At 33.3% G+C, this 57,671-nt stretch carries 53 protein-coding genes (2 of these 53 cut by a window edge); 36 read left to right on the top strand and 17 right to left on the bottom strand.

Annotated features, from left to right (window positions below):
• A protein-coding gene (locus tag MPR_RS11685) for a suppressor of fused domain protein (protein WP_041892803.1) crosses the window boundary here: on the bottom strand, positions 1 to 316 show its 5' portion. 329 nt of this gene lie to the left of the window's left edge; 316 of the gene's 645 nt are visible here — the first part of the coding sequence; its start codon is at positions 314 to 316; its stop codon lies beyond the left edge, outside the window.
• A 204-nt stretch (positions 317 to 520) separates the two neighbouring features.
• Here MPR_RS11685 and bshA point away from each other — a divergent pair, with 204 nt between their 5' ends.
• Entirely contained in the window at positions 521 to 1,648 is a 1,128-nt protein-coding gene (gene bshA / locus MPR_RS11680) for an N-acetyl-alpha-D-glucosaminyl L-malate synthase BshA (protein WP_041892801.1), read from the top strand.
• Positions 1,649 to 1,751: 103 nt separating this feature from the next.
• On the opposite strand, the gene MPR_RS11675 is transcribed toward bshA, so the two are convergent.
• On the bottom strand, positions 1,752 to 2,492 hold the full coding sequence (locus MPR_RS11675; protein ID WP_041892799.1) for a hypothetical protein: 741 nt from the start codon (positions 2,490 to 2,492) through the stop codon (positions 1,752 to 1,754).
• Positions 2,493 to 2,754: 262 nt separating this feature from the next.
• On the bottom strand, positions 2,755 to 3,606 hold the full coding sequence (locus MPR_RS11670; RefSeq protein WP_039330060.1) for an EamA family transporter: 852 nt from the start codon (positions 3,604 to 3,606) through the stop codon (positions 2,755 to 2,757).
• Positions 3,607 to 3,975: 369 nt separating this feature from the next.
• Here MPR_RS11670 and MPR_RS11665 point away from each other — a divergent pair, with 369 nt between their 5' ends.
• The 8 genes from MPR_RS11665 (at position 3,976) to MPR_RS11630 (ending at position 10,607) form a co-directional block, all read left to right on the top strand.
• Positions 3,976 to 4,185, top strand: a complete 210-nt coding sequence (locus MPR_RS11665) for a DUF6140 family protein (RefSeq protein WP_006258313.1) — start codon at positions 3,976 to 3,978, stop codon at positions 4,183 to 4,185.
• Positions 4,186 to 4,352: 167 nt separating this feature from the next.
• Positions 4,353 to 4,955, top strand: a complete 603-nt coding sequence (locus MPR_RS11660; RefSeq protein WP_041895467.1) for a uracil-DNA glycosylase family protein — start codon at positions 4,353 to 4,355, stop codon at positions 4,953 to 4,955.
• Positions 4,956 to 5,027: 72 nt separating this feature from the next.
• Positions 5,028 to 5,885, top strand: a complete 858-nt coding sequence (locus MPR_RS11655) for a helix-turn-helix transcriptional regulator (RefSeq protein WP_041892796.1) — start codon at positions 5,028 to 5,030, stop codon at positions 5,883 to 5,885.
• 29 nt (positions 5,886 to 5,914) lie between these two features.
• Complete coding sequence (locus MPR_RS18945; protein WP_016649081.1) at positions 5,915 to 6,274, top strand: YkvA family protein; 360 nt, start codon at positions 5,915 to 5,917, stop codon at positions 6,272 to 6,274.
• A complete protein-coding gene (locus MPR_RS11645; protein ID WP_052472732.1) occupies positions 6,274 to 6,987 on the top strand; it encodes a hypothetical protein in 714 nt (237 codons plus the stop codon). Before MPR_RS18945 ends, MPR_RS11645 begins: the two co-directional genes overlap by 1 nt.
• 630 nt (positions 6,988 to 7,617) lie before the next feature.
• On the top strand, positions 7,618 to 8,418 hold the full coding sequence (locus MPR_RS11640) for a helix-turn-helix domain-containing protein (RefSeq protein ID WP_225600508.1): 801 nt from the start codon (positions 7,618 to 7,620) through the stop codon (positions 8,416 to 8,418).
• 87 nt (positions 8,419 to 8,505) lie between these two features.
• Complete coding sequence (locus MPR_RS11635) at positions 8,506 to 9,216, top strand: ankyrin repeat domain-containing protein (protein ID WP_041895461.1); 711 nt, start codon at positions 8,506 to 8,508, stop codon at positions 9,214 to 9,216.
• 44 nt (positions 9,217 to 9,260) lie between these two features.
• On the top strand, positions 9,261 to 10,607 hold the full coding sequence (locus tag MPR_RS11630; protein WP_041892791.1) for an amidohydrolase: 1,347 nt from the start codon (positions 9,261 to 9,263) through the stop codon (positions 10,605 to 10,607).
• A 298-nt stretch (positions 10,608 to 10,905) separates the two neighbouring features.
• On the opposite strand, the gene MPR_RS11625 is transcribed toward MPR_RS11630, so the two are convergent.
• From MPR_RS11625 to MPR_RS11610, 4 genes are all read right to left on the bottom strand, one after another.
• Positions 10,906 to 11,250, bottom strand: a complete 345-nt coding sequence (locus tag MPR_RS11625) for a DUF2853 family protein (RefSeq protein ID WP_006258306.1) — start codon at positions 11,248 to 11,250, stop codon at positions 10,906 to 10,908.
• Positions 11,251 to 11,317: 67 nt separating this feature from the next.
• Positions 11,318 to 12,973: a 2-succinyl-5-enolpyruvyl-6-hydroxy-3-cyclohexene-1-carboxylic-acid synthase gene (gene menD / locus MPR_RS11620; protein WP_041892789.1), complete on the bottom strand. Its 1,656-nt coding sequence runs from the start codon at positions 12,971 to 12,973 to the stop codon at positions 11,318 to 11,320.
• A gap of 218 nt (positions 12,974 to 13,191) precedes the next feature.
• The gene (locus MPR_RS11615) at positions 13,192 to 13,788 is read right to left on the bottom strand and encodes a glutathione peroxidase (protein WP_041892786.1); all 597 of its coding nucleotides are present in this window, start codon (positions 13,786 to 13,788) and stop codon (positions 13,192 to 13,194) included.
• A 79-nt stretch (positions 13,789 to 13,867) separates the two neighbouring features.
• Positions 13,868 to 14,314, bottom strand: a complete 447-nt coding sequence (locus MPR_RS11610) for a GNAT family N-acetyltransferase (RefSeq protein ID WP_041892784.1) — start codon at positions 14,312 to 14,314, stop codon at positions 13,868 to 13,870.
• Between the two features lie 185 nt (positions 14,315 to 14,499).
• Here MPR_RS11610 and MPR_RS11605 point away from each other — a divergent pair, with 185 nt between their 5' ends.
• Positions 14,500 to 15,345 (top strand): prephenate dehydratase, encoded by an 846-nt coding sequence (locus MPR_RS11605; RefSeq protein ID WP_041892781.1) that lies wholly within the window; start codon positions 14,500 to 14,502, stop codon positions 15,343 to 15,345.
• A gap of 80 nt (positions 15,346 to 15,425) precedes the next feature.
• On the opposite strand, the gene MPR_RS11600 is transcribed toward MPR_RS11605, so the two are convergent.
• The 3 genes from MPR_RS11600 to MPR_RS11590 all read right to left on the bottom strand — a co-directional run bounded on the left by MPR_RS11600 (position 15,426) and on the right by MPR_RS11590 (position 19,978).
• Complete coding sequence (locus MPR_RS11600) at positions 15,426 to 18,062, bottom strand: TonB-dependent receptor (RefSeq protein WP_041892779.1); 2,637 nt, start codon at positions 18,060 to 18,062, stop codon at positions 15,426 to 15,428.
• Positions 18,063 to 18,407: 345 nt separating this feature from the next.
• Positions 18,408 to 19,193 (bottom strand): GLPGLI family protein, encoded by a 786-nt coding sequence (locus MPR_RS18190; RefSeq protein WP_052472730.1) that lies wholly within the window; start codon positions 19,191 to 19,193, stop codon positions 18,408 to 18,410.
• Positions 19,194 to 19,393: 200 nt separating this feature from the next.
• Positions 19,394 to 19,978, bottom strand: a complete 585-nt coding sequence (locus MPR_RS11590; RefSeq protein ID WP_041892778.1) for an O-methyltransferase — start codon at positions 19,976 to 19,978, stop codon at positions 19,394 to 19,396.
• A gap of 142 nt (positions 19,979 to 20,120) precedes the next feature.
• Between MPR_RS11590 and MPR_RS11585 the strand changes: the two genes are divergently transcribed.
• On the top strand, positions 20,121 to 22,043 hold the full coding sequence (locus tag MPR_RS11585; protein WP_041892775.1) for an OmpA family protein: 1,923 nt from the start codon (positions 20,121 to 20,123) through the stop codon (positions 22,041 to 22,043).
• Positions 22,044 to 23,044: 1,001 nt separating this feature from the next.
• On the opposite strand, the gene MPR_RS11580 is transcribed toward MPR_RS11585, so the two are convergent.
• From MPR_RS11580 to MPR_RS11570, 3 genes are all read right to left on the bottom strand, one after another.
• A complete protein-coding gene (locus tag MPR_RS11580; RefSeq protein WP_041892773.1) occupies positions 23,045 to 23,587 on the bottom strand; it encodes an NADPH-dependent FMN reductase in 543 nt (180 codons plus the stop codon).
• A gap of 222 nt (positions 23,588 to 23,809) precedes the next feature.
• Positions 23,810 to 24,628 (bottom strand): META domain-containing protein, encoded by an 819-nt coding sequence (locus tag MPR_RS11575; protein WP_041892771.1) that lies wholly within the window; start codon positions 24,626 to 24,628, stop codon positions 23,810 to 23,812.
• Between the two features lie 264 nt (positions 24,629 to 24,892).
• On the bottom strand, positions 24,893 to 25,702 hold the full coding sequence (locus tag MPR_RS11570; protein ID WP_041892769.1) for a hypothetical protein: 810 nt from the start codon (positions 25,700 to 25,702) through the stop codon (positions 24,893 to 24,895).
• A gap of 156 nt (positions 25,703 to 25,858) precedes the next feature.
• Between MPR_RS11570 and pyrR the strand changes: the two genes are divergently transcribed.
• The 8 genes from pyrR to MPR_RS11530 all read left to right on the top strand — a co-directional run bounded on the left by pyrR (position 25,859) and on the right by MPR_RS11530 (position 32,026).
• Positions 25,859 to 26,407 (top strand): bifunctional pyr operon transcriptional regulator/uracil phosphoribosyltransferase PyrR, encoded by a 549-nt coding sequence (pyrR, locus tag MPR_RS11565; RefSeq protein ID WP_006261577.1) that lies wholly within the window; start codon positions 25,859 to 25,861, stop codon positions 26,405 to 26,407.
• Between the two features lie 27 nt (positions 26,408 to 26,434).
• Positions 26,435 to 27,361, top strand: a complete 927-nt coding sequence (locus MPR_RS11560) for an aspartate carbamoyltransferase catalytic subunit (RefSeq protein ID WP_041892766.1) — start codon at positions 26,435 to 26,437, stop codon at positions 27,359 to 27,361.
• Positions 27,362 to 27,519: 158 nt separating this feature from the next.
• Positions 27,520 to 28,440, top strand: coding sequence for an alpha/beta hydrolase (locus tag MPR_RS11555; protein ID WP_041895456.1), 921 nt, complete (start codon positions 27,520 to 27,522; stop codon positions 28,438 to 28,440).
• A gap of 770 nt (positions 28,441 to 29,210) precedes the next feature.
• Positions 29,211 to 29,552: a hypothetical protein gene (locus MPR_RS11550; protein WP_041892764.1), complete on the top strand. Its 342-nt coding sequence runs from the start codon at positions 29,211 to 29,213 to the stop codon at positions 29,550 to 29,552.
• 100 nt (positions 29,553 to 29,652) lie between these two features.
• The gene (locus MPR_RS11545; RefSeq protein ID WP_041892761.1) at positions 29,653 to 30,561 is read left to right on the top strand and encodes a ribonuclease Z; all 909 of its coding nucleotides are present in this window, start codon (positions 29,653 to 29,655) and stop codon (positions 30,559 to 30,561) included.
• Between the two features lie 11 nt (positions 30,562 to 30,572).
• Positions 30,573 to 31,220, top strand: coding sequence for a pyridoxamine 5'-phosphate oxidase (pdxH, locus tag MPR_RS11540; RefSeq protein ID WP_041892758.1), 648 nt, complete (start codon positions 30,573 to 30,575; stop codon positions 31,218 to 31,220).
• A gap of 46 nt (positions 31,221 to 31,266) precedes the next feature.
• The gene (locus tag MPR_RS11535) at positions 31,267 to 31,476 is read left to right on the top strand and encodes a hypothetical protein (protein WP_235280442.1); all 210 of its coding nucleotides are present in this window, start codon (positions 31,267 to 31,269) and stop codon (positions 31,474 to 31,476) included.
• Positions 31,469 to 32,026: a DUF8465 domain-containing protein gene (locus MPR_RS11530; RefSeq protein ID WP_041892754.1), complete on the top strand. Its 558-nt coding sequence runs from the start codon at positions 31,469 to 31,471 to the stop codon at positions 32,024 to 32,026. The genes MPR_RS11535 and MPR_RS11530 overlap by 8 nt, the downstream gene beginning before the upstream one ends.
• Positions 32,027 to 32,373: 347 nt before the next feature.
• Here the strand turns inward: MPR_RS11530 and MPR_RS11525 are convergent, their stop codons facing one another.
• Entirely contained in the window at positions 32,374 to 32,748 is a 375-nt protein-coding gene (locus MPR_RS11525; protein WP_041892752.1) for a winged helix-turn-helix transcriptional regulator, read from the bottom strand.
• Between the two features lie 115 nt (positions 32,749 to 32,863).
• On the opposite strand from MPR_RS11525, the gene MPR_RS11520 reads away from it, so the two are divergent.
• From MPR_RS11520 to MPR_RS11490, 7 genes are all read left to right on the top strand, one after another.
• Entirely contained in the window at positions 32,864 to 33,385 is a 522-nt protein-coding gene (locus tag MPR_RS11520) for an NAD(P)H-dependent oxidoreductase (RefSeq protein ID WP_041892750.1), read from the top strand.
• Positions 33,386 to 33,832: 447 nt separating this feature from the next.
• Positions 33,833 to 34,936: a porin gene (locus MPR_RS11515; RefSeq protein ID WP_041892748.1), complete on the top strand. Its 1,104-nt coding sequence runs from the start codon at positions 33,833 to 33,835 to the stop codon at positions 34,934 to 34,936.
• Positions 34,937 to 34,947: 11 nt separating this feature from the next.
• The gene (locus MPR_RS11510) at positions 34,948 to 35,160 is read left to right on the top strand and encodes a hypothetical protein (RefSeq protein ID WP_041892745.1); all 213 of its coding nucleotides are present in this window, start codon (positions 34,948 to 34,950) and stop codon (positions 35,158 to 35,160) included.
• A 262-nt stretch (positions 35,161 to 35,422) separates the two neighbouring features.
• The gene (locus tag MPR_RS11505) at positions 35,423 to 36,007 is read left to right on the top strand and encodes a DUF4840 domain-containing protein (protein ID WP_041892743.1); all 585 of its coding nucleotides are present in this window, start codon (positions 35,423 to 35,425) and stop codon (positions 36,005 to 36,007) included.
• A 271-nt stretch (positions 36,008 to 36,278) separates the two neighbouring features.
• Positions 36,279 to 36,863 (top strand): DUF4840 domain-containing protein, encoded by a 585-nt coding sequence (locus MPR_RS11500; protein ID WP_041892742.1) that lies wholly within the window; start codon positions 36,279 to 36,281, stop codon positions 36,861 to 36,863.
• A 51-nt stretch (positions 36,864 to 36,914) separates the two neighbouring features.
• Positions 36,915 to 37,484, top strand: coding sequence for an RNA polymerase sigma factor (locus tag MPR_RS11495; protein ID WP_041895453.1), 570 nt, complete (start codon positions 36,915 to 36,917; stop codon positions 37,482 to 37,484).
• A complete protein-coding gene (locus tag MPR_RS11490; RefSeq protein ID WP_041892741.1) occupies positions 37,481 to 38,902 on the top strand; it encodes an outer membrane beta-barrel protein in 1,422 nt (473 codons plus the stop codon). The genes MPR_RS11495 and MPR_RS11490 overlap by 4 nt, the downstream gene beginning before the upstream one ends.
• A gap of 228 nt (positions 38,903 to 39,130) precedes the next feature.
• Here the strand turns inward: MPR_RS11490 and MPR_RS11485 are convergent, their stop codons facing one another.
• On the bottom strand, positions 39,131 to 39,364 hold the full coding sequence (locus MPR_RS11485) for a hypothetical protein (protein ID WP_225600622.1): 234 nt from the start codon (positions 39,362 to 39,364) through the stop codon (positions 39,131 to 39,133).
• A 336-nt stretch (positions 39,365 to 39,700) separates the two neighbouring features.
• Here MPR_RS11485 and MPR_RS11480 point away from each other — a divergent pair, with 336 nt between their 5' ends.
• On the top strand, positions 39,701 to 40,528 hold the full coding sequence (locus tag MPR_RS11480) for a helix-turn-helix domain-containing protein (protein ID WP_041892737.1): 828 nt from the start codon (positions 39,701 to 39,703) through the stop codon (positions 40,526 to 40,528).
• Positions 40,529 to 40,618: 90 nt separating this feature from the next.
• Here the strand turns inward: MPR_RS11480 and MPR_RS11475 are convergent, their stop codons facing one another.
• Both MPR_RS11475 and MPR_RS11470 read right to left on the bottom strand, forming a co-directional pair.
• A complete protein-coding gene (locus tag MPR_RS11475; protein ID WP_041892735.1) occupies positions 40,619 to 41,338 on the bottom strand; it encodes a VIT1/CCC1 transporter family protein in 720 nt (239 codons plus the stop codon).
• A gap of 64 nt (positions 41,339 to 41,402) precedes the next feature.
• Entirely contained in the window at positions 41,403 to 41,858 is a 456-nt protein-coding gene (locus tag MPR_RS11470) for a hypothetical protein (RefSeq protein WP_041892733.1), read from the bottom strand.
• A 713-nt stretch (positions 41,859 to 42,571) separates the two neighbouring features.
• Between MPR_RS11470 and MPR_RS11465 the strand changes: the two genes are divergently transcribed.
• The 9 genes from MPR_RS11465 to MPR_RS11420 all read left to right on the top strand — a co-directional run.
• On the top strand, positions 42,572 to 43,246 hold the full coding sequence (locus MPR_RS11465; RefSeq protein ID WP_041892731.1) for a hypothetical protein: 675 nt from the start codon (positions 42,572 to 42,574) through the stop codon (positions 43,244 to 43,246).
• Positions 43,247 to 43,672: 426 nt separating this feature from the next.
• Positions 43,673 to 45,109, top strand: coding sequence for a multidrug transporter subunit MdtD (gene mdtD, locus MPR_RS11460; protein ID WP_041892729.1), 1,437 nt, complete (start codon positions 43,673 to 43,675; stop codon positions 45,107 to 45,109).
• Between the two features lie 7 nt (positions 45,110 to 45,116).
• Positions 45,117 to 45,602 (top strand): GNAT family N-acetyltransferase, encoded by a 486-nt coding sequence (locus tag MPR_RS11455; RefSeq protein WP_041892727.1) that lies wholly within the window; start codon positions 45,117 to 45,119, stop codon positions 45,600 to 45,602.
• Between the two features lie 283 nt (positions 45,603 to 45,885).
• Positions 45,886 to 46,824 (top strand): ParB/Srx family N-terminal domain-containing protein, encoded by a 939-nt coding sequence (locus MPR_RS11450; protein WP_041892725.1) that lies wholly within the window; start codon positions 45,886 to 45,888, stop codon positions 46,822 to 46,824.
• 790 nt (positions 46,825 to 47,614) lie between these two features.
• The gene (locus MPR_RS11445; RefSeq protein WP_041892723.1) at positions 47,615 to 52,069 is read left to right on the top strand and encodes a YobI family P-loop NTPase; all 4,455 of its coding nucleotides are present in this window, start codon (positions 47,615 to 47,617) and stop codon (positions 52,067 to 52,069) included.
• Positions 52,070 to 52,222: 153 nt separating this feature from the next.
• Complete coding sequence (locus MPR_RS11440) at positions 52,223 to 55,069, top strand: DUF6493 family protein (RefSeq protein ID WP_041892721.1); 2,847 nt, start codon at positions 52,223 to 52,225, stop codon at positions 55,067 to 55,069.
• A 736-nt stretch (positions 55,070 to 55,805) separates the two neighbouring features.
• The gene (locus MPR_RS11435) at positions 55,806 to 56,315 is read left to right on the top strand and encodes a hypothetical protein (RefSeq protein ID WP_041892719.1); all 510 of its coding nucleotides are present in this window, start codon (positions 55,806 to 55,808) and stop codon (positions 56,313 to 56,315) included.
• 171 nt (positions 56,316 to 56,486) lie between these two features.
• Entirely contained in the window at positions 56,487 to 56,720 is a 234-nt protein-coding gene (locus MPR_RS11430) for a hypothetical protein (protein ID WP_041895451.1), read from the top strand.
• Positions 56,721 to 57,100: 380 nt separating this feature from the next.
• On the top strand, positions 57,101 to 57,671 hold the 5' portion of the coding sequence (locus tag MPR_RS11420) for a CPBP family intramembrane glutamic endopeptidase (protein ID WP_041895448.1). It continues 158 nt past the right edge of the window; the window shows 571 of its 729 coding nt (coding positions 1–571); the start codon lies at positions 57,101 to 57,103; its stop codon lies off the right edge, out of view.

The following is a 57,671-nucleotide window of genomic DNA, read 5'->3' as shown; positions in this document are numbered from 1 at the left end:
AGTTTTCATCCCCTTGTTTTTTTAGACGCATCGTCAATTCAAAACCATATCCACTAAAGTCATTGTCTACAGCCTCGTCATTATAATACAAGTCAGAGAATCCATAGGTAACGATATGGAAGTGGTCTGTTTGCTGATCACTATTATATACACTTAATCCATCTAGAGGGTTTTCTCCACCTAAAGAGTAAGGTAATGCATTGCCGAAATGCTGAGGTTCTTGTTCTCCATATTGTTTTGCTAAGTGATCAGAGATAGCGTCCCATCCCACTGCATCTTCTTCATTGTATTTTTGTTGGTATTCTTCTTTTGTCATTTTTTACTTTTTATGAGCGTTATTTTATGCGTCTTATAGCTTAACAAAAATAGTGTTTTTGTTAAAATAAAACAGATAAAAACAGTGTGTTACAATGGTGTAGTGTTAAAAAAGACGGCATAGCACAAAGTTGAAAGTTAAAACAAGAGATGTTATTAATAATAGAATTATCTTTAAGCATTCTAAAAAACAAGCATTAATTATATGAAAATAGCCATCGTATGCTATCCAACCTTTGGAGGTAGTGGTGTAGTAGCCACAGAATTAGGGTTGGAATTAGCGAAAAGAAATCACGAAGTGCATTTTATTACTTATAGCCAACCAGTGCGTTTAGCCTTGCTAAATCCTAATATATTTTATCACGAAGTAAATGTTCCTGAGTATCCATTGTTCCATTATCAGCCTTATGAACTTGCCTTGTCAAGTAAATTAGTGGATATGGTGAAACTATTCAAGATCGATGTACTGCATGTACACTATGCTATTCCTCATGCTTATGCAGGATATATGGCGAAGCAGATGTTGAAAGAACAAGGGATTAATCTACCAATGATTACAACACTACATGGTACAGATATTACTTTAGTAGGAAATCACCCGAACTATAAGACTGCAGTGAGCTTTAGTATCAATAATTCTGATTATGTGACTTCTGTATCTCAATCTTTAAAAGAATCTACTCATTGCCTATTTGGTACTGAAAAGGAGATTCATGTCATTCCTAACTTTATAGAGGTAAAAGAATTAGACTGTGAAGACACACCGTGTAAGCGTAGTGCTATGGCGGGTAAAGATGAGGTGATCGTAACGCATATCAGTAACTTCAGAAAGGTGAAACGCATCGAAGATGTAGTCTCTATCTTTTATGGAATCCAAAAAGAAAGACCTGCCAAACTGATGTTAGTAGGAGATGGACCTGAGAAAGAACGCGCAGAGCGCCAAGCATTAGAATTGGGAATCTATGATAAGATTATCTTCTTTGGGAATAGTAATGAGATAGAGCATATCTTGTCTTATTCTGATTTATTCTTATTGCCATCAGAGACAGAGAGCTTCGGTCTAGCAGCTTTAGAAGCGATGGCGATGGGAGTACCAGTTATCTCTAGTAATACGGGAGGTCTTCCTGAGGTGAATGAGCATGGAGTATCAGGGTACCTGAGCGATGTAGGGGATGTAGAGGATATGGTAGCGAATGCATTGAAGATCGTAAAAGATCAAGATACGCTATGTGGTTTTAAAGAACGCGCAAGAGAAGTAGCGAAGAAATTCAGTATAGATAAAGTAGTACCTCTATACGAAGATATTTATCGTGCTGCGATAGAGAAGAAGTAAGAATACTTTAAATAGAAAAGGGAGTCAATTGATTGACTCCCTTTTTATTTGCTGTGTATTTTGGTATCATCTTCTTTATCAGTAAACCAAAGTACGAATACCTCTACTTAGCATAGATAACCATACTAGGGTTATATTCTTTTGTATTATATAAAGTTAACCTTTGTGCAGTATTATTGATAGGGTAAAAGAACTGGATATCTGCTACTAAAAGTTCAAATTTTTCATCCGTATCAATACAATTACACAACCAGTCAGTTTCGTTTACAATAGGATCATGTATTGAAAACTCTATATTTAGCTCTCTAAGTGGTCCTTCTTTGGATAAGTCGTTGTCAGGGTGTATCGCAAAGGCTCTAATGCGCAGGAGTGCATCTGTACAACCTTTTGGGAAGACTACTTGCTCTTTTGGGATAAAAGAAGGTATCCGTATTGGCAGTACTTCTTTGTCTGTGTGTTGTACAATAATTCTTTCGAGGAAAGTGTCTTTAAACAGAGCTTTTCTATTGAACTCAAAACCTTCGAGTGCTTTACAATTGACCGAAAAAATCGACCTTTGTTTAAAATCAATCTTATCCTCCTGGTGCATGATACTCATGAGTTGCCCTAAAAAACGAGAATGCATATAGCTCTCATGTCTTTTGTTTAAATGAATCTCGATTACCTGTCGAATAAAGGAAGAGTTATGAGATACACTTCGCATTAATTTTGCATTGTGGTTTTTTGATTTGTCTTGTTTTGAACGATTAGGCCTTGTTTGCAATATCTGCTTGCCTCTGTGTTCTTTTCCATAAATAGGTCCTATTATACCTACTAGGAGTTTTTTGGAATTAATTCTAGCCATAATGTTGTTGGTTTTAATGGTTGATAATAAGTGTTTTATATCAAAAACCGAGCCGAATGTTCAGCATCTGATGGTAGAATTATAGTATAGTGATCGCATTATTTTATAGCTTAATTATGTGACCACTATGCGATAAGTATCCGATAGGTATGCAATCAGTGCCATTAAAAAGTAATGCTTACCTATTTGTTTAAAAATACTTCTGTATAAAAAAAGGGTTATTCTAATCATGAGAATAACCCTTTTTAGGATATATAAATAACTAAGCTTCTTTCTTCGTGCTAAATATAGTAGAGCCTACACTAGCAGTAATCACACAGGCTATAGAGATCCACTGTGTCATGGTGAGGTGTTCTTTTAAGAATAGAAGACCTGACATGGCTGCAAAGGCAGGTTGTAAACTAGTAAGGATACTGAATGTCTTCGCTGGTAACTTCTTTAGCGCGACTAAATCTAAAGAGAAAGGTAAGGCACTAGATAAAATAGCGACTAATACACCTAGTCCTAAGCTACCCCAGGTCAACTTCTCTAGTCCTCCCATAAATAAGGCTACAGGGACTACGATAAACGTAGCGAATACAAGACCTACTGATACTGCATGGTTTGTATTCATTTCTTTAGAGACTTTACTTCCCATCACGATATAACACGCCCAAAATACACCTGCTGTAGCGGCTAATCCTAGTCCTATAATATCTACATTGTTAGTCTGCCACGGAACGATCAATAAGATCCCTGCACAAGCAAATAAAGCCCATACGATATCTAATACTTTTCGAGATAAGAATAGGGCTAGAAATAAAGGCCCTATAAACTCTATCGTTACTCCTAGTCCTAATGGAATGCGCTGTATAGCGAGATAGAAGATCATATTCATCAAGGCGATAGAACCTCCAAATAGCCCACAGTACAACCATTCTTTTTTAGAGAACTTCGAAATCTTTGGACGATTAATAATATTAAGGAATATAGCTGATATGCCTATTCTCAAAGCGGTCGTTCCGGTAGCTCCAACTACAGGAAATAATTGCTTGGCTACAGATGCTCCCCCTTGTACACACATCATAGAGGTCAGGGCAGCAGCAACTGAAGATGCTGTAGTGTTTTTTTTCATTTATAATGGTTAGGTAGTAGAAGCTTGTATGATGTAGTATATCTAGGTTAGTAGGTATCATACCTCATATAGCGAACTTGTCTTAAGGTTAATCTCCAAAGCTATGATAATTTCTAAAACTATCAAATAGAAGAACAAGTACTTATTTGAATGGAGTTAATAAGGAACAATACTCACCTATTGAAAGGGATAGATAAGGATAGAATTACATAAGGTGATTTTCGATATAAAATATTTTTATTGGGTGAATATGAGCTTTTTTTGAGTGAATGAATGTTTGAATTTTCTCACTCAAAAAAAGTGATGTTTGGCACTTTATTGTTATGATACATAGTGTGTTAGGATTAACTTAGTTTTAAAATTAGAGCTATGGCAAGATATAAAGCTACGGTGATACGCACGTATAATAATGAGCAAGTTTACCTCGAAAAAGGGATGAGTGTTGATTTTGTGTCATTTGCACATCCTTGGCTAGACAATGGCAAGGTGGTACAAGAGGCATTTAGACGAGTCTATGGTATTGATTTCTCTAAAGGAGGCGGTTGTAGCCCTGCCTTTATAGAAGTGGTGGAGGTGTAATTAAGAAATAGGAATTAGGAGTGTATGGTGGAGGATTAGTTCCCAACAATAGGTGAGAATTTCAAATTTTTTAAAATAAAAATAGGGCTGGTGTTTTTTGACAGTCATCGCTGATATGTTTGCACTGTCACTGTAATACAATGGAAGTATTACTTAAAAAAATTAATATGAGTAGAGTAATGTTTTTGCCTTGGATTGGAACAGAATATCAACAAGGGATAAAAGGAAAGAAAGTATTAGTGTTAGGGGAAAGTCACTATTGTGCAAATGAAGGTGATGCTGTGCCAACCTTGACACAAGAGATTATCATGGACTTATTTGATCCTAACAGTCCACATGAGAGGTATAAGAATACGTATACCAAGTTTGCGAAGGCGATAGCAGGAACAGATTTGGATTATAAGGGAAAAGAGAAAGTATGGAATTCTTTAGCCTTTTATAATTATGTACAAGTTCCTATTTCGGGTGCCAGAGTAGCGCCAACCGCTCAGGAGTTTAGAGCAGCAGAGAGTGCTTTATTTGAGGTGTTAGAACAACTACAGCCTGATTATGTAATCGTGTGGGGAAATCGCTTATATGATAATTTGCCTAATGCGGGTACTCAAGGAAAAGAAGTGATAATGCCTGAGGAAGACCAACACGAGGTATGGTGCTATACATTATTTAATCAGAAGATTGTCCCTATGCTAAGAATGACTCATCCGTCTGCAGGCTATAGTTGGGATTATTGGCATGAGGTAATTAATATGTTTTTGACAACCAAATATTGATTAGTAGAAGGATAATTTAAATGTTATAGGAGAATAAAAAAAAGACAAATTCACAATAATACAAGTGAAAGAATGAAGGACTTAGTAAGAATATACAATGTGTTAGACCTGTTTGAACACAAGAAGCATTGTAAGAAAGAAGATATTCTAGAGGCTGTAGGAAAGGCAGAAGAGAAAACAATTAGTTATGAGACATGGAACCGTCTGCGCAAGAAGATGGACATAGATTATGGTTTTGAGGTAATCTATGATAAAGGCGATGATTCGTATAGTCTAAAAATACATGATAAAGTAGACTATGAGAAACTGATGGAGATGATTTACCACTTCAGAACAACTGATCTTCTTCAGTCTTATGTCAAAGGTGATAAAAGAATGGTCGACCATCTAGATTTCGAAGAGGGGCTAGCTGTGCGAAATGAGAGTCATCTGGATAGGTTAAGAGAAGCAATGCTAAAGAAGGAGTCTGTTATGATCAAGCATCAAGGATATAGAAAGAATAAACCTTCTGAGACTAAAGTCAATCCTTTGTACTTTAAACAGTATCAGAACAGGTGGTATCTAATCACTGAGGTAGAGGAGACGAAAGAGTTTAGAAGCTTTGGTATGGATCGCATCCAAGAGGTTCATTGCTTAGAGAAGAAATTTAAGACTAGAATAACAGAGGCTAAGAAGGCATATAGTCAAATAATAGGTGTAAATCTAGGGGATAAGAATCAGAAACTCCAGGATATAGTCATCCTCTTCGAACCTGATCAAAAGCCTTACCTCGAGAGCCTTAAACTTCACCATAGCCAAACGGTCTTAGAGGATACAGAACATAGATATAAAATAAAAATAACAGTAAAACCCAACTACGAACTCCAACAACAAATCCAAAAGTTCGGCAACTTAGCCGAGGTAGTTGAAGGGGAGTGGTTGTGTTATTAGGAGATAAGTTTAATTTAAAAATAAGGATAATGAATCAAGAACAAAAAAATAAAGCAGAGAAACTTTTTGGAGAATATCAAAATAGAAGAATTAGTAGTGGTGATTTAGATAAAGCAGATAAAAAAGCTTCGAATCTAGGATCTAGAATAGCTGATTTTAAATTGTTGTTACGTTTAATGAAAGATGTATTAGGTGGAAGATATAAGATTTCTGCAAAGGAAATAGCTATTCTAGGAGGAGCTATAGCTTATGTTATTAGCCCTATAGATGCAATTCCTGATGTTATTCCAGTAATAGGTTGGGTAGATGATATTAGTGTTGTAGGACTAGCAATGACTTCACTTGCGGGTGTATTAAGTGCATATAAGTTCAAAAACGGAATTAAATAATGAATGCAGATACAATTTTGACAGAGGTAATAAAAAAATCATTATCTCTTCCAGGAGCGAAAATAAATAGAGAGCAATATTTACAAGGAATTTTTAGCAAATACTATAATGAATATGAATTGGAGTTAATAATAGAAGAAGGTACTATAAAAAGGAATGTTAATATTGAGTTGATTAGAAAGTTAAGTAATGATGTTATTTCAAGTCATTTGGTTAAAGTTACAGGAAGTTCTGCCTTAGCTGGTTTACCTGGAGGGATAGCATTAGCTGCAACAATTCCATTAGATTTAGCACAATATTATTATCATATTATAATAGTAGCACAGAAATTAGCATATTTATATGGTTGGCCTAGTTTAGAAGATACAGATAATGAAGAATTAGTTAGTGTATTGATTCTTTTTATAGGTGTAATGTTTGGAGCAAATGCAGCAAATAAAGCAATAGTAGAACTAAGTAAAAGGTTTTCAGTGGAATTTGTAAAAAGAGTTCCACAAAAAGCACTAACAAAATATGCCGTTTATCAATTAGCAAAACAGATTGCTAAATGGGTTGGAGTGAAAATGACGAAAGAAACTTTTGCAAAAAGTGTATCTAAGGTTATTCCTTTGTTAGGGGGAGTGGTTTCAGGTGGAATAACTTATATGACCTTTAAACCAATGTGTAAAAGATTAACTGCAAAATTAGAAGAAAGCATGATATATTTAAAATAACTCCCACTTAGCGATATTTCGTAGCAAGGAAGCTGGTTTTAGAGAATAATAAGTAGATGTTTTAGAGCAAAAAGTACTTTAAAATTTGGTAGTTCAATATATAATTGTTTTCTTTGGCCTCGGTAATAGATTAAAAAAGAGCTGTTTTTAGCTGTATTTGATTGGTTATGAGAGGGAGATAGGAGCAGGGAACCAAAAATATGAAATTACCATTCTTAAGTTAGAATAATTAATTCATCTACTAAATTAATATCACAGTTAAAGCCTATCCTTATAAAGGATGGGCTTTTCTTTTTATACAGGAGATTTGAAATGTTAATTTATAGGATTAGAATAAAAGGAAGAAGGAGGCTTATATTGGCTTTTTATAGGTTGATAGATTGCTGAAATGATATTCTTATAAAGGAATGATAATAATTACAGTTGTTTTATTGTGCAAATAATTCTCAATGTGTGAACTTTGTGATGTTTTAACTAAAAATAGTTTAACATGAATTTGATTTGAGTTATTTTTAGCGCCTATAAATGTCATTTGAATTAATATACCATACAAAATACGTGAATACAAATACAAAAATTAAGACATTATCCACTTCCACCATTTTAGGGGAAGATACCTGGGATATAACTTTGTTCAAACATATTGAGAAAGGTAGAAATGATTTGTTGTCCCCACACAAGCATGATTTCTATTTTATCTTCTTCGTTGAAAAAGGAGGAGGATATCACGATATTGATTTTGAAAGAGTAGACGTAGTAGATTACCAAGTGTTTTTCTTGAGACCCCAACAAGTGCACTATTGGTTATTGGAGAATCATACTATTGGATTTCAATTGATGTTCTCACCTACTATCTTACAGTCTCTGAATACGACTTATAGTCCTTTAGCTTATTTTCAATTAGGAGCACCAAATCAGATGTTGCTAACGAAGGAGAGTTTTGAGAAGTATAAGGCAGATTTAGAGGAGCTAGAAGAGCGATTAGCTAAGGATAAGGTTATCGATAGAGAGATAGCCCTATTGTCGTTTCATTTATTGCTAAAATACATACACAAGGACTATTTAGATTACCACGAAGGAGTAAATCCTCATAGTATAGATAAGAATATCTTACAGTTTGAGGAGCTTTTGGAAGTACATTTTAAAGAACAAAGTAGTGTAGCATTCTATGCTGAGCAATTAAAGATCACTCCGAATTACTTGAATATCTTATGTAAAAAGGTATTGGGAACTAATGCTGGTTCTTTAATTCAGAATAGGTTATTGTTAGAAGCAAAGAGATTATTGACTACAACGAATATTTCGATTAAGGAAATCGCCTTTTCGTTGTCCTTTAATGATACAAGTTATTTTAATAATTTCTTTAAAAAGCAATTAGGAGTTACTCCTGGTGAATTTAGAGCGAGTTATAAAAATTCCAATAATCTATAAAAATATTACAACTTCCTTTATATCAGTACTTCTATCTTTGTGTTAGTAGTTATAAGTAACGAACTCAACCTATTAAAACCAAGAGATATGAAAATGATAAGAAGAATAGCTATATTACTTTTTATTGGCTTTATCGGAGGTGCGGCTATGGCTTGTAACTCGTCAGATGAAAGTTCAACTCATTCAAATGAAGTAGTAGATATGAAGGAAGTATCATTATTTACCGCAATTCAGAATAATAATCTCAATGCTGTTAAGCAGCTTCTGGAGAGTAAGGTAGATATAGAACAGCGCAACGAGAAAGGAGAGACTCCTCTGATGTATGCTGTATACCAAAATCGAAATGCGATAGCAAAGGTCTTAATGCAAGCAGGGGCAAATGTCAATGCCCAAGACAAGGTACTTAATAGCCCTTTTTTATATGCAGGTGCAGAAGGTAAGTTAGAAATAGTACAAGAGGCGTTAAAATACGGTGCAGACTTTAGTGTGTTTAACCGTTATAATGGTAGTGCGCTTATACCTGCTGCAGAAAAAGGCCATTTAGAAGTAGTGAAATTACTGGTTAACTATCCCAATTATCCTATCGATCATGTTAATAGACTAGGCTGGACAGCGCTTATGGAAGCGATCGTTCTTAGCAATGGCGGAGCTGTACATACTAGTATCGTGGAAGAATTAATTAAGGGAGGTGTGAATGTGAATATTCCCGATGCTGATGGAATAACTCCATTACAACATGCTCAAAAGAGAAATTATACAGGAATGGTGAAGTTGTTAAAAGCTGCTGGTGCTAAATAAACTGTATATTCGATAGGTGTATAACAATAATAGGAAACAACAATATGATAAATAGAAAGCAATTTCTAGGATTAACAGCGGCGGCGGCTGGTGGATTATTTATTCCATCAGTAGGCTCGTCAGCGAAAGCAAGTACTGAAAGAAGTTCTGTTAAGGCAAATGTGTTCATTCTGCGCAATGTATTATTAGAAACTGGCTTTGAGTATAATGATCGAGGAGAGGTATGGCGTACTAAGACAGCATTATTCGATATACGCATTGCCAATGGAGTTATTGTTTCTATTGATAAAGTAGGAATGTCTGATACATCAGGTATTATCAGTGTTGATATGGATGGATTATTGATGTTACCTGGATTTAGAGATATGCATATTCATATTGATAAAACGTTCTATGGAGAACGTTGGTATGGTGATCCTAAACCTGGTCGATCTGTTAAAGATATGATCGATCTGGAAAGAAGAATATTACCTAATCTATTAGTTAAGTCAGTAGAAAAAGCGGAGATGGCGATAGACTTAATGAATAGTCAAGGAACTTATTTTGCAAGGTGTCAGACTAATATAGACCCGACTAGCGGACTGAAGAGCTTAGAGAATCTAAAAATAGCACTAGAGAATAAAAAAGAGGTGATGGGGAGTGAAATAGTTGCTTTTCCTCAGCATGGTATTTTATATTCTGATAGTGAGGCTCTGTTAAGAGAATCGGCTCAGATAGGGGTGGATTATATTGGAGGGCTTGACCCAACTACGGTAGATGGGAATATGGAGAAGTCTTTAAATATCATGATTCAGATCGCTTTAGATTATGACAAAGGAATAGATATCCATCTTCATGAGGGAGCTAAAACAGGTATTCCTGCTATCCGATATATTTTAAAACAAGTGGAAGCTAATAAAGCGTTACAAGGACGCACTTATATCAGTCATGGCTTCGCTCTAGGGCAGTCAGATACTAAGGAATTAGAAGAGTTATGTACACAGATGAGTACTAACGGAGTAGGAGTGATCTCTACTGTACCATTAGGGCGCTCTATGATGCCTATACCTACATTCTATAAGCATAAGGTAAGTGTGATGACAGGTACAGATAGTATTATAGATCACTGGCAACCATTTGGGAACTGTGATATGCTAGAAAAAGCAAAGCACTGTGCCGAACTTTATGGGTGGACAGATGAGTTAAGACTGAGCCGTGCATTACAAATAGCGACTAAGGATCAGGTGCTACCACTGAATGAAGCAGGAGATCGCCAATGGCCAAAAGTAGGAGATTCAGCAGACCTTGTTTTTGTGAAGGCTAGTTGTTCTGCAGAGGCAGTGGCCCGTACTCCAGAGAGAGAAGCTACTTTCTATAAAGGAAAGAAAGTGTACTCAAAAAAAACTGTTTAGTAGTCTAAACAACAAGAATGTTTTTTCATACCCAATTTTATATTTTTTTTTTAAAACGCCAAAGACATTGCAATTATAGAGACCTGATATGGAAAGCCCAAAAATAACAGAAGGAAATAGTATTTTCTAAAGTTTACTCCTAAAGGTTGATATACTTGTATAAGCGTAAATGTTTTTGGAATTACCCCCATTAGAGACTTGTCATTAGATGAGTCTCTATTTTTTTTGTGCTAGAAATAAAAAAAGGAATAGTCATTAGACTATCCCTTTTAAAGTACATTAATATATTTACGTTATATTATTTCTTGTAAACACTTTCTTTTTTGAAGTGAACAGTCAATAAGTAATAAACTACAGCTCTGTATTTATTTCTATTTGATTGACCGTATTTGTCCATAACAGCTTGGATACCTTTATCTAACTCTGGTCCATCTTTAAGACCTAACTTTTTAATTAAAAAGTTGTTTTTAACTGTAGCTAACTCAGATTCTGAAGAACCAGCAACGGTAGAAGAATCTTGGTTATAAATAGATGGTCCACATCCGATAGTTACAGCAGTTAATAAATCCATATTAGCTGTTACACCACACTTATCTTTTAAATCAGCAGCGTACTTTTGAATTAATTCATCTCTTTTACTCATAATTTTCTTTTTTATTGAGTACAAGATACATAAAATTTCAATACGCAAGCATTAATCGCTGTTAAAATTACATATTGCGAAAATAGTTGCTCAATACAGTGTTGTTAACCTCAGTAGGAGTGAATACTTCTAGAATAGCAGGACCGTTATTATCTTCAAAAAACAATTGACATTGCTGCTCTAATTCCTCTTTATTAGTCGCTGTTCGATATTTAAAATTATACATCTTCGCCAAGTGCTCAGCTGTGTGATGATGACTTGTCTCAAAGTAAGTATTAAATACAGGTGTTTCTTTATGTCCTGGTAAGATTCTGAAGATACCTCCACCTCCATTGTTTAACAATAGTATTTTAAAGTCTTTAGGAATATAGTTATTCCAAAGTCCATTACTATCATAAAGAAAACCGATATCTCCTGTGATTAATAAGGTAGGCTTCTGAGTGGCTACAGCAGCTCCAATAGCTGTAGAAGTACTTCCATCTATTCCGCTGGTACCTCTGTTGCAGAAAACGGGATTAGAAGCGTCTATTTTGATTAATTGAGCATAGCGTATTGCAGAACTATTGCTGATTTGTAATTGGGTTCCTTTTGGCAATTGAGCAAATAAGGTTTCGAACACACTTAGATCACTAAACGGGATCGTCTTTAAATATGCCTCATGCTTAGCTAATCTAGCTATGACAATGCTCTGCATCCAAGTGTAATAGTTAGATGTAGTATAGTGTTCTACGTTTTCTTTAATGGTTTGGAAGAAATTCTCAGGTGTATCTAATATTGCTTTGTTAAGTGCATTATAAGTATCGTAATGTCTTAGGGTATCAATATGCCAATGCTGAGTAGGTTTATACTTACGCAAGAATGCTTTGATTCTCTTACTGATCACCATTCCTCCAAAAGTAATTAAAAGATCAGGCTGAAAAGCTAAGAAATCTTCTTCAGAGAATGTCGTAATGATGCGATCTATATGTTCTACGCAGTGAGGGTGGTGCAAGTTAGAGGTAGTCTCTGTCATGATAATAACAGAAGGGTCATTCGCTAGCCAGTCTATTATCTCTTGACTTAGTGCATCAGGAGTATTGACACCTACTAGAATCAACTTCTTAGTTGCTTCTCTATAACTATCTATATATTGATCAAACTCTTTGAATTGAAGAGGTAGCGTCTCTAGGTTAATGATAGTAGGGGCAACTGTAAGTTCCTCTACAGTATTATATAAAGGCTCTTCAAAAGGAGCATTGATGTGTACAGGGCCTTTTTGGGCTATCGCTGTATTAATGGCATTGTTGATTAGAATGTCATTTTCTTTGTTTGCTTCTTCTGTTAGATTAGCATTGTACACGATATGGTTCTCATATACATTGCGCTGTCTGATGGTCTGACCATCTCCTATATCAATCTTAGAAGTAGGTCTATCTGCAGAGATAATAACCATCGGTATCTGACTATAGAAGGCTTCGGCTACAGCTGGATAATAGTTAAGAAGAGCTGATCCTGAAGTACAGACTAAGGCAATAGGAAACGCTGTCTGTTGAGCAATTCCCATACCGAAGAAGGCTGCACAGCGCTCATCTGCGAGACTGTAACACGTAAAAAAAGGATCACTAGCAAAGCCTATTGTTAATGGGGCATTGCGTGATCCTGGTGATATGATTATATGTTGAATATTCTTTGCTTTACAAATTTCAATAATACTTTGCGCTAGTTCTATTTGTGGATAGTTCATAATTTAAAAGTAAAACCCAAAGATACGAACAAACCCATTGTATTAAACCTCAAATCCGCAGAAAACATTTAAACGAGAATAAATTGTACAAAGCATAGCAAGATTAACGATTAAAGCACACTATAGTGTGGTTTTAGAGCTAATTGAAGCTATGTAAAGTAGAATTAATTCGCAGTAAATGGGTAGCTGAGGATTTAAGGTTAAATATGTAAAGTGACTTATTTTGCCTTAACCCAAGCTTTGATTTCTGGGTCATCTGGTAGTGTTCTAGGGTTGATTACTTTTACTAAATGACCTGTTTCATCTATTAAGTACTTTTGGAAATTCCACTGTACTTCACTGTCTTCTAATCCATTCTTAGACTTTTTAGTTAAGAACTCATATATCGGTGCAATATCATCTCCTTTTACAGATATCTTATTCATCATTGGGAATGATACACCATAATTCTGCTCACAGAAAGTAGCGATTTCTTCATTGCTACCTGGTTCTTGAGATCCAAAGTTATTCGCTGGGAAACCAACGATGACGAAGTTGTCTCCTCCGAATTCGTTATACATACTCTGAAGTTGTTTATACTGAGGGGTAAGACCGCATTCAGAAGCAGTATTTACAATCATGATTTTCTTTCCTTTTAAGGAAGCAAAGTCAAACTCTTCTCCATAAAGGTCAGTAACCTTAAATTGGTAAATTGTTTTTTTGTCTTTTGGGGTTTGTGTCATAATGCTTTTATTGGTATTAATATTAGTATGGTGTGTGTTTGCAAAAATGGGTGTAATGGCTAAGATAGCCGCCATAACGAATAACTTTTTCATAATGATGTGAGTTTTATTGAGGTGAAATTACAAAACTGTTTTTAATTCCCTACTTGTTTTAACGCTTAATTTGTTTTCTTTAGTATTTTAAACGCATCACATAAAGGTCTAAACCTTTTGCCCAATAATCTTCTTGTGTTTCTATCACTTCAAAATTGTGTTTTTCAAAAAAACGGTATACCACCTGAGAGGTACGCACTTGTATTGTTTTGATTCTATGATCAGGCTTTAGGATGTCTAATCTGTGTTTTAAGAGTAGAGAACCTGTACCTTTTCGATGATAATCAGGATGTAAAAAGCCCCAACTTAATGAAGCAAGCTCTTTTTCGAAGTTTCTATTAATACCTGCAGCGCCTATAATCTTGTCATTGTCTAAGGCTACATAATAGAGGTCTAGATACTGATCTAGGTATAACGCTAGGTCATCTACTTCTTCTTGCGCAAAATAAGTAGGGACATTGAGCTGAAGGATATCGAGTAAGATTTGCTTGTCTTCTTTCTGATAAGGTCTGATTGTTATACTCATTAATTTAGTAATTAGCTGTTATAAAAGTGTAATTGGTGTGATTAATTTAAATCCAATAGGGATTAATAGGCTAAAAGTAATAAAAACTTAAAATATGGAGTGTAAAAACTGCTTATTATAAGTATAAACTACTAACTTTGATAGTTTGCCAATATTGCAATTATTAAAGCCCAAAGATATATTTTATGAAATCAGTAGTCATTCAAGGAATCAAAGGATCTTTCCACCATGAAGCGGTAGAGAAGTTCTTTGGTTCAGAAGAAGTAGAGATAGTGGATAGTCCTACTTTTAATTCGTTAGTAAAACAGTTAGTCAATAAAGAAGTAGATTATGGCATGATGGCGATAGAGAACTCTATTGCAGGATCTATATTACCTAATTACTCGTTGTTAACTAAGAATGACTTGTATATTTGGGGAGAGATTGCTCTTCCTATTAGACATAATTTACTAGCCTTAAAAGGACAGACATTAGCGGATATCACAGAGGTGCGTACACACCCTATGGCCTTATTACAATGCGAGAACTTCTTAGATCAATATACAGATTGGAAGCGTCTAGCGATGGATGATACGGCTACATGCGCTAGAAATATTCAAGAGAAACAGTATAAAGGCGTTGCGTCTATCGGGTCTACATTAGCCGCAGAGATGTATAATCTAGAGATCTTAGCAGAGAATATCCATGACGTGTATGATAATTATACACGATTTTTCTTGTTAAGTAGAGAGCCTAAGAAAGTAGAAGGGTTTAATAAAGCTTCGTTATATTTTTATACAGATCACCAAAAAGGAAGTCTAAATAGAGTATTAGAGATATTAGCTTCTCACGATTTAAACTTGAGTAAGATACAGTCTGTGCCTTTGTCAGGAAGTGTGTTTCAATACTCATTCCACGCAGGTGTTGTCTTAGTCAATGAAGATTATGACAAGTATTATAAGGCAATGGAAGAAGTAACTAAGGCTACTCGATACTTAAAGGTATTAGGAGAGTATAAACAAGATAAATTAGTCATACCAGACCACCAATAGCTACAACTTTAGTAGTATAAGTAAAAAAGCGTGAATGAGATCATTCACGCTTTTTTTGATTCAGGAAGTATTTTGAACTCCTAAAAGGAATAATTGACTGAGAATAAGAATTGTCTAGGAACTAAATTTGTTTTTGTAACAGTGTGATTAAAGTCAGTAATAGATGTTGCTGTATAATATTTTTGATTGAATATATTATTAAGTTCATAAGAGAAGTTCCAATTAGAACCTATTGGTCTGTAATTTAATTTAGAGTCAAAAAAAACATTTAACTTTCTATTGTTGACAAGATCACCAAAAGAATAAGAATCAGCATTAATATCTAATACTAAACTTTCATTTAGTGTGAAATGAAGGTTTAGACTAGTTTCATTATCTATAAAATTATCTTTTCTATCTGTTTTAACTGTAGAGTTATACCAAAGTGTAGATAATTTATAATTAAAGAAGTTATCAAATATAGAGCTTACTTCTATTCCATAATTAATAGAGATACCTTGTACTTTTCTCAATGCTGTACTATTGATAGAATTGTAAAATTCTGATTGACTAATTCCTAAAGTAATTTTAATGTTATTCTTTAGTTTTTTTAGATAGTAGTTTAGGTTTGTGTTTAGTTGATAAGAATCACTGTTTTGTATAATCATACTTTTGGATAGGGTATAGTTTTCATATAAAGAAATGTCCTTAGAGTAAAAGTCATTATAATGTGTATAATTAAAAAAAACATTAGCAAATACACGATCCGAGTAATTACCAAGTGTATAATATATACCTAAAGCACTATTAGTGAGTGGTTCTAAATTACTTGTTCCTTTTACAAAATTTCTGAATGAAGACTGAACATAGTTCTCTAATAATTGATCCATTTTGACATTAGTGTAATTTTGTCTATAGTTAACATTAATTCGATGTTGATCATTTGGGATCCATTGTAATTCAATTTTAGGAGCAATTATTGCTTCTTTATTATCTAAAGTAGTGGTCGTGTTTTTTAGTTTATTGTTTAAAATGATAAAATCAATAAATGGAATTATTTTTAGGTTTCCGAATTCTTTAGAATATTTACTGTTTAAGTATAGTTTATTAGTTTTTAATGAAAGATTGTTATTGTCTTTTTGTGTACTTTGAATAGGGCTATATCCTTCAACGTAAGTTCTTAGAGCTGTACTAGTATATGTGTTACCAATAGAAAATTCTACTAAATCGCCATTCTCAAATTTATTCATATAATTGATCTTTAGTGCTGTAAAATTAACTTTAGTAAACACATTTTGATTAAACAGAGAACTAGGAGTATTTAAGTATAAATTTGGAGTTAATAAACTAGATTGAGTTGTTTCGTCATAAATATTTTTACCATTTATGATTAGTACTTTGTTTTTAGATAATTTATTAGTGTACTCTACATCTTGCTCTATTCTAGGTGTTTTTCCCCTTACTTCAGAAGAACTGTTTTTATCATTATATTGGTAAAAACCTTTTGATGTTAAATTGGTATTACTTCCTTTAACGGTATAAAGAATAGAATTATTAATATTAAAATCATGATTGATATCTAATCTCAAAAAGTTTAGATCTTGTTTGTTCTTAGATCTTGATTTATCATTAAAAGTATATACATCAGAACTATCAAAAAGGTGTTGTACTGATTCTCTTTGGGTTTTAAATGAGTTAGTACTGAGTATACCAGCTAACTTAATATTCCAATTCTCATTAGGAGTATATATGTTATTAATACTAAGGAGATTGTTATTACTTGATTGATATCGTTTATTATCAATGCTAAGGGAGGTATGTGAGAAGCTTAGTAAAGAAGGGCTATATGGCGATTCAAATAAATTGGTAAGATTACTAGATACAATAGCATTTAAATCACCAGAAATATTATAGTTCATATTGTTGCTAGAAAGTAAGTAATATGTTTTTATTTTTTTGTTAAAGTTTAAAATGTTAGTTCTACTGAGATGTTTTACTTTGTCATCATACCCTGAACCGGCTTCTGTATTTCCAAACCAAATATTTTTAAACTCTTCTTGCAAAGTTATGTTTAAAGCAATTTTATTACTGTCTTCAATACCTTTAAGATGTTTATTATTAGAATGATTTTTTAGTATTTCTACTTCAGATAGTGGTTTGATAGGAATGTTTTTAGTGAGTACTTTGTATCCTTTTTCAAAGAAGTCTGTTCCATCTACCATAATCTTTTCAACTTCTTGACCACTTACTTTTACAGTTCCATCTTTTGCTACATCTATTCCAGGTAAGTTTTTTAATAAGTCTTCTAGTACACGTTCGTTACCTTTAGTAAAGTCCTTTATATTATAGACTATAGTATCTTTTTTAATTGTTATTGGTTGTTTTATTGTTATAGATAGTTCTTGAAGTTCTTCTGCTTCATATTTAAGCTGAAGGAGTTTTTGTATTCCCATGTTTTCTTGGGAATCAAGAAGTTTAAATGACTTTTTCTCGAGTCCAAAAGAACGTAATGTAAGTTTACAATTTGTACATTTTTCTTTAAGGGAGATTAAAAATAGTCCTTGGTTATCTGTAATTGCAAAAGCAATATTTTTGTTTTCTTGATTAGTAATTAGTGCTGTGACATTACTTATAGGAGAGTTGTTTTCGTCTACTATTTTAGAAGAAATAGTTTGACTATATGAATACCCATAGATAAATAGAAATATATAATATAAATAGGTTTGTACATTTTTCATAGAGTATTCATATAGTTTATCTTAGTTAATCAAGATAATGTTCTTTTTTAGTTAAGTAATCGTTAAGTATCTTTTGCAGTTCTTCACAAGATCTCCCATGTTTGTGAGCTCTATAACAATGTACAGTAACGGATGTACCTGTATTATTTGACTGTGCATAGCATAGACGGCACCAATTTTCTCCTTCTACTTAATCATTTTCTATAACGTTTATTGGTAAGGTTGTTATGGAATTAAATGATCTTGAATAAAGAAAATCTGTTTTAAAATTACTAGCTTCTATCTTACTAATAAACAGAATAAATAATACTGTAAAAAAAATGTTTTTTTTCATAAATGTATAGTTTAAGGTTGTATCTCCCATTCATAAATTAGTTCAGGACCAATTCTATAGTAAGTTGTTGACTCGCTTTCCATTTTAAGTCCTGTTTCTGTCTGTAAACGTTTACTCATCAAATTTGCTTTTTCTGTAGATTCAATTTGTTCTTTTTCAGCATGTTTTTGTAGAGATATTGTATTTTTATTTAAATCGAAAATAGTTTTTTCTGTATCATTTTCTTTTTTGATAGTAACAAGTATCCATGTATAAGTACTGTTATGAGATTTACCTTCGATTTCGAAAATTAATCCAGGTAATCCAGAAAATTTCCAAGGACCATAGGGCATAGGATAATCTAGAGAATACCAAGCGATATAATCTCGTCCTCTAAAGGTCGATGTAGCTTTGTTTAGTATTATTCCTCCTTCGATTTCTTTAGTTTCATCTAATAATTCCCATTTAATTACAGGTATAGCTTCTGTTATAAGCAACTCTTTATGTGTGCTAGAAGAAGTGTAAAGAGAGTCTTTTTTGAAATCTAAAAACAAAGCGCTTTTCAGACGTTTATTTGCACCACCTGAACCTTGACTTATACCAGTCTCTCTATAACTTTTATTATTGAAAACAAAATTATTTTGGTTATATAAAGTTGTTTTATTATTTAAGTCAACATGTAGTTCACCATCATTAGATATAGTCTTTAAAAAATTATTATTAATTTCTTTATACTCTATAAGGTATAAGTTTTGTTCTTGTGCTATAATACTAGTTGTATATAATATAGTTGCTATAATTAAGATAATTTTACTCATTGTTTTTTATTTTAAAGATAATATTAAGGTTTTGTTAAAACAAATCAATAATTTGATTTGTTAAGTAAATTGTTGTAGTAATTTGATTTCATGTTTTATCAGTTATGTTAATCTGAGTAACTATTTAAAAAAATAAAAAAAAGGAAGAATTAATACAGTATACTAATTCTTCCTTTTTACCTTTATTATGTTGCCAAAGTTTACTGCTTAGAAACTAATAACAATCCTGCTCCGATAGGGAGGATGACTTTCTTAAACTTATTCTCATCTATTCCATTGATAAACTCTTCTACTTCTGCCTCATGAGAGATTACATTATCGACTACCAATAAGCTAGACTCAGTCTGATCTAATAGACGTTCTAGATCTTTCCAATATCCTGTATAATAACTTCTCTCTGCATCTAGTAAGATAAGATCAAAATCAAGATTAGTATCCGCTAGATATTGTCCTGCGTCATAGGTTAGTAATTCTACATAAGATTGCAAATTGAATTGTTTTAGATTCTCAAATGCTTTATTTGTTCGTTCTCTTTCGATGTCGATAGAGATGATTTCTCCTTGATGATGAGATACAGCTTCAGCTAACCATATTGTTGAAAACCCATTAGAAGTACCTAATTCAAGTATTCTCTTTGCTTGTTTTGTTTTGACTAATAGCGAAAGGAACTCTGCAGACTCAGGTTCTATATTACGCCATTTATCTAATCGATCTGTTTTTTGAGCATCTTCCTTTTTAAAAGTGTCATAGAGAGCTAAGAATGCTTTTTTTAATTCAATATTCATACTGAAGGGATTTTTATCTGATTCTGAACAACTAATTTACAGAATATACGTTAGTATAGTAAGTAATTAAAGTAGTATTTTTGAGTAATAAATAGTTAAAATAGAGTACATTTATCTCTATTGGTCTATATAACAGAATAGTATGAGAATTTTATTGATGGTTTTACTGTGTAGTTTAAGTATAACTGTGCAAGCAAAAAAGAAACCAAGCTTAAAAAGAGCAGACAAATATTATAAGAATACAGAGTATGCAAAAGCGGCTGACGAATATAAAAGACTTATATTAGGACGTCGTACTGCTGATTATATTTATATGCAATTAGCAGATTGTTATGATAGGTTAAATCAAGATATTGAAGCATCGAGATATTATGGTAAAGCAATCGCTCAAAACGACTCTACACTTAAGCCAGATATCTATTATAAGTATGCTAAAGTGATGGAGAAGAATGGACGTTATGAAGCAGCCAAAGATATGATGCAACAATTCGTTCGTAGAGCGCCTCAAGATGCAAGAGCAAAAGACTTTCTGGCCAAACCAGATGCACATAAGGCCTTAGTTGACAGATATCCTACTTATATGTTTCAGGAGTCAGGTCTTAATCATTTAGAATATGACGATTTTGGAGCATGGTTAAATCCTGGAGATACGTTGTACTTCGTTTCAAATAGAACAAAACACGAAAAGAAAATACCTAGAAAGATATTTGAAGTAAGAGATAAATGGCAACGCAAACCTAACTTTGATCTTTATACAGCTGAGTTTAAAGGAAAAGATGAACCTATAAAAGGAGTAACGCGTATTAAAGGGCGTGTCAACAGAAGGTTTAATGATGGGCCTAGTGTAATCTCTGCTGATGGACAACGTATTTATTTCGCTTCAGAAGCCTATAGAAACAGGAAGTTTAGAAAGAATGATAACGTTAAGCATAGAGATCATCTAATGAGTCTATTCTATGCTAAAAAGAAGAAAAAGAAATGGAAGAAAGTAAAGCCACTGCGCTTTACCCGTGCAGGCTTTATGTATACGAGTCCTTCGTTATCACCTGATGGCAAATTCTTATACTTTGCCTCTAATATGCCAGGAAGTTATGGAGAATTAGATATATGGCGTGTAGCTGTATTAGAAGATGATGAGTTCGGTACACCAGAGAATTTAGGAGCAGTGATTAATTCAGGAACTCGTAATGACTATCCTTTCGTTTCGTCAGATAATAAGTTATACTTTAGTTCTGACCGATGGGGCGGATATGGAGGAGTGGATGTGTATGTATCAGATTTAAATAATCTATCTAATGCGCCTACTAATCTTGGAGAGCCTATTAACACGGCTAAGAATGATTTTGCTTTCAGTTTTTATCCTGATAAGAATATGGGATTATTCTCTTCTGATAGAATAGGTCGTACAGATATATATAAGGCATTTCCACTGTGTTTTGTAGAGTTTAGAACCATGCTTAAGAACAAGAGCTTTAACACACCTGTAGCTGATGCTAAAGTAGAGTTTATCAATATTAGACGCAGAGTAGAGGATCACGGAGTATCTAGTAGAAGTGGAATGGCTAGAGGAGAAGTGAAGTGTAGCGAGACTTATAAGATTAAGGTATCTCATCCAGATTATTTAGATGAAATCATAGATATCACAGTCAATGCTGAAGAAGGAGTACAAGAGATAGACGTATTCTTAAGGCCTCTAGAAGAACTCGTAATAGGGAAGGACAAAATCGAATTAGGAGATATCCAATTTGCATTTAATCAGACCGAAATTACAGAGAACAGTAAGACAGAGTTAGATAAGCTAGTAAAAGTGATGAAGCGTTACCCTAGTATGAGAGTTAAAATTAACTCACACTCTGACAGTAAAGGGAATCCAGCTTATAACTTGAAATTGTCCAATGATAGAGCGAAGGCTACACTTGACTATATTGTATCACAAGGTATAGATAATAGTAGGTTAGAATCTCAAGGATATGGCTCACAAGAGCTAAAAGTGGAATGTGAACCATGTAGTGAATGGGAAGACGCACAGAATAGAAGATCAGAGTTTATTATCCTTCAGAGATAATATATGAATATAAAAATAGTAAAGGCAGTGAGAGAACTCACTGCCTTTTTTTATTAATAGAGCTCTCTATTTATCATCAAAAAGTAATGTGAAGAACTTTATTCTTATCTATTAGCTGATTTATTTGTTGTATTTAGCTAATGCAGGTTATTGTTTTAAGTTAATTAATTGTTAAATTAAATTTGCATTCTTATCACCATTAGCGATTTAAGAAAAATTAGAAGTAGAATGTATAGACTGTTTATTATAGAATAAGTCATTAGTGTTTTTGTAGATTAGTTATAAGATGAGTAGTGTATTAACTATTTTACTTGTTAAATGTGAAGAGATGTAGGCGAGGGGAGACAAGTGTTAGTTTAAGGATTTTATAGGAGGTGAACTTATTATTACTATTATCTACAATAGGTGAATGGGCTTAAAAAGCCAGTGTTTACAAGGGTTTGTATAGTGTAAAAACATGTCTACATTTGCTCAGTACAAAAAACATAACAATATAATAATTGATGCAAAAATGATCGGTTAGATAGGCTTTATAGATGGTTCTTTTGAAAGTTATAAGCAATAGTATTTTTCATAGTTAAAAAGAATATCAACTCTAGCCAAGTTAGTTCTAGCCTAATCGATTTAAAGTATGTGTCAAAGAATCTTTCTGACGTTGTAATCATATTATATAGACAAAAAGATTCTTACAATGATCATTCCCTCCTAAGCTTAATTTTTTTAAAAAAACATTGCTTGTGAAGAAGAGACTGAATTAGGGTTAGAGAGGGATTGTTTTTAAAGTGTTATGTTCGAAAAGTGAGTGTTATTTAAGAAAGGGATTTAGTGAGATCCAAATAAGGTGTTTTTCAAAAATTGTTTTATAGGGAATGAGAGGTAGAAATGCCTCTCTTTTTCTTGAGTAGCACTGAGATATACGAATACCAACCAAGAAAAAATAGTTGTTGTCTTGATAGTAATAAAAAAAGCCTATTTTGAATTATTCAAATAGGCTTTTTGTTTTATCGCGTTTGACTCTCTATTAGAAGGTCAGTTAACATTGACATTTTCTTTTTGTAGACTTCTGAGATATCATTGTCTTCATATAAGTCAGAATTACTAATCGGTATAGAATAAGGCAAAGACCACGCTCTAAGTGCTTTTGCGATATTGTCTAGAGCTTGTATACCTTGCATAGCTTGGTTACCAGCTGACCAACATGTAAATCCTACTATTTTATTTGTCAAATAAGCAGGATGGTCTTTGGCTGTTATTTCTAACCAATCGATAGCATTCTTCATTACTCCAGTAAGACTACCATGGTAGAGTGGAGTAAGCCAAATCATCACATCTGCTTCTCTAAAAGCATCCGCAAAGGCCATAACGTCTGCTGGGACATTATCCATTAATTTAGCTTGAAATATAGGAATTTGAAAATCTGATAAGTGAACCTGTCGAACTTCAATATTAGAATTTATGAACTGATCTGCATAATACTGTGCAATGCGTCGCGATGTACGGAATGCTTCTTCGTCTAAAGAACCATTAAAAATTAAAGCTTTCATAAAACTAAATTGTTATTAATCCACTAAGGTAAAGAATTTATCAATTGTAAAGCCTTTATAAGCTTATCTTAATTTTTATTTAACCCTCATTAGAAAGCTGATAATATTGACTATTTATTCTGTTATAGTTGATTTATAGTTAGTTGTATAAAAAAACCTGTGAAGTATAATTTCACAGGTTTTAGATATTTTAATGACTGTATTCTGTTACAGTCTTGTGTTTTATAAAGAGTTTTTCTTTGCTAAGTCAAACTTCATAATCACCTTATTGTTTTGTAAGATATTTAAAGTCTGATCTGTAATTTCGAATGGGTAAGTAGAGTTGTCAAAGTATTTTAAGAACTCATCTTTGCTACTATTACCACATGATTTAGTCGCATCTGATTGAAGTTCAAATAAAGTGACTGTACTCGTTTTTGTATTGATAGCAAATGGAGCTTCGAATAAAGCACATCCGTTATTTCCTTTCACTAAGTAATTGTGAAAATCAAAAGTTATCCATTGTCTATAAGGTCTTTTTTCACCACCATCTAGCTCTACTAGTTTCCAGTCATAACGACGTACATCTTTAGCTACTTTATCTAATTTCTCATCAGCGAATACGTACTCGATTCTATCTTTAGTCATTAGGTATAATAAACCTTCTTTCTCATTGAAGGTAATCGTACCATTAGAAATACGCTTTAAGAACTTGTTCTCATCATATTTAACATCTGTAGCACATTCTTTATTCGTTTTAGAATCAAAACGAGTCGTTAGATGTGTACCTTTTGAGTTAACAGAAGTTTTCGACACAGGAATTTCAAACACATTACACCCAGCAAATCCAGTGATAGTAGATCCATATTCGCGACTAAGCATGATATGTTTATCAGTAGGAGTTAGGGTTCCTGGTTTGCTATTGTCTTGTAATACCCATCTAACATTCCATATACCATCTGGTGCTAATGGATGTCTTTCTTGAGAATCGAAAGAACCTTGTTGTGCAAAAGTTACTAAGCTTGTTAAACAAAGAAATAAACTAGTAGCGTATTTTTTCATAATAAATATTAAAATAATTCTAAATATACATGATACATTTACCTTCTTTTTGTTAACTAAATTTTTATAATATATTGATTTATATGTATTTAGTTTGTTTTGAAGTATATGTAAATGATTGCGAAAAGATAGTAATTCCTATTTAATAACACAATTTATAAGAGATATATTATTGATAACTTAATATAAATCAATAAGTGATATAGATAATGAGGAGTTGTATTTCTTTTTTTGCGTATTTTAAAAGATTATGGGGATTGTGTTTTACTCTTTAGGCATAAAACCAAACATGAGTACTAACTTTTCGTCTTGATAGAAATTAAGTGTTTGTTCAGCGATATTATAGCGATACGTTTTATCTGTGAAGTAGCGCCCATATCTTTCTTTTGCTTTACGACTTGCTCTATTTTTAGCATGATAAGGAATTTCGAAACTTCTAAAATAAAAAGTATCTTGATCAAAATATAAATCAAACTTCACCTCAAAAGGGATATTGTCTATAGTACCTGTCATGGTTGTGTTTTCAAAATCAAAAGAAGTAATCATCTTAGGTAGATTCTCTGACTCTCGATTTAAAGCAATAAGTCCCCAGTTAAATCTAGAGACAAACTTACACATACGGTCAAAATCAGTACTGTAGAACTTGTACTTAGTCTTTGTACCTTTTTTAAGTACTAAAACATCTGTTGTACTACTCACAGTGATAGCGCTAGATTCTAAAACGCGAAAAAACTCTAAGTCGTCTTGTGTCCAGTTTACTGTTGTAGGAGTAGATAAGAACTCTGTTTTATCAGTTAGTAAGACATATTCAGTAGCGTTATCTTTGATTTGTTGAGCAGGAATTCTAGCGTAGATTGTTTTCTTTTGATCTTGATTAATCGGTTTGTTGGCTAATGCTATTTCTAGAGCACCATCAGTCCATTGTAGGATTAGATTTTTTTCTTTGTACTGTATGACCCACTGTTCTTTTTGTATTTGTTTATTTGTCAAAGGAAGAGGATCTTCTATCTTCTGAGCATGCAGAGCTAGAGATAGGGTTAAGGTAATGAATATTATGAATTTAGACTTGATCATGAGCAATAGGATTTTTAATCTTTATCCAAAGATATTAATATGATTTAGAAAGCATACTTTGATTAGCTACATTTTTTTAGAAGATATATGTTTAATAAATTGGTGACAAACGATATTTAATTGTAAATTTACCCCCCAAACACAACTCTTTTATATATGAATCCAAAAGTATTACTTACTTCAAAAGAGATTGATATCATTCTACACCGTTTGGCTTGTCAATTAGTAGAAAAACATCTTGATTTTTCTAATACCCTTCTTATTGGTATTCAACCACGTGGTAAATTTTTAGCAGAACGCATTAAAAGCATCCTTAAGACTGAATATGGTATATCTGAAGTGCCTTTAGGTTTTTTAGACATTACTTTCTTTAGAGATGACTTTAGAAGACATCAAAAAACTCTTGAAGCGAATAAAACACAAATAGACTTCTTAGTAGAAGATAAGAAAGTCGTATTTATAGATGATGTGCTTTATACAGGACGTAGTATACGTGCCGCATTGACGGCTATACAGTCTTTTGGCCGTCCAGCAGAGATAGAACTATTGGTATTAATAGATCGCCGTTTTAGTCGTCACTTACCGATACAGCCTGATTATAGAGGAAGACAAGTAGATGCCTTTGATGAGGAGACTATCCGTGTACATTGGTCTGAACATGAACAGGAAGATGCAGTCTTTCTAGAAGAAACTGAAAAAAACTAACTACCTAAATCTACTCATAGAAGTACAATGAAAGAATTAAGCGTAAATCACCTTTTAGGAATTAAGTATATCAATAAGCATGATATTGATTTAATTTTCGAAACAGCTGATCACTTTAAGGAAGTAATTAATCGTCCGATTAAGAAAGTTCCTTCTCTACGAGATATTACCATAGCGAATATCTTCTTTGAAAACAGTACTCGTACTAAACTATCTTTCGAATTAGCACAAAAACGTTTATCTGCAGATGTGATTAGTTTTTCTGCTGCTCAGTCTTCAGTGAAGAAAGGAGAAACACTAATCGATACAGTTAATAATATCTTAGCCATGAAGGTAGATATGGTAGTGATGCGTCACAGTGATGCAGGAGCTGCTCACTTCTTATCTAAGAACGTAAACGCAAGTATCATTAATGCAGGAGATGGAGCACATGAGCACCCTACACAGGCGTTATTAGACAGTTATTCTATCCGCGAAAAGTTAGGTGATGTAGCAGGGAAGAAGGTTGTGATCGTAGGAGATATTCTACATTCACGCGTAGCATTGTCTAATATCTTTGCTTTGCAGATGCAAGGGGCTGAGGTTAGAGTATGTGGACCTAAGACATTAATCCCTAAGTATATCGAGAGTTTAGGAGTGAAGGTAGAGTCTAATCTAAGAAAAGCTCTAGAATGGTGTGATGTAGCGAATATGCTTCGCGTTCAGAATGAGCGTTTAGACTTTAGCTATTTCCCTAATACGAGAGAGTATTCTCAACAGTTTGGGTTGACTAAAGAGATCTTAGATTCATTAGATAAAGAAATCGTAGTCATGCACCCAGGGCCTATTAACAGAGGAGTAGAGATTACTTCTGATGTAGCTGATTCACAGCAGTCAGTGATCTTAGACCAGGTAGAGAATGGAGTAGCAGTACGTATGGCTGTAACCTATCTATTAGCTTCAAAAATTAAATAATTCAAGCCAGCCATTTTGTTGGCTTATTTTATATCTATAGAACATCTAATACAGCACAATATTTTTTGTGCTGTATTAGGTGTTTTTTTATAGTTCATTCTTTGATAAGAGTATTTATTATAGGTATCTTTCACAGATTAAAGATCACTATACGTTTCATGAGAAACCACATCCTAACGATCACTCTATTACTTCTGTCTACTTTTATACAAGCTCAGAAGGTAGAACAAGTCTTTTTAGGTAAAGAGGACAAGACCAAAAACTATTATACAATAATCTATCCTTCTCATTTGCCATGGAGTGGGTATTTAGTCTTAATACCAGGCTTTGGAGAGAGTGCAGAGAAGGTATTGTTAGAAACAGATCTACCACTACTAGCTGCCAAGAGTGGTATGCTAGTGATTATCCCATGTCTTCAAGATGGAGTACTTTCGTTTGGAGTAGATAAGACGAGTCAGAGTACATTAGGTCAAATCATAGAAGATGTAAGAAGTAAACACAAGCTTATGGATCAGCGTTTTTTCATAGGTGGGTTTTCGATAGGAGGAAGTACGGCTATTAAGTACGTACAAGAGACCATAACGAAGCCACATGCTGTATTTGCGATTGATCCACCCTTAGATTTTGAACGTTTTTATAACTCTAGCCAGCGCGAGATAAGGCTGTCAGGTGTAGACAATGCTAGTGAAGAGAGTGTCTATATGATAGGTAAAATAGAAGAAGTGATGGGAGGTACTCCTGCTACTGCATTAGAAGCCTTTTATAGTACATCTCCCTATTCATTCACGGATCCTAATCAGACTGCAGTGAAGAAGTTCGGACAACTTCCCTTGAGAATCTATACAGAACCAGATGTAAACTGGTGGATACATGAGAGAGGTGAGGATCTGACTAGTATGAATGCAACAGAAAGTTCTGCTTTTATCAATGAATTAAGACGTTTAGGAAATGAGCAGGCAACGCTCATTACTACATCAAATAAAGGATATCGCATGAATACTCAGTTGCGTCATCCACACTCTTGGACGATCGTGAATAATCAAGAATTGATCCAATGGTTGTTGAGTAGTAAATATTAAACCCCAAATACGCATTAACCAAATACTACAGAGCCATTCTACTTCATAGTTCCTTCATTAGCTTTAAAACCATACTATTGTATGCTTGTATCACTAATTCAGAGCTATTTTGTATAATTACTTTTCGTTTATACATCTATTGTGTATTTTGGGTTTTTAAAAAAAGCGTATATTTGTATCGTACTTGTTTTTATATCAGGTGTATACCTTGATTCTTATTGTTTGAAAAGTAAACAAATCAAAGTACATTACTTCCTTGTAAAGCCTTAAAAAACACCATTTTTAAACAGGCTTATTTTTCGCATTTTATACCATATGTTTTAGATTTAGCTTGAGGTTATGTTATCTTAACCCCAGTGTTTATCATGCTTTGTGTTGTGTTTGTTCGGGGCTTGTTCGGAAAAAGCCCTGTTTTTCCGAACCTCTTCCGAAGGACTCCCGAACAAAGCTCGCATAAAACTTGTGAATCCCTTTTTATCATTGGGTTTGTAGCGTTGTTCGGTAATTGCCGAACCATTTTTTTACAGGATTTTATGGTTCGTTTTGAGAAGAGTAAAAAATACTATTTATTCATTGTTTTGATTTAAGAGAATTATGTAAATCAAATAATTTCCTTTCTGGGTATAAATGTATTGTGTTGGATGTATGTAATAGTTCCAATCATCAGGGGGCATAGATGACGGATGCGTATTTCCATAATATTTTTGCTCTGCTATATGATAGTATTTATATTCGTTTTATATTCGCTTAATCAAATTAAGGCGTATATAATGAAAGTAAAAGAAAAAGGACATACACTTATTATAACGAGTGACGAGGGAGATATAGTAACGTTTCTTAAAAAGCTAGAAGAGCAGTATGAGCATAGCCTTCTACAGTCTAATTTAATACTAGATTTAACAAAGGTTAAATATGAGGTATTAGAAGAGGATTTAGAGTGTTTTGAATCTCTAGCTATACGACATATAGAGGAGGCTAATAAGTCTTTTATTATCGTTATAGAGTCAATTGACTTTAATGAGTTTGATGGAGATTTGATTATTGCTCCGACTTTACAGGAAGCACATGATTTGATAGAAATGGATGAAATCCAAAGAGACTTAGGATTTTAGATAAAAATATACAAAAGGCTTAAAGTAATTTAAGCCTTTTATTTTGACTTAGCTTGTCGTTTTTGTAAATTACAAGCTCAAAAATTAAAACAAAACAATATTGAAACTTACTATATTAGGCTGTTATGCAGCAACACCAAGAACGATAACTAACCCTACATCTCAAGTTTTAGAGATGGGAGGGCAGATGTTTTTAATCGACGCTGGTGAAGGAACTCAAGTACAATTAAGGCGTCATAAGTTGAAGTTTCAACGTATCAATCATATTTTTATCTCTCATTTACACGGAGATCACTTTTATGGATTGATAGGGTTGATCTCAACGTATATGTTGTTAAACAGAACTTCTGATTTGCATATTTATGGACCTAAGGGAATTAAGGAAGTGACTTTATTACAGTTGAGACTTTCTAATTCTTATTCAGGATATAAGTTGTTCTTTCATGAACAGACTAGTAAGGAGAGTAGAGTTGTATTTGAAGATGATAAGGTTATTGTACGTACCATACCATTAGATCACCGTGTGTATACTAATGGATATCTTTTTGAGACTAAACCTGGTGATAGAAAGTTGCGCATAGGAGCTATTGAAGATTTAGGTATTGATAGATGTTATTATCAGAAGATTAAAAGTGGTGGTAATATCACATTAGATGATGGTACTGTAGTGGATAATAAGGATATTACTTATGATCCAGAACCTACGGAGAGCTACGCATTCTGTTCAGATACTTACTATTCTGAAGCCATAGTACCTATCATTAAAGATGTAGATGTATTATACCATGAGAGTACTTTCTTAGACAGTGAAGAGCATTATACAGAACGAACGAAACACTGTACTGCTAAGCAGGCGGCAAGTATTGCAAAACTAGCGAATGCAAAGACTTTAATACTTGGGCATTATTCTACGAGATATAATGATATTACCTTGTTTAAGAAAGAAGCAGAGACTGTGTTTAGTGGTAAAATACTGAATGCTGACGATGGTAAAGTGTTTGACTTATAATAGATTTAGATATGAGTGACTTAAGTGATTACAGAAAATCGTATGAGAAGAGTGTATTGTTGGAAAGTAGTGTAGACGAAAACCCAATGATGCAATTCAAGAAATGGTTTTATGAGATAGAGGATTTCGGTGGAGTAGATGAGGTAAATGCAATGACAGTATCTACAATAGGTTTGGATGGCTTTCCGAAGTCTAGAGTGGTACTCTTAAAGTCTTATGACGAAGAGGGATTTGTGTTTTATACAAATTATAACTCTGAGAAAGGGAAGGCTATTATCGCTAATCCACATTTGTGTTTATCATTCTTTTGGCCTTCTGCGGAGCGTCAGATTATTATCAAAGGTATCGCTAGTAAGGCTAGTGCAGCTCAATCTGATAATTATTTTGATAGCCGTCCTTTAGGAAGTCGATTAGGTGCTATCGTATCTAATCAGAGTGAGGTTATCCCTAATCATCAAGTGCTAGAAGAAGCTATCAATAAATTAGAAAAAGAAGCAACTGAAGATAAGGTAAAACGCCCTGAGAATTGGGGAGGATTTGTAGTAAAACCTGTATCTATTGAGTTTTGGCAAGGAAGAGCTAATCGCCTTCACGATCGTATTCGATATACGCTGACAGAAGATGGTTTAGATTGGAAAATAGAACGACTAGCACCGTAGTATGAAAATAGCAAAGATCATATTAACTATCGCAACCCTGTTCTTTATGGGATGGGCGTTAATGGAAAGTTCTAAGGACCAACCAAAAATATGGGTGCAAGTAGTGGGTGTAGCCTTGTTCTTTTTCTCCATGGCGAGATTGATGCAAAAGACACCTAGTAACACTCGTCAACAAGGACCTGCGGAACGGGAGTTCGATGCAGGAATAAAGAAAGATTTAATCAATCAAGCAAAAGAAGAAGAGAAAGATGCTTAGCAAAGGAGATTATGTACAAGTATTAGATGAGAACGAAGAAGGAGTTGTCATTAATATTATAGGAGATGAGGTAACTATAGAATCTAAAGAAGGTTTTATATTAACGTATAAACCGAATGAGCTTTTAAAAATAGCTAAAGAGGACGAGGTAGATATGCGCTCGGCTAGTACTAGAAGTTCAGTTAGTGAAGCACTACAAGAAAAAGTAGATCCTATAAAACGTTCCTTTACGAAGGAAAAACGTTCGCGTAAGGATGAGTTTATCCTAGAAGTAGATTTGCATATAGAGAAGCTTACGAATGACTATAGACGTATGGAGAAGCATGATATGCTGACTCTACAGCTAGATACAGCTAGGGGACAGGTGGAGTTCGCTATTCGCAATCGCATTCCTCGTATTGTATTTATACATGGTGTAGGAGAGGGTGTATTAAAGGCTGAGTTAGAGTTTCTATTCAGTAGATATGCGGAGATAGTAGCTGAAGATGCGAATTATCAAAAGTATGGATTAGGAGCTACACAGATTTACTTTAAACAAAACGTCAGATAAATTAATTAAGAATTAGTTCTTTTTTAAAAGACTCTTGATATGATATAGAACGACAATATGGCTAGGCTGTATTGTCGTTTTTTTGTGGATATATACGCCCTATGCTATATGAATATGCATGGTGTTAGATGTATGTAATACATTCCTACTGTTATGGAATCACTGTGTGGAATGTACGACACGGATTTAAATCCGCGCCAACATCACTGTGCGGATATACGTTGTGTAATACATATAATTGCTTTATAGATTTAGTTTAAGTGCTTCTGTTATGATTTATTAGTTGTATTTGTGATATGTCTACGTCGATTGAGTTAAGAGAAAGCAGACAGAGAAGTTTATATTAATTACTTTTCGAATTCTTTCCTATTGTTTAGAATTGTCTCTAAATTATTAAATGCCCAGACTGATATGTTTTCGATATAGGGAACTAAGTCTAATCCAAGTTCAGTAAGTGTATATTCTACTTTAGGAGGTACGGTAGGATATACTTTTCGTGTAATAAAACCATCAGCTTCTAAGGTTTTTAAAGTTTTGGCTAGCATTTTTTGAGAAATATCTCCTATTGCTTTATCTATTTCATTAAAACGCATTACACCCTGATCTCTTAATAAGAGAAGGATAAGCATAGACCATTTTTCACCTATTCTGTCGAGTACTAATCTAATAGGACATGTATCTGCTTCTAAAATATTTTTTAGGTTTAACTTATTGATTTTCATTATTAATTACTTGTGGGTTAGTATCTTACTTAGGCGTAAGTTCTTGTTTGGCCTATACAAAGGTAATACATTTGCTCTCCAAAAGAGAGTAACTTTAAACACGAAAATAATTACAATGGAAAAAGTATTAATACTATTGGCGCACCCAAATTATGTAGGGTCAAATTCGAATAGAGCATTGTTAGAAGCATTGCCACAAGATGTACAATTTACAATTCACAATATTTATGAGGTTTATCCCGATGGGCAGATAGATGTGGAGAGGGAACAAGAGTTGTTATTAGATCACGATAGAATAATCATTCAGTTCCCTATTCAGTGGTTTAATGTACCGAGTTTACTGAAGTTATGGCTAGATGAGGTTCTTACTTATGGATGGGCATTCGGAGTAGAACAAGGTGCTTTAGTAAGTAAAAAAATAGGTATAGTAACCACTACTGGTGGAGTAAAAGAGTCTTATGTAAAAGATAGTCATTACGGATTTACAGTGGAAGAGTTTTTATTACCAGTCATAGCTACTATCAAGTATATTGAAGCAAACTATATAGGGTTTGTAGCTTTAAATAATGCGTATGGACCTACGGAGCAAGAAGTGAGTGAGGCTGTAAAACAATATGTAGAATTATTGAAGAAATAAGCATAAAGACAAGTCGTTAGTAGAATTTACTAATGGCTTTTTTTTATGAAAAAATCACTTAATACACCCACCTAGGCATAAAAAGTGATTCTTCATTAAATTCATACTAATACACAACATTATAAAGATACAATAAGTTTTGTTAAAAACATAGTTTTATATAGATAAAATGAGAATACCTATTTTGTGTCATAATCTTATTGGTAATTATCTCAATACGACGTTCTAAGTTATCGAATGATCTGTATCTGTTCGTATAGAGGTGGTTATTGTTGATTGAAATATTGATTTTATTTAGCATAATAAATAGAATTGCTCTTTATGTTGTGTTATTTGAGAGTCTGAACTTCTATTTTTAGAATTCTCATATTTGTATAATTATGATAAAGTTTTGTTAATGATGTTTAAAAAAGAATTATATTAAACTTTTTAAAAATCTACCAAACTATGAATATTAAATATACAATCTGTGCAATCCTATTGGGAACGATAAGTGTGATGGCTCAAGATGAAAAAAAAGAAGAATCAACTTTATTAGGTGTATTGACACAGCAGGCTAACCCCGATGCACCTAAGAAAGTGAATACCTTAGAAGTGTATCTAGACTCAAAGTACGAGAATTTGACTAAGACTAGTGGGGCCGGTACTTCGGATAGTAAGTTTAGATTAGTACAGTCGCGATTTTATTTAAAAGGGAATTATAATAATAAGCTTACTTATTCTTTGCGATATAGGTTGAATGAGTCAGTAGCGTCTAATGCCTTGGAGTTTGCTTTTTTAGAGTATAATATTGATGACCATTGGACAGTGGGTATGGGAAAACAGTTTACAGCTTGGGGATCTACGGAGTTGTCTTATAATAGTGCTGATTTATATATGTTTACGAATATCATTGGTTCTATTGAGCTATTTAGTCCTGGAGCTAGTATTGCTTATAAAGTAAAAGGACAGTCTTTTAAGTTACAGATGGTCTCTCAGGGAGAGCAGTTTGCGGCAGAAGATTATAAAAATAAGGCTTATGGAGGATTGTTTTTATGGGAAGGAGAATTGTTTAAAAAACATTTGAAAACTCGTTACGGATATGCGCTATTTCAGCATGATGTGAAGAAGTATTACAGCTGGGTAACTATGGGAAATAGGTTGACATTGAATAACTTTATGGCAGAGGTAGACTGGATGTATGGTTTTAGAAATGTAGGAGATGCAGCTTTTACAGACTTAAATACAGGTACCAAAGGAATCGCGTATGTGAAGGATAATGTGACGACAGCTTCTGTGAAGTATAAATTCCATAAAGTGACTCCATATATAAAAGTGATGTATAACTATAGAAAAGACCTTGAGAGTAATGTATCTTATGCTTTAAAGGGAGTTTCTACAGCTATAGAGTACAATCCATTTAATGATAAGGCGTTTAAGGATCTTAGACTTTTTGCAGCTTATAACTTTCTGAATTATGATTATAAGAATTATGAATTTTCTAAGGTAGATAAGAATGAACATCAGATAGCGGTGGGAGTGAGATGGATGGTTCCGTTGTTTAAATTATAAATAGAGTAAGTATGATGAGGTACAATGAATTATTAATAAATGAAGAGAGCAAGACAATGCAATTGTTTAAAGGCTTATCAGAGGAAGAAGATAGAGAGCTAACGCTAAGAGTTGGTTTATTAATTAAACAAGGTAAAAGACTAAGAATGCAAGTTGTAGCAGATGATATTGATGAGTTTAATGTTTATCTAGAAGGGTATGATCTTGTAGATGATTTATTGTAGTTTAGAAGAAATAGAATAAGAATTCGGGCTTATAAAATTAAAAAGACTTGCTGTCCTAGTTTAGGATAGTAAGTCTTTTTTTGTTTAAAAATATAAGAAAACAAATAATTATAAGTATTTGTATATAAGAATGTTATTGTTGTTTTATTTGTTAAAAAAAGTTTTTTTTTTTATAAAATGAATGCAAGGTTTATCTAAAAGGGGATTTATATGATGAGCGCTCACAGTAAAATATTTTTAATCAATTCAAAATTATAAGAAAATGAAAAAGTCAATAAAATTTAAAGAAATCTTGATCGTGTTTAGTTTAATAGGTTTAGGTCTTACATCATGTAGTAAAGATGATGATACTATCAAACCAAATAAAAAAGTAAAAGTAGAAGATGTCTACGGAAGTTACAGCGGAAAGACAATCACTTCTCAAGATAAGGTTAAGAATGAGCAGAATGTAAACTTTAGCGCTAAAGCGGGAGTTATTTCTTTTACAGAACTACCAGTTAAAGAAATAGTATCTACTGTAGTAGGTGATCCTAAAAAGACTGAGGAGGCATTAAAAGCTCTAGGAAAGGTAAAATATAACTTAGATTATAAAGCAGCTTTAAATAAAAATAGTACAGCTGTAGAATTGACTTTTGTACCAAAGGTTCTAGAACTTAAAGTTCCTGTAGATGGTAAGGTAAAAAATGTAAAAGTAATATTCTCTGCAAAGGATAAAGGAATTTACGTTTCTGGTAAATCGAATGTAGTGAAATTTGGTTTTACAGTATCTGAGTTAACAATTGATGAGGTATTAGAAAGTAGATTAGTACCTATTAATTACGCGTTTCCAGCTTCTGTCAAAAAGTAAGAAAAATAGAATAGTTTATTTATTTAGTTTTTACATAGGATAGCCTATTACTAAGAGACAAGGGTAATAGGTTATCTTTTAAACTGTAAATTATAAAAATATTTTGTTTGTATAACGTGTTGTTTTGTAGTGTTTTAATGGTTGTTTTTGTAAATTTATATAGAATAAGTCATTTTTTTTAATTTCTTCATGCAAGGATTTCTAAAAGTCGGGTTTATATACATGAGTACTCACTATGAAATATTGTTAAACAAGCTAAAAGTATAGTAAAATGAGAGCAGTAAGAAGAATTAAAATGTTTACGGTCTTATTTAGTTTAGTTGGTATTAGTTTTACATCGTGTATTAGTGATGATAATAGTATAGAGCCAAATAAACCTGTTAAGATAGGAGATGTAGTAGGAAGTTATAGTGGGAAAGCTTTTACTCTACAAGGGAAATGGATGAATGAACAAAATACAATTTTTAAGATTAATGATAGCTTGATTGTATTTGATAATCTGCCAGTAAGAGAACTTGTGGGATCAGTAGTTAAAGACGCTAGAAAAACCGAGGAGATATTAAATAAGATGGATAAAGTAAAGTATAATCTTGCTTATACATCTGTAATAGATGAGACAGGAACAGCGTTAATATTAACGATGAGTCCAAGAGAATTGAAGTTTATAATTCCGATGGATGATAGTAAAAAAGAAGTAGTGGCTCATGTCACTGCAAAGTATAAAGGGATCTATGTGTCTAATAGGTATGATATGGTGAAGTTTGAGTGGATAGTAGACAAATTAACTGTGGATGGAAAAGAAGATAACGACTTTATAGAAGTGAAGTATTTCTTTCCTGGATCTGTTAAGAGGTAAATAAAGTTAGGTTTTACTCCTTAGATGCCAACCAAAATGTTTATACAACAAATGACTAAAAAAGATAGTGTAGAACGAGGGTTAGTGGATAGACTACGATCTAAAGACCAATCTGCTTGGAAAGAATTCTATGAATTCTATTCAGGACATTTTACCTATGTATGTATGCGATATCTTAAGAGTCATGATGATGTCAAAGATGTGATGCAGAATAGCTTTATCAAGATTTTTAATGCTATTGGTTCATTTGAGTATAAGGGAGCAGGATCATTAAAAGCTTGGACAACACGTCTAATAATTAATGAGTCTTTAAAGTTTCTTAGAGATACTGCTAAGATAGAGTTTCCTACTCTAGTAGAAGAATTACCAGAAGTAATAGAAGAGGAGGAACCTAATTTAGATGAGATACCAGAATCTGAAATATTAGAATTGATTCGTTCTTTACCTGATGGGTATCGAATGGTTTTTAACCTTTATGTTTTTGAGAAAAAAAGTCATAAAGAAATAGGTAAACTGCTAGAAATAGGAGAGAGCTCATCTGCCTCTCAATTTCACCGAGCGAAGAAGATATTAATGCAGAAGATAAAGTTATATAATAAACCAAAAACAAACGCCTTATGAACGATAAATGGTTAAATGATCTGGAGCAGAAGATGAAGGATCATACAGAGATCGGACCAGAGGGGTTATGGGAGGATTTGGAACAAAAACTTTTTGGGGAAGAGAAGGGAAAAATCATACCATTATGGTCAGATACTGTACAGCAAGCAACAAATAAAAGGAAAGCATCTAAAGAAGTAAACTTTAAAAGGATTATTGGTATCGCTGCTTCTGTGGCAATACTATCTATTGGAGGTGCAGAACTATATTTGAGAAGTGGACGTGCATTACAGCATGATGATAAAGAAAAAGAAAGCATTGTTATAGATGCAAAAGAGAGTAAGTTAAAGCTTGATTCTACACCTAGTCAATACCTTGATAAGGTAGAAGAAGAAAAGATAATAACCAAAGAAACACACACAAATACCAAAGCTTTGACTTCAAATGAAAAGGAGAAGGCAAGCAGTCATACTATCAAGACAATAGAAGAAAGGAGAGAGACTTCTATTGTTGAGATAGTTGACAATAACTCAAGTTCGATAGAACAAGAGAAGACAGGTAGTGGTGTACTTTCTGATTTAGTTGATAAAGATAAAGTACAAGAGCAATTAGCGATTTTAGTTGAAGAAAGTAATCAAAACATAGAGAAAGCTTTAGTTGATAATCAGTTGAAAGAAACAGAAATAAAAGATCAAGTAAAGTCAAAAAAGAATAGAGGTTTTTCTTTAGGTCTAATATCTAGTAATATAGCCTCTACTTCTAGTATGCAACAAAATGGATACAGTACAATGAAGGGAATGATGAAGGATGATAGTAATGTCTCTTTAGATATGGGGATGGCGAGTGCTGTACTGTCAGAGATTTATGTTGTTAATCAAAATAAGGAGGTCTATACAGATGTCAAGCATAAGAAACCTATTCGTTTTGGAGTAGCCCTATATTATCCTATGGGGGATAAATGGGGAATCAATACAGGGGTGACTTATACGAAATTATCATCTGATCTTACTTCAGGAAGTCAAGAGTATAAAATTATAAATACACAGACATTACATTATGTAGGAGTGCCAATTCAAGTGAATTATAACGTATGGGAGAAAGGGAATTTCTCAGCGTATGTCAATGGTGGACTTCATTTTGAGAAATCAGTGTATGGAACGTTGAAAACAAAGTTTAAGGCTGATCAACATGTAGAAAAAATACCAGATGAAAAGGTAAATGTCAAAGGAATACAGACTTCAGCAAATTTAGCTGTAGGAATAGAGTACAAGTTAGCGAAGAGTGTTGGACTGTTTGTTGAACCAGGAGCTCGATATTACTTTGACAATGGAAGCTCTGTTAAAACTATTTATACAGAGAAGCCTTTTGATTTTAATATGCAGTTAGGATTGCGTTATTCGATACCTAATACAAAGAAATCAATAGAAAGTAAAGAATAAAAATTAAGAAGGTCGGAAGTAGAAGTGTCTATATACAACAATCTTCAAAAATCTATGAATAAAGAGAAGTAAAGTGTTAGTAAGTTTTATGTTCATATTACTATATAGTTAGGTTATATATAGTAATGTTTTTAATTAATTTATCACCCTCTGCACCTCTGTAATTTATTACAGAGGTGCTTTTTTTGGATACAAAAAAACGCTTACCATTAGTAAGCGTTTAATATATTATTCCTCTTTATCAGGATCTTCTTCTTTATCTGAAAAATACTCTGTAAATATCTTGATACTATCTATGGGGTCTGGCATTCCCATAGGAGCATTTTCTCGTTCATAATGCTCTAGTAAGATATTTATAACTTCGTATTCATCTGCTTCTGGTGTATTGGGCTTAGCATCCTTTAGGAGTTGTAATCTCACTAAAGCCATGTGGTAATCTTCTTCTGTCCTTATAGGTTTCATAGGCATTGTGGTGTTATAAATTACGGTTACTAGTCTGTTTCTGATAAATATACTGATTATAAAGTGGATAATACCATTAAATACTAGAAATTAAGCTATCTTTAATAAAGTAGTTCAAAATGTAAAAGAATGATTTTTAATATATTTAAGTAAGAGAACTTTTTTACTTTAAAGAAAAAAAACTGTGCTACTATTTAATCGAAAAGAGACTCTATAGAAATATTTTTTAGGGGTAATTTGTCGGAAGATATAGCACAAAACACGGATTTTAAGGTAATATTAAGTACTCCTATTTTTAATTAGTTTTATTTTGTAGTCAGATAAAATAGTAGGAAGATGAAGATAGTCGGTTTAGAAACAAATAAAGAAATAGACTTTTCAATAGCGGTAGATAATTTAACATTAACTACGCCACAAAAACAAGATTATTATACACTTATTCTTTGTACAAGAGGGCATATAGATTTAAAAGTAGGGAATCATAATTTTACCGTTGATGAAGGTTCTATGTCCATTATATCACCTGAAGTAATTTATCTCGGTGGGGAGGCTTCACCTGATTTCAGAGTCTTTCAGATTTTCTTTAAGAAATGCTTTTTGTATCGTAATTATGTCAAGGAGATGATTGTAGATGAGCTACTGTTCTTGAATGCAGATTACCCACCAGTATATAAACTAGGAGACTCTTTTAAGCAAGTCTTGCAGAACTTTAATAACCTAGCGTGGGAATTGGATACGAAGAGACCTTATCACCTTAATATTATCCGTCTAAAACTGATTGAGATATTATATGATTACAATAGGGCTTGTGAGTATTGCCTGCTAGGATTTCATAAAGGAATGAATAGACAATATCAATTGACCTATACTTTTAAACAACATTTAGAAGAAAAGTTTAAAGAACTTAAAACAGTACAGCAGTATGCAGACTTAATGGGTATTACGCCGAAGCATTTGACTGAAGTCATAAAGGAAGAAACAGGTATGACGGCACTTCAGCTAATACACGAGCGTCTATTACTAGAAGCACAGTATTTATTGCGACATAGTCATATGACTGTAAAGGAATGCGCTTACGAACTAGGTTTTGACAATATATCTTACTTTAATCGCTTTTTCAAGCTACATATAGGGGACTCTCCTTTAGGATATAGAAATAAGTGACTATCTAGAACTTCTAGAAAAGTCTAATTAAAATACAAATAGAACTTAGTATAAAGCTAAGTTCTATTTGTATTTATAATATGATGTCTTTTATACATTGACACCAAATATGTAGCCTACTAATGCAGATAGTCCCATCGCTACTGATCCCCAAATAACGATTCTAAGAACCGCTTTCTGGATACTAGAACCACCTGTTTTAGCAGATATTGCCCCTAATATCATAAGGAATATAATGGTAAAACCATATAGCCAATATTCCATTTGTTCTACAGGTGCTAATAGTGCTACCCCAAGAGGCAGCACTCCACCGATAGTAAATGAAGCTCCTGAAGCTAGAGCTGCCTGCATAGGATTGGCCTGATTAATTTCATTAATACCTAATTCATCTCTCACATGAGCAGCTAGAGCGTCTTTTTCTGTTAGTTCAATAGCTACCTGCATAGCCGTTTCTTTTTTTAGTCCACGTTGCTCATAGATCTGTGCTAGAATCTTTAATTCTGTTTCAGGCATTTCTTCAAGTTCCTTTGCCTCTCTTGCTATATCTGCATTCTCTATATCAGTCTGAGAACTTACAGATACATATTCTCCAGCAGCCATTGACAGTGCGCCTGCTACTAGTCCTGCCACTGTGGCAAGTAGAATAGGTTCTCTTGATGCGCTAGCTGTGGCAACACCTATTGCTAAACTCGATACAGATATAATACCATCATTAGCACCTAGTACTGCTGCCCTAAGCCAATTACTTCGATTGATGTAATGATTATCTAGATAGTTGTCGATTGTGATTTGATCTTCTTTAGCGCTCATTTTATTTGATTTACATATTGATTAAGAGTATCATAGTAAAAAAGGAGAGTTAGTGTTACAGACACTATCCTCTCCTTTTTCCCTCTACATCTATATTGAGATGTTTTTTTATTTCTTCGAAGTTTTTATAGCTAAACTCAAATATCTTTGTGCTTTTATCGCCTTCTTGTAGTACGATATATTCTGTAGCTCCTAGAAAAACTCTTTTAGTATGAGCAAGTACGCATACTGTATTAGGTTTGTAAAACTTCTTTCGACTCCCGAGAAGATTTCTGACTAGTATATCATTATCCTTGATGGTAATATCTTTGACCATCGTCATAGTCAGTGAAAAACTGAATACAAATAAGACCAACCCTAAAGTCACACCTCCTAAGAAACTGTAGTGCGTTTTAAAGCTTACATGACCTGCTTGGGCATTATCAGAGATAAAATAAAAGATAGTAAATAGTGTCAAAGCAATAACTAGTAAAACGAGTAGTAAACGCATCACTCTTGAGCTATATTGAGACTGTACCATAAGAATAGTTAAGTGTTGTTTTGTTATACAGCAAGTTACAAATAATGCAAAGGATTACCAAGACAATTTTTAACAAACCTACTTTAAGTAAAAACGGATAATTGTATCTTAGCCCAAAATAGATACTATGAGCTGGAGTGCAGAACAGGTGTACACTATTGCGAATACCACAGTAATAGAACGCTTGCAACAAATAGAAGAATTAAGACAAGGATTATTCAATATAGATACTTTTTATTAAATATTTGATTTTATTATTTTAGTATTGTTTTTTTTAATTATTTTTAACTAAAAATGTTTAAACAAATAAAAAGACTGTTAATATGTTTAGTGTGAAAAGAAATATTCCTATTATAGTATCTTTAGTAGTTATAATGTGTTTATGTTTATTTTTATTGATTAATAAATTAAGTACAATATCTATAGTTGAGAATGTTTGGAAGTTTTTTTTAGGCGGTATAGGTTTTATTATACTATTTTCAATAAGTTTATTTTTTATTCTTAAACTTATTAAATCTTCTAAATAAAAACTACTTTGAATAGAAAAAAACCAGGCAATATGCTTGGTTTTTTAGTTAATAATCTAATACTAATTTATTCTATATATTGCTTATTCTCTTCTCATCTATAAAGCAAAGGATTACCAAGACAATTTTTAACAAACCTACTTTAAGTAAAAACGGATAATTGTATCTTAGCCTAAAATAGATACTATGAGCTGGAGTGCAGAACAGGTGTACACTATTGCGAATACCACAGTGATAGAACGCTTACAACAAATAGAAGAATTAAGACAAGGATTATTCAACATAGATACACTAGAAAAGGGAATTAGAAGCGAATGGACCAAAGAAATCTTCTTTGAGAATGAGCATCATGAACGAAAGCATATTAAACACAGTTTACCACAGGATGGACTATTCGTTATTAATCCTTCTATGAGTAGAACAGCCTATGATGATGAGCATAATGCGTTCTATGAAAGTTATGCTGAATACAAAAAGAACAAATGGCAATTCATAGAACATATAGAGATTGCTCCCATGGTATTGTCTTTGAACCTTACATTAGAACAGTGTAAGTTACTCGCTTTCTTACAACAGTTAAATGAAGAGACGAAACAACCTTTCGTGTACTATAAGTGTGAGATGTGGGGAGGGGATATAGATGAAGAAATAGCAGTGGTCTTCGATGGAGAGATAATGGTGTATTACTTTGATGAATTGACAGGGGAGTATAAACAGATGATTGGTGCCGAAATAAAAGAATTAGAAGATACTACCGCTTTACAGAAAGGGCTAGAGGCTATCGGATTGGTCTTGCCAACGCATTTCTTTGCACTTCATGAGACTTCTTTTGATTGGTATCCTTATCGAATAGTTTTGTAAACAAACCTTTTGACTAGTATATTTAGCCCTATTAAACAGTATAAATCAGCTATTGTAAAGTAGAATTGCTTAGGCCTGTTTATTTATCAGTTGTTCAGGGTTAAAGTTTTACTAAATTATACAAATGAACTTCAACTAAATTCGTTGTATAAAAAATAAGATATACTTCTATTCGGTACATTAATTGATGTAATGCTATGATTTTGTTGTTAGAGCTGAGGTCTTTTTGTAATTTCTTTAGACCGAACTTGTCATAGGACAACTGAGGGAATAGATTGGATTATTTATATTTGTTTATCATCGTGATAGTAACTTTATATAGTGTATAAGAGCATTGTATTGTATTCATTTTACCTCGTGGCCTATCTAAAGTTAACTCTACTACAACAGCGATGATGAATTAACTAATCTTAGTATTACAATATTATGGAAATAGGGATCGTTGAAGACCCAAAGGTAAAAAAGTATTTACCTTGGCTTGCTGCGTTAGCTATATTTATGCAGGCATTAGATGGTACTATCCTAAACACAGGATTGCCCTCTATCGCTAGAAGTTTAGGAGAGTCACCCTTAGAGATGCAGAGCGTTATCGTATCGTATACCTTGACAGTAGCCCTGTTAATCCCTTTAAGTGGATGGTTGGCAGACCGCTTTGGTACACGTAATATGCTGATGTTAGCCATTGGTATCTTTACCTTAGGATCCTTATTTTGTTCTATAGCCAATACCTTAGATCAACTCGTTTTGGCTCGTATTTTCCAAGCCATAGGAGGATCTATGTTAGTACCAGTAGCAAGGTTAATACTGATTTATGCCTATCCAAAAGATCAATTACTAGGTATCATTAACTTTATCACCATACCCGCATTGATAGGGCCAATGTTAGGGCCTACTGCAGGAGGTTTTTTAGTAGAGAAGTTCTCTTGGCATTGGATATTCTTGATTAATCTACCTGTCGGCATTGTCGCTATGGTTTGGGCAAGAAAAGTTGTTCCTAATTTTACCAATACAGTTGGCAAATTTGACTTAAAAGGATGGCTACTAATCAGTGGAGGATTGACCACCATTACGCTGATTATCGAACGATGGAACTCTCCCCAATTTACAGCAATGACCCTAATGTTATTAGGAGTACTAACCATTATCTGCGTATTAGGATACATACGATACGCACAGAGAACTACTAAAGCCCTTATCAGATTAAGCTTATTAAAGATAAAAACATTAAGAGTAGGGCTAATAGGTAATCTAGTTACTCGATTTGGAGTAGGGGGAATGCCTCTGATGGTACCACTATTACTACAAGTTGGCTTTGGATATTCTGCCTTCTTTGCAGGGTTAATGATGATACCACAGGCAGGAGCCAACCTTGTTTTTAGAAACTTTGTCATCCCTATTGTACGCAAATTCGGATATAGAAATACATTGATTGTCAATACAATATTGACCGGAATAATCATCTCTTGTTTCTTCTTTATCAATAAAAATACCCCAATGTGGATATTGGTGATCTTGATGATTTGCAACGGAGCATTTAATGCAGTACAGTTCACTTCTATGAATACCATAGCATTAGCAGATTTAGACAATGATACTTCAAGTGAGGGAAACACCTTATTATCCGTTACCCAACAGTTAGCCATAAGTTTAGGGATATCTATCTCAGCGATGATCTTAGTGATGTTCCAAAATAGCAGTATTGGGACAAATGATCAAGGAATAGACGTGTTTAGATACACCTTTTTAGTCATGGGAATTATCACCATCTTATCTAGTCGTGTATTTGCAAGATTAAGTGTAGAAGCAGGAGCAAGCCTAGTCGAAAAAAGAGAATACAAAGAACCAAAACAACAAACAAATTAACGATACCATGGACAGATTATATTTTAGACCACTAGTCATAGAAGATAAAGAACAATTATTATACATCTACTCTGATAAAGACGCAATGCAATACAGAGGGAGTAAACCTCTTGAGACCATAGAAGAAGCAGAGAATATGGTGCTTCAAGCTCATAAAGAATGGGACAGTAGAACCAAAATGAGAATGGCTGTGATAGAGAGAGATAGAGAGGTATTAATCGGAACTGCGATGTACTTCTTCGAATCTCCTACAGCTGTAGAAATAGGCTTCTCTATAGGAAGAGACTTCTGGAAATATGGTTATGGACAAGAGGGAACAGAGGGCTTAATGGAGTATATCAAGGCTAATGAACCTGAGGTAACTACTATCGTGGGCATCGCTCGTAGTGGAAACGAAAAGTCTCTAAAGATGATGGCAAATATCGGTTTCGTAGAAGTATCAGATTACGAGGTAGAAGGGAAGAGAAGGTTTGAGTTAATGGTTAACAGTTAACGGTTTACAGTTTACAGTTTTTGCCTTCGGTAATTAGGATAGCATATCATGTAGAGACGCATTATTATGCGTGTCACACAATCTAAGTACTTAATGTTTTATGTTCCGCTTGAATTATCAAATGTTTGTCTTCGGCAATTAGGATAACATATCCTGTAGAGACGCATTATTATGCGTGTCACACAATCGTTATCACGTTTTGTATTGCAGTGCGAAGTCTGGAGACTTCACACCCATTTCAATAAAAACACCTTACCTTTACTACCACAATAAAATACACCCCATGAAATATTATTGGAAAGATATTACAGATGAACATCAACAATGGAAAGCATTAGAATTAAACGTAGAAGGATTAACACCTCCTACAATGCAATTATTGAGTGGTTCGAATTGGAAGATGAAGTTGGTCTGTGAAGATAAACCAGTGATGTGGGGACTGATCAGTAGAGACTTCTGTGATATAGGATTAGTAAGAACTTTCGAAGAAGAGAGTAGACTGATTAAGAATATCAATTCCCAAGAAGTAGAGAAGCGCAAAGAGCTATCAACTGAAGAAAGACTAAAGTCGTGGTCTCGCTATTTTGCGGAAGAAATGGTGTCGTCAGATAAGCACTTCTTTTATGACTCTATTTGGCTTTTTGAAGGATATAAAGACTTTGCCTCACCACCTAATTATGGAACGACTGTAGCTACAGAAGATGACTTTGACGCCTTTACTTATGCCTCTTGGGATAGAGAGTTGTTATACTCACGCCAAGTAGATGAATACTCAGGTCGTCTAAAGTGGTGGCGCAAGAAAGCGATAGAGGGAACACTACCGCCTATATTTGCCTGGTATATCCCCTCTCTTGGAGGTTATTGGATTATAGATGGCAACTATAGATTAAGAGCTGCTATCTTAGAAAAGAAAGAAATCCCAGTAGTATTAGCCTATTCAGGAGAGTATAAAGAAGCTATTATGAACCCTGATTATCAGCGAGGAATATTACACTCTTTAGCTAAATCAGAAGGTAAACCCGTAAGTCCACAAACAGCAGCGTCCATGAATCAGCATTTGGCTCAGGCTTTTGACGATAGACCTTATTTCCAACAGAAGACAGTAGCCCGAGTAAAGATTAAGTCTAATGAAGAGTGGCTCTCAGAGGTAACGGATTATCTCGAAAGTATCGATTATCCAGATAGAGAGAAGTATATTAATCAGTTACAAGATGAACTGTAATGTTAATTAGGAATTTAAAATTAGGAATTAGGAATGTGTGCCTTCGGCAAGGAGAGGATCACTATACCTTGTATACTACGTCTTTCTGAGCCTGCGAAGAATCCCATCCTGTCGGCACACAATGGTAGGGATGTATTATATACATCCTCACAATACCCCGTATGCTATGTCCCTCTGAGCCTGCGAAGAATCCCATCCAATCAGCACACAATGGTAGGGATGTATTACATACATCCTCACAATACCCGTATGCTATGTCTTTCTGAGCCTGCGAAGAATCCCATCCTATCAGCACACAACAGTAGGGATGATTACATCCGCAGTATAATCAAGCATATTTTTACTAAAAACACACCTTAATTCCTCTAAAAAACCCATAATCTACCTTAATAAGCTATAATTATAAGCTGTTTTTAGTCTATAAAACCTCTTTTAGCCTCTTATTCATTAAAAAAGGATAGCTTTTTATTTTTATATGTTGCTTATAGTTAGATGCTTATGTTTATATTGAATAAAAATGTAAAATAATAAACCTATCCTAACCCCAGTAAATACACTTCATAGAGTGATTTCCTTCAACACTTCTTCAACATTTCCCCAAGAATGCTCTAGTTAAGAGGTTGTTTGTTGAAGGAATCTTGAAGAGCTGTTGTAGCGGTATTGAAGAAGTAGGTGTTATGAGGAGGGAGAGAGAAGAGGATGATGACTAAATAAAAGTCTTGTTTTACGGAATACCATATTATAGATTAATAAGGGTGTAGTATATTAGTATTCTTAAAATATACTAACGATGGGAGAAATTATTACTAAGACAAAGAGGGTTATTGTAAATAATATAAATATAAAAAGAATTTTTAGTGCTTTTATTGATAAACATTATGCTAAGGTTACAAAGTTAAAAGAACCAGATGAAACAATTGGTTTACATTCTTTATCCCCAAGTATTTTACGAGAACCTGAAAATAGTACATCTAAGATTTATGTAGATGGTTTATTTTGGGGTATATGTAATAAAGATATTAAGAATATTGCTTTAATGGGAAGTTATGGTACAGGTAAGAGTAGCATTATAAAAACATTGAAGTCAATTAAAAAAGACGAATTACCAGTGCATATTACAGTTTCTTTAGCAACATTTGAAGTTGATGAAGAAGTGTCAACTGCTATTACTAATGAGCAAATTAGTATGAATATTGTGAATCAAATATTGTATTCTAAAAAGAAAAGCGACTTATCAGAATCAAGATTTAAAAGGATAGAATATTTATCTATAATTGAAAAAGTATGTTATTCTGTAATATTACTATTCTTTGTATATAGTTTTTGTTATATATTTTTACCTGAAGTGAATGATCAAGTAGCCTTCTTACCGCATTTGGGGATATTTACAGATTTATTTTTCAGAACTATTTTTATTAGTGGTTTGGGTATATTAATTTGGAAATCAATTTCATTTTTAATAAATATAAGAATATCGAAAGTATCTCCTACAAGTATTGAAATTAGTTCTAAAGAAAATACAGAGAATATAAATGCTTTAGATAAATATTTTGATGAAATTCTTTACTTTTTTCAAGCTACTAAAACCAAAGTAGTATTTATAGAGGACCTAGATAGATTTCCTAATTCTTTGAGAGTATTTACTAAGCTAAGAGAGTTAAACTTCTTATTAAATCAATCAGAAGACTTGGATGGGAATATTACATTTATTTATGCAGTAAAAGACGATATCATATCTAATCACAATAATAAAACTAAGTTTTTTGACCTTATAATATCAATTGTACCCTATATAAATTATAGTAATTCTCGAGATATATTTAAAAAGAAGATTCTTGAAACAGACAGCACTTTAGGAAGCAGTGAAGAATTAATTGATTTAGTTAATTTGGTGTCTAAATATATTGAAGATACAAGAACAGTATTAACTATTATCAATGATTATTTGATTATGAGCCAGTCACTTGGGATGGTTTTAGAAAGTGAAAATATAATACAGTCGACAGAGGAAGATGAATCAGCTATGGATGCAGAGTCAGTGGCAACAGAGGAAGATAAATCAGATATAGAAGTAGTGTCAGTGGCAATAGAGGAAGATAAATCAGATATAGAAGTAGAGTCAATGGCAACAGAAGAAGATAAATCAGATACAGAAGTAGAGTCAGTGGCAACAGAAGAAGATAAATCAGATACAGAAGTAGAGTCAGTGGTAGCAGAAGAAGATAAACCAGATATAGAAGTAGAGTCAGTGGCAACAGAAAAAATGGGTCTAGCAACAAAAGAAAGTATCGATAAGAAAATAAAGTTTCTAGCATTTGTTATTTATAAAACTCTCTATCCGCAAGATTTTTCTTTACTACTACAAAGAGATGGAGTCTTATTTAGTTTCTTTAGTAGTAAGCCCGAACTTCTAAATAAAATAAGTAAAAATGATAGAGATAATTTAAATGAACTAGAGAATGATTTAGCTCATTTAGAAAGCAATAAAAACGATTCTTTAAAGGACTTGGTTGAATTAAGAAGAGTGTTCATTAGTGGACTACTAGAGTATTTTGATTATAATCAAGAAGAAGTGAAAAAAAGTTTTAATATTTCTAACCTTAATGACCTATTAGAAAAAGAAACTTTCGAAGAAAAATTTATTGATTTTAATATAAGTTACTGGAATTCATATAGGTTTGGAAATTTAAAGTTTAGTGATATTGAAAAAAAAATTAATGTAAATTATCAAGATAGGTATGATAAAATAATTTTATTAGATGAAATAAAACTAAAAGAAGGCGAAATAAGAGAAATTAAAAAGAGAATAGAGGAGTGTGAGACATTAACAGTTAAAGATTTGTACTTAACTTATGGGGATGTAGTTAGTGTGTATTTAAAAGAAAAAATAAGTCTATTTACTAAGAATAATCAGAAAAACGAGCAACAAGACACGGGTAAGGTAAATTTAGATAAAGACAAGGATAAAGAAAATTATAAAGTCTTAGCATTACTTTTGGAAGAAGGATATATTAATGAAAGTTTTATCCGTTATGTCTCTTTTAATCATGGAGAAGGAGTATTATCAATTGAGGATGATAAATTTTTAGATAAGTTTGATAATAATTTGAATGATTTTACTTACAACGTAAGTAACCCAAAAGTTTTGTTACAAGACTTATCTAAACATCATTTTAAGCAATTTACAATACTTAATCAATCATTACTTCAAGAGATATATGGAGTTAATAGTAAAAAGTATATTAACTATAAATTTGCTTTAATGCAGGCATTTAGTCATTATTTTCACCAAATAGCAAAAGAGTTTTTCAAAGAAGATGTACAATATTTATTGGGTATATGGAATGATTTAATAGGCTACTCTGTTTACAATACAATTTTGACGAATAAAGAACTTGGTCAAGAAGAAGTAGTTAAACTATTGAATGGGTTAAGTAATTCTTCAAAAGATATGTTGGATAAATTAAAAACGGATGAGTTGTTTAGAAAATTTATCTGTGATGAAAACAATAATTACTTGAATAAAATAGACAGTGATACATTTAAAAAAATTGTAGTAGGGTTAGACTATATTATTCAAGACTGTAGTTTAATAGAAGATAATAAGAAGTTGGGTGTAGTAGTAAAGAATAATACTTACTTATTTGATGTAAATAACGTTGAATATTTAGTTAGTAATGTCGGTGATATTTTAGATGCTTATGAAGCATATTCATTAACTAATGTATTGGATAACGATAAAAACGTGATGTTTAGAGAATCTTATCTGAAACAAGCCAATGGAAAGATTAGTGAAAATAAGTATATAAAGGAATATATTGAAAGGTTAGAGAAGAACACAGATGAAATTAAAGAGTCACAAGATATTGTAGTCAATAATTTGTTTATGCCAGAACAAGGAGAATTGACTGATAATGAATTAGATATAGTATGTTCTAAAGTTCATTTTAAAATAGCAGATATTACATCATTGAATTGGAGAAATAGCTTTAAATTATTACTATTTAAAGATCGTATAAAAATGTCATGGTCAAATTTAGAGGATTATTTTAAGAGAAGCAATTTAAAAGAGTTTGACGAATCTCTTGTAACATTTGTTCAAAAGAATTTAGATAAAGAAAGTGCAATATCTGGCTTTGATAGTATTGATAATGATATTTTTAAATATGCTTTAGTTAATTCTAAAGTTAAAGATAGTATCGTTTTAAGGGTATTAGAAAAATCTAATTTTATACTCAAGGATCTAACAAGAATAGTGTTTGATAATAAATATCTTATAACAGAGATTATAAAACTTAAAAAGATTGATTTTAGTAAGGATGTTTATAGACAGTTAGATGAAGAACAGAGATTGCTTTATTTGTTATGTAATGTAAAAAATAAAGAAGATGTTATTACATTAAATCTAGATTATAGGTTAATAATATCTCCGTTAGCAAATATATGCAATAATAAGTATCCTTATTTTAGTGAGAATTATTCAGAGGAGTCAAAATTAGTTTATACTATACTTACAGAACATTTAATCACTCACTATGCAACAGATATTAATTTTGGAGATAATGAAATAGCAGAAAATGTTTATAAGGCTCTTGAAGATAATATCGATATTGAAACAGTAGAGATTGATCAATACGATTATCTATTAAATAATATTTTGTCTTCAGGAATTTCAAAAGTTACTATGAAAAAGTTTTTAGAGTTTTTCTTGAGTAAGACATCAGATGAAAAAATAGAAGAGTATTGTAAAAGAGATGTTGAAGTAGCTTTTAATTATTTAGATATATTAATTGATGATAGGAGTTTAGGTTTAATACATTCTGTCGTAAAGACTATCGTTGATGATAACTATAAAACAGTTTTAACACCTACTCAGATACATGAATTAATAAGAATTCTTAATAAATGTCCTTTAACAGGAAATGTTATTAGTTCTTATGATTTGAAACGTTTTTTAGAAAATCAATTAGTAGATAAAAATATAGATTTAAATATCAAATCAGATTTAATTTTATCTTTAGAGAAATATATGGATAATGATGATTTGATTGCTTGTTTAGAATTCTTTGATCTACCTATTAACGATATAAAAGTAAAATCATCATTTGTAACAAAGTATATTGAGGAGAAAAAAAGGTTGTTATATACATTAAGACTTAGATTAGGAATTAAGACTATAACTGGGGTTAAGTCAGAAGATGAAAAGGATTATCAAATAAAGGTTGAATTTAACACTGAAGATTAAAGAATAGAAAAACGAGTGCACAGCACTCGTTTTTCTATTTAAACCCCTTTATTCCGTTATTTAATTTAGGTTGTAAAATTGTATCTTTCGGTCTTGAAAGTGAGATTATAAAAACACAGCATACCAAAACAACAAAACCACAAGAGAATCGCTATGAGTAAAGATATATTTTATACTGAATTAGAAGAATTTGTAAGAAAAGGAAATACTAGAAGATTACTTCTCTTACTTAAGGAAACCCCTTTAGAGGAAAGGCTTAAGTACACTAAGAAGATTTCTAAGCTAGGGAAATACTATCAAGAGTATGTACCAGAAGAGGGCAATAGGAATTCATATGGATATAGAGGAAATAGTGAGCAGCGATCAGCTGTAAGTGTGGCGGTATTGGCTTGTTGTACATATAAAGATTTTACGGGAATATGGATTATTAGTGAGGAGGAGTTTAAGCAAGTATTGGATTGGTATGTGCCTGATTGGTTAGGTGATTATATCAATGATTCGGCTAGAGAAGGATGGGTGAGAGCGCCTTTTAACGAGATAGGCTATTTATATGAGTCTTATAAGAAAGGAGTGTTTAAGACCCCATTGACAGAGGCTACTTGGGCGACTGTGATGGTCAATGCAAGTAAGGTTGAATTATTTGATCAATACCCTGAGTTGTTAGAGAAGGAGTTTTGGTATTTGTTTGACCATGAAGTGAACATTAATTACTACTCATGGGATGAGGTCATCGCTACATTAATAGAGCAAGGACGATTAGATAAACAACGCATTGTACAGACTGCTATTCAAGGAGCATTGACTCATACGAATCAAGCGTTGTGTGGATGGAATGTGAATTTGTTAAGTAAATTGTCTCTTGCTGATCATGAGATCTTGTCGTTTCAGGAGGATATCTTCCAATTGTTGAATAGTTCATTGTCTAAGGTGGTCAATGAAGCATTGGACATCTTGTTTAAAATAGCAAAGGACAAGGCTTTTCATGTAGAGGCTTTTGTCAATAGTCTGCCTATATTAATGAGTAGTACCGTTAAGGCTACGATTAATAAGGCGATGCGTATCGTGGCTGTATTGGATAAAGCACATCCTACCTATAAGGAGGCAAGTGCTGTTGCTATCGTAGGGGCTTTGCATATACAGGATCAAGCGATGCAGACTAAAGTAGCGAAGCAAATCGTGAAATATGCTCAACCTAATGAGGAGTTTGCAGTGCAATTAGAAGCTTATCAAGAGATGATGATGAGTGAGACGAAGACGTTGTTTAGTGGATATATGAGTGTGCAGGAGAGTGTAACGCTTGCGGAGGCTGTAGAAGAGGGAGAAGCGGAGTTAGTACCTATTCAGGCTATTGCGACAGTAGAAGATTTGATTTTCCATTGTTCGGCTTGGAAGACCTTGGAGAGTGACTACGCCTTTGAGCAAACCATAGATGCGATTATTAGACTTCAAGGAGAATTAAAAGCAGAACACATCGATCAGTTACTACCTGCTTTTGATAAAGTGTTTAAGACCTTTAAAGATTTGTGGTCAACGAGTACGATACAGAACGCTATGGCTTTTTGGCTGTTAGAGTGGGCGCGTATGTTGATTGCAGATCCTACTATAGAGACTACAGCATTAGACAAGTTGTATCACAAATATGCTAATGCAGAGATATATACCAATAGTGGAATCACGCTAGGAGAGGTAAAGTTAGAGGCAAGTAATCGATTTAGTTATTACTATGCTGCTCTGCGCCCTTATCTGACGGTTTATTACTACAGTTTACAATTGGTAAAAGAGAAGCGTATTTTCCCAATATTGAGTTTGCCTACACATGAGCCTTTTTATATAGATAGTAGGGTATTGGTAGATCGATTAGTAGCTTATCAAAAAGAGGGAGAATTAGTAGATGCAGTGGATTTACAGATTGCATTAGCACGTATAGATAAAAATACAGAAGAGGCTGGGTTGACACTAGCTCAGCAACAACTAAAAGGGGAGTTGCTAGCGATATTTGAGTTTTATTTAGGTAATGGAGAGGTAAAAGAAGAGTCAGCAGATTACTATGATATATGGAGAGCAGCGGCAGCGTTAAAGTACCCTCATCAACCCTTAGAAAGCTTGACGAATGAGCGCTATACCAAAGAGCAACAAGAATACTGTGCGGGTTGGTTAGGAAACTGGGAAGTGATAGAAGAGTCTCATACGTATAAGGATTGGGATCATAAAACGAAGACGCAGATAGACAAGGTATTTACGCATAAGAAACTGAAGTTTGAGCAGATACCGTATGATATTAATTTGTCTTTAATCTTTAGCCGTATTAATAAAGCGATGCCAAAGACAGAGGTAGGTGATCGTATGGAGTCTGCAAATCTAATGGGCTTGATCATGTACCAGATTAGAGATACTAAAGTGAATTTAAACGAGTCTTTATTGGCTATTAACCCTAGACAGTTAGATCCTATTTACTTAGCTGTGGTAGAGAAATGCCTGCATTATGGTGGTAGTGCTACCTTCGAAGTGGCAGAGAAGAAATTGCTTCAAGGGATGTTTACGTATCTGTTGCAAATGAATAATGTGGTTTTCTCAGAGCAGTTCTACTTGTTCTTTGGGCTTGCATTGATATGTGATGATAAGGTAACGCGTGCTTTCGTAGCAGAATATTGGATCAAAGAGGCACTTCGCCTAGATCAACAAAAAGTAGGTCATATCATCGGTAAAGTAGAGGCGAAAGAATATGTGACGATTAAGCGTTTGACTGATTCTATACAAGGGTTTATGATGAATGTGAGTGTGCAGCATAATCAAGCATTGCAGTTATTCATAGAGAGTATTTTAGAGCAATTAGGAGCTAGTCCTATTAAAGGTCTGAAGACTTTATTAGAGCAGTATGTAGAGGTACTTCATGCAAATAACGCTAAGGTGACTAATCCTACAGTTATTGCCTTAATAGAGGAGTGGAGTAAGGTTAGCGCTACGAAGAAAATAGCAGTGACGCTACGCTCTTTTAATTAGGAATGTTCTCCCTTCGGGGAATTAAGAATTTAAAATTAGGAATTAAGAATTGTTTGCCTTCGGCATGGGGTATACACGGCACAGATTTCAAATCTGCGCCAACGCAGTAGAGACGTCAATATTTTGCGAGTCACATTCTGTTGGAACACAACGGTTATGTATATGGCACGGATTGCAAATCTGCGCCAACGCAGGTATTGTGGTTGCTGTGACGTGATATTCTGTGTGGATATACATGGCACGGATTGCAAATCCGCGCCAACGCAATGTATCGAAAGGTATATTTACGTAATAAATATAAAGTAGAGACGTCAATATTTTGCGTGTCACATTCTGTTGTCACACAACGTTATGTATATGGCACGGATTGCAAATCCGCGCCAACTTAAGCCAACGTAGGTATTGTGGTTACTGTGTCGAAATGTATATTTATGCAATAAATATAAAGTAGAGACGTCAATATTTTGCGTGTCACATTCTGTTGGCACACAACGGTTATGTACACGGCACAGATTGCAAATCCGCGCCAACATAGTAGAGACGTCAATATTTTGTGAGTCACATTCTGTTGGCACACAATGTTATGTACATGGCACGGATTTCAAATCTGCGCCAACGTAGATATTGTGGTTGCTGTGACGTGATATTCTGTGTGGATATACATGGCACGGATTGCAAATCTGCGCCAACGTAGTAGAGACGTCAATATTTTGATTATCAGTATAAAACGAATGATATGAGTCTAAGAAGTGAAATAGCTCCTCAAATGAAGGTAGCAGAAGAGCGTTATCCTATAGTGCTAAAAGCTGTATCAGGATATACTGACTTCTGTGATGAGTATGGAGATGAAGACTTTATTGAGTATAAAAGAGTAGAGGGTGAGTTACATCAGCTGACTGGGAAAGATATGTCTAGGTATGATTTATGGGAGTATTGGGAAGGAGAAGGGGCAGAAGTGTTAGCCTTTAGAATAGCATTACCTGATCCTTTAGTAGTAAAGGATATTAGCAGAGAAGAGATAACTGAGATAGTGACTATTCTCAAGGTATTTGATGTTTCTGAAGAGACAGAAGAAGTTACTTTTGAACAGCAGTTTACGTGGTATTTAGATGAGTATTATTACTCTTTTTTGAAGCTAAACTGTGCTAAGTATTCTTATAAACTCTTTATGCGTAATAAGAATAAGCAAGGAGAGTATTTTGAATATTCTATAGAAGAGACTGTAAATGAATTAATGAAGAAATAAACGAAAGCCTCAAGTGATTGAGGCTTTTGGTTTATTAAGTATTTTGATTTAGAGAGGAATAGATTAAAATTTTAGAATTAAAAAGTATTAAAATTTATAGTTAGAATTATTATTAAGTGTATTTTTGTATAAGGTGATGATTATGAGATTGTTTTATTAAAAATGAAAGATATGGTTAATAGCACATTACAGTCAGAAAGAGAAGAGTTGATAAACTCTCTTTTACAAGTAAAAGATATTTCTCTTATTAGAAAAATAAGGGAGATACTGAGGCATGATGAGCAATTACCTGCTGTAATGTCTGTGGAGGAACTAAGAAAAGAGGTTCTGTTAGGTGTAGAAGAAGTTAGGAGTGGTTATGGTATTAAACAAAAGGACTTCTTTGAAGAAATGGATAAATGGTAGAGGTAATTTGGTCAAAAATAGCAATAACAAGAGTAAAGGAAATTCATTCTTATTATAAGTTTAAGAGTCAAAAGGCTGGAGATAAAATAATACAAGATTTTAAGTCAGCTACTAATGCATTAAGTTAGTTTCCTGAAATGGGAACTTTAGAACTAACATTAGCTGATGGCTCAGTAAATTATAGATATATCTTGGTTAGAAATATTTATAAAATAATCTATTTTATAGAAGCGTGTACGGTTTTTATCGTTACTATTTGGGATTGTAGACAAGAGAAGAATTACATTTAAAAAATAATGAATAACAAAAAAAGCCTCAATCACTTGGGGCTTTGTTATTTTATACGAATATGTTATTTTAGAAGAACTAAATTAATGACCATGACCATAGTTATACTTGAAGCACTAATGCAAGTAGGGGTATTACTTCCTTTTATGATCTTGTTTATGAAAGATAGGAGCAAAAAAGATTTTATGCGCATTGGGATCTTTTGTTTTGTATTTGTGCTTTATAGTTGTGCATTGATGTTAGGACAGGTCTCTGAGAGCTTTCGTATTATCAATGGCAGTTGGAATTGGAGTGGGAAGGTCTATGGTACTATATGGGGAGTGATTTGTTATTTTGCTTTTCGCTCTTACTTTAAAGAACACAATTTCTTTAGGCTGAAGCAAGCACCTGGTAGTCAAAAGGGAGTTTGGCTAGTGACTGTAGGTATTATCTTATTAGCTGTAGTAGCTTGGTGGTTTGCTGGTAGTGGAGGAGAGTGGAATATAGAGACTTTAGCCTTTCAACTTACGATGCCTGGCATAGATGAAGAGATTATGTTTAGAGGGATCTTGATGGGGTTATTATTGTCTTCTTTAAGAATGAAGGTGAGGTATATAGGGAATCTGAGTAACTTGATTATAGCTGTATTGTTTGGTTTTGTTCATGCTTTTGCACTTTCAAAAG

This window comes from Myroides profundi, from assembly GCF_000833025.1.
Lineage (GTDB): Bacteria > Bacteroidota > Bacteroidia > Flavobacteriales > Flavobacteriaceae > Flavobacterium > Flavobacterium profundi_A.
The sequence above is the reverse complement of the archived record's forward strand: the minus strand, read 5'-3'. Positions and strand labels throughout refer to the sequence as shown.

Bases quoted from the DNA above. Each gene is read 5' to 3' on its own strand.
- MPR_RS18945 (WP_016649081.1), top strand. From the start codon at position 5,915: ATGAATCAAGAACAAAAAAATAAAGCAGAGAAACTTTTTGGAGAATAT.
- MPR_RS11675 (WP_041892799.1), bottom strand. From the start codon at position 2,492: ATGGCTAGAATTAATTCCAAAAAACTCCTAGTAGGTATAATAGGACCT.
- MPR_RS11605 (WP_041892781.1), top strand. From the start codon at position 14,500: ATGAAATCAGTAGTCATTCAAGGAATCAAAGGATCTTTCCACCATGAA.
- pyrR (WP_006261577.1), top strand. From the start codon at position 25,859: ATGAATCCAAAAGTATTACTTACTTCAAAAGAGATTGATATCATTCTA.
- MPR_RS11435 (WP_041892719.1), top strand. From the start codon at position 55,806: ATGAGTCTAAGAAGTGAAATAGCTCCTCAAATGAAGGTAGCAGAAGAG.
- MPR_RS11440 (WP_041892721.1), top strand. From the start codon at position 52,223: ATGAGTAAAGATATATTTTATACTGAATTAGAAGAATTTGTAAGAAAA.
- MPR_RS11470 (WP_041892733.1), bottom strand. From the start codon at position 41,858: ATGGTACAGTCTCAATATAGCTCAAGAGTGATGCGTTTACTACTCGTT.
- MPR_RS11570 (WP_041892769.1), bottom strand. From the start codon at position 25,702: ATGATCAAGTCTAAATTCATAATATTCATTACCTTAACCCTATCTCTA.
- MPR_RS11655 (WP_041892796.1), top strand. From the start codon at position 5,028: ATGAAGGACTTAGTAAGAATATACAATGTGTTAGACCTGTTTGAACAC.
- MPR_RS11465 (WP_041892731.1), top strand. From the start codon at position 42,572: ATGAGCTGGAGTGCAGAACAGGTGTACACTATTGCGAATACCACAGTG.
- MPR_RS11635 (WP_041895461.1), top strand. From the start codon at position 8,506: ATGAAAATGATAAGAAGAATAGCTATATTACTTTTTATTGGCTTTATC.
- MPR_RS11515 (WP_041892748.1), top strand. From the start codon at position 33,833: ATGAATATTAAATATACAATCTGTGCAATCCTATTGGGAACGATAAGT.
- MPR_RS11630 (WP_041892791.1), top strand. From the start codon at position 9,261: ATGATAAATAGAAAGCAATTTCTAGGATTAACAGCGGCGGCGGCTGGT.
- MPR_RS11665 (WP_006258313.1), top strand. From the start codon at position 3,976: ATGGCAAGATATAAAGCTACGGTGATACGCACGTATAATAATGAGCAA.
- MPR_RS18190 (WP_052472730.1), bottom strand. From the start codon at position 19,193: ATGAGTAAAATTATCTTAATTATAGCAACTATATTATATACAACTAGT.
- MPR_RS11585 (WP_041892775.1), top strand. From the start codon at position 20,121: ATGAGAATTTTATTGATGGTTTTACTGTGTAGTTTAAGTATAACTGTG.
- MPR_RS11530 (WP_041892754.1), top strand. From the start codon at position 31,469: ATGCTTAGCAAAGGAGATTATGTACAAGTATTAGATGAGAACGAAGAA.
- MPR_RS11610 (WP_041892784.1), bottom strand. From the start codon at position 14,314: ATGAGTATAACAATCAGACCTTATCAGAAAGAAGACAAGCAAATCTTA.
- MPR_RS11495 (WP_041895453.1), top strand. From the start codon at position 36,915: ATGACTAAAAAAGATAGTGTAGAACGAGGGTTAGTGGATAGACTACGA.
- menD (WP_041892789.1), bottom strand. From the start codon at position 12,973: ATGAACTATCCACAAATAGAACTAGCGCAAAGTATTATTGAAATTTGT.
- MPR_RS11430 (WP_041895451.1), top strand. From the start codon at position 56,487: ATGGTTAATAGCACATTACAGTCAGAAAGAGAAGAGTTGATAAACTCT.
- pdxH (WP_041892758.1), top strand. From the start codon at position 30,573: ATGAGTGACTTAAGTGATTACAGAAAATCGTATGAGAAGAGTGTATTG.
- MPR_RS11525 (WP_041892752.1), bottom strand. From the start codon at position 32,748: ATGAAAATCAATAAGTTAAACCTAAAAAATATTTTAGAAGCAGATACA.
- bshA (WP_041892801.1), top strand. From the start codon at position 521: ATGAAAATAGCCATCGTATGCTATCCAACCTTTGGAGGTAGTGGTGTA.
- MPR_RS11560 (WP_041892766.1), top strand. From the start codon at position 26,435: ATGAAAGAATTAAGCGTAAATCACCTTTTAGGAATTAAGTATATCAAT.
- MPR_RS11510 (WP_041892745.1), top strand. From the start codon at position 34,948: ATGATGAGGTACAATGAATTATTAATAAATGAAGAGAGCAAGACAATG.
- MPR_RS11490 (WP_041892741.1), top strand. From the start codon at position 37,481: ATGAACGATAAATGGTTAAATGATCTGGAGCAGAAGATGAAGGATCAT.
- MPR_RS11485 (WP_225600622.1), bottom strand. From the start codon at position 39,364: ATGAAACCTATAAGGACAGAAGAAGATTACCACATGGCTTTAGTGAGA.
- MPR_RS11520 (WP_041892750.1), top strand. From the start codon at position 32,864: ATGGAAAAAGTATTAATACTATTGGCGCACCCAAATTATGTAGGGTCA.
- MPR_RS11480 (WP_041892737.1), top strand. From the start codon at position 39,701: ATGAAGATAGTCGGTTTAGAAACAAATAAAGAAATAGACTTTTCAATA.
- mdtD (WP_041892729.1), top strand. From the start codon at position 43,673: ATGGAAATAGGGATCGTTGAAGACCCAAAGGTAAAAAAGTATTTACCT.
- MPR_RS11500 (WP_041892742.1), top strand. From the start codon at position 36,279: ATGAGAGCAGTAAGAAGAATTAAAATGTTTACGGTCTTATTTAGTTTA.
- MPR_RS11645 (WP_052472732.1), top strand. From the start codon at position 6,274: ATGAATGCAGATACAATTTTGACAGAGGTAATAAAAAAATCATTATCT.
- MPR_RS11590 (WP_041892778.1), bottom strand. From the start codon at position 19,978: ATGAATATTGAATTAAAAAAAGCATTCTTAGCTCTCTATGACACTTTT.
- MPR_RS11625 (WP_006258306.1), bottom strand. From the start codon at position 11,250: ATGAGTAAAAGAGATGAATTAATTCAAAAGTACGCTGCTGATTTAAAA.
- MPR_RS11580 (WP_041892773.1), bottom strand. From the start codon at position 23,587: ATGAAAGCTTTAATTTTTAATGGTTCTTTAGACGAAGAAGCATTCCGT.
- MPR_RS11445 (WP_041892723.1), top strand. From the start codon at position 47,615: ATGGGAGAAATTATTACTAAGACAAAGAGGGTTATTGTAAATAATATA.
- MPR_RS11600 (WP_041892779.1), bottom strand. From the start codon at position 18,062: ATGAAAAATGTACAAACCTATTTATATTATATATTTCTATTTATCTAT.
- MPR_RS11670 (WP_039330060.1), bottom strand. From the start codon at position 3,606: ATGAAAAAAAACACTACAGCATCTTCAGTTGCTGCTGCCCTGACCTCT.
- MPR_RS11535 (WP_235280442.1), top strand. From the start codon at position 31,267: ATGGGATGGGCGTTAATGGAAAGTTCTAAGGACCAACCAAAAATATGG.
- MPR_RS11660 (WP_041895467.1), top strand. From the start codon at position 4,353: ATGAGTAGAGTAATGTTTTTGCCTTGGATTGGAACAGAATATCAACAA.
- MPR_RS11450 (WP_041892725.1), top strand. From the start codon at position 45,886: ATGAAATATTATTGGAAAGATATTACAGATGAACATCAACAATGGAAA.
- MPR_RS11455 (WP_041892727.1), top strand. From the start codon at position 45,117: ATGGACAGATTATATTTTAGACCACTAGTCATAGAAGATAAAGAACAA.
- MPR_RS11575 (WP_041892771.1), bottom strand. From the start codon at position 24,628: ATGAAAAAATACGCTACTAGTTTATTTCTTTGTTTAACAAGCTTAGTA.
- MPR_RS11555 (WP_041895456.1), top strand. From the start codon at position 27,520: ATGAGAAACCACATCCTAACGATCACTCTATTACTTCTGTCTACTTTT.
- MPR_RS11550 (WP_041892764.1), top strand. From the start codon at position 29,211: ATGAAAGTAAAAGAAAAAGGACATACACTTATTATAACGAGTGACGAG.
- MPR_RS11615 (WP_041892786.1), bottom strand. From the start codon at position 13,788: ATGAAAAAGTTATTCGTTATGGCGGCTATCTTAGCCATTACACCCATT.
- MPR_RS11505 (WP_041892743.1), top strand. From the start codon at position 35,423: ATGAAAAAGTCAATAAAATTTAAAGAAATCTTGATCGTGTTTAGTTTA.
- MPR_RS11475 (WP_041892735.1), bottom strand. From the start codon at position 41,338: ATGAGCGCTAAAGAAGATCAAATCACAATCGACAACTATCTAGATAAT.